This is a genomic window from Cryptosporangium sp. NPDC048952 (assembly GCF_043197895.1).
GTDB lineage: Bacteria > Actinomycetota > Actinomycetes > Mycobacteriales > Cryptosporangiaceae > Cryptosporangium.
On the sequence record NZ_JBICTY010000003.1, the window covers coordinates 303,282 to 360,160 of the forward strand.

General features: G+C 70.4%; 52 protein-coding genes and 1 pseudogene (1 of these 53 only partly in view). 36 read left to right on the plus strand and 17 right to left on the minus strand.

What is annotated here, in order from left to right; translation table 11 throughout:
- From ACGFY5_RS17465 to ACGFY5_RS17475, 3 genes and pseudogenes are all read left to right on the plus strand, one after another.
- Positions 1 to 214: pseudogene (locus ACGFY5_RS17465) on the plus strand (hypothetical protein); the annotation flags it as partial.
- A complete protein-coding gene (locus ACGFY5_RS17470; protein ID WP_392720955.1) occupies positions 211 to 534 on the plus strand; it encodes a DUF2469 domain-containing protein in 324 nt (107 codons plus the stop codon). The pseudogene ACGFY5_RS17465 and the gene ACGFY5_RS17470, both read left to right, overlap by 4 nt.
- A gap of 26 nt (positions 535 to 560) precedes the next feature.
- On the plus strand, positions 561 to 923 hold the full coding sequence (locus ACGFY5_RS17475; RefSeq protein ID WP_392720956.1) for a hypothetical protein: 363 nt from the start codon (positions 561 to 563) through the stop codon (positions 921 to 923).
- On the opposite strand, the gene ACGFY5_RS17480 is transcribed toward ACGFY5_RS17475, so the two are convergent.
- On the minus strand, positions 920 to 1,444 hold the full coding sequence (locus tag ACGFY5_RS17480; protein WP_392720958.1) for a hypothetical protein: 525 nt from the start codon (positions 1,442 to 1,444) through the stop codon (positions 920 to 922). The genes ACGFY5_RS17475 and ACGFY5_RS17480 overlap by 4 nt on opposite strands.
- 173 nt (positions 1,445 to 1,617) lie before the next feature.
- Here ACGFY5_RS17480 and ACGFY5_RS17485 point away from each other — a divergent pair, with 173 nt between their 5' ends.
- From ACGFY5_RS17485 to ACGFY5_RS17505, 5 genes are all read left to right on the plus strand, one after another.
- Complete coding sequence (locus ACGFY5_RS17485; RefSeq protein WP_392720959.1) at positions 1,618 to 1,974, plus strand: YraN family protein; 357 nt, start codon at positions 1,618 to 1,620, stop codon at positions 1,972 to 1,974.
- On the plus strand, positions 1,974 to 3,521 hold the full coding sequence (locus ACGFY5_RS17490) for a YifB family Mg chelatase-like AAA ATPase (RefSeq protein WP_392720961.1): 1,548 nt from the start codon (positions 1,974 to 1,976) through the stop codon (positions 3,519 to 3,521). The genes ACGFY5_RS17485 and ACGFY5_RS17490 overlap by 1 nt, the downstream gene beginning before the upstream one ends.
- Entirely contained in the window at positions 3,518 to 4,834 is a 1,317-nt protein-coding gene (gene dprA, locus ACGFY5_RS17495; protein ID WP_392720963.1) for a DNA-processing protein DprA, read from the plus strand. The genes ACGFY5_RS17490 and dprA overlap by 4 nt, the downstream gene beginning before the upstream one ends.
- Positions 4,835 to 4,895: 61 nt before the next feature.
- Complete coding sequence (locus ACGFY5_RS17500) at positions 4,896 to 6,194, plus strand: tyrosine-type recombinase/integrase (protein WP_392720965.1); 1,299 nt, start codon at positions 4,896 to 4,898, stop codon at positions 6,192 to 6,194.
- Between the two features lie 275 nt (positions 6,195 to 6,469).
- Positions 6,470 to 7,129, plus strand: coding sequence for a M15 family metallopeptidase (locus tag ACGFY5_RS17505; protein WP_392720966.1), 660 nt, complete (start codon positions 6,470 to 6,472; stop codon positions 7,127 to 7,129).
- Here the strand turns inward: ACGFY5_RS17505 and ACGFY5_RS17510 are convergent.
- The 3 genes from ACGFY5_RS17510 to ACGFY5_RS17520 form a co-directional block, all read right to left on the minus strand.
- Positions 7,111 to 8,037, minus strand: coding sequence for a peptidoglycan DD-metalloendopeptidase family protein (locus ACGFY5_RS17510; protein WP_392720967.1), 927 nt, complete (start codon positions 8,035 to 8,037; stop codon positions 7,111 to 7,113). The genes ACGFY5_RS17505 and ACGFY5_RS17510 overlap by 19 nt on opposite strands.
- Before the next feature lie 65 nt (positions 8,038 to 8,102).
- On the minus strand, positions 8,103 to 9,320 hold the full coding sequence (locus tag ACGFY5_RS17515) for a pyridoxal phosphate-dependent aminotransferase (protein ID WP_392722500.1): 1,218 nt from the start codon (positions 9,318 to 9,320) through the stop codon (positions 8,103 to 8,105).
- Positions 9,321 to 10,354: 1,034 nt separating this feature from the next.
- Positions 10,355 to 11,470 (minus strand): hypothetical protein, encoded by a 1,116-nt coding sequence (locus ACGFY5_RS17520; protein WP_392720968.1) that lies wholly within the window; start codon positions 11,468 to 11,470, stop codon positions 10,355 to 10,357.
- Between the two features lie 64 nt (positions 11,471 to 11,534).
- Here ACGFY5_RS17520 and ACGFY5_RS17525 point away from each other — a divergent pair, with 64 nt between their 5' ends.
- From ACGFY5_RS17525 to ACGFY5_RS17560, 8 genes are all read left to right on the plus strand, one after another.
- Positions 11,535 to 11,969 carry a hypothetical protein gene (locus ACGFY5_RS17525; protein ID WP_392720970.1) on the plus strand — a complete coding sequence of 145 codons (435 nt, stop codon included), beginning with the start codon at positions 11,535 to 11,537 and terminating at the stop codon, positions 11,967 to 11,969.
- A 505-nt stretch (positions 11,970 to 12,474) separates the two neighbouring features.
- Positions 12,475 to 13,377 (plus strand): 30S ribosomal protein S2, encoded by a 903-nt coding sequence (gene rpsB, locus ACGFY5_RS17530; RefSeq protein ID WP_392720972.1) that lies wholly within the window; start codon positions 12,475 to 12,477, stop codon positions 13,375 to 13,377.
- A gap of 64 nt (positions 13,378 to 13,441) precedes the next feature.
- A complete protein-coding gene (gene tsf / locus ACGFY5_RS17535) occupies positions 13,442 to 14,263 on the plus strand; it encodes a translation elongation factor Ts (protein WP_392720973.1) in 822 nt (273 codons plus the stop codon).
- A gap of 108 nt (positions 14,264 to 14,371) precedes the next feature.
- Positions 14,372 to 15,154, plus strand: a complete 783-nt coding sequence (pyrH, locus tag ACGFY5_RS17540) for a UMP kinase (protein ID WP_392720975.1) — start codon at positions 14,372 to 14,374, stop codon at positions 15,152 to 15,154.
- Positions 15,155 to 15,199: 45 nt separating this feature from the next.
- Positions 15,200 to 15,757: a ribosome recycling factor gene (gene frr / locus ACGFY5_RS17545; protein ID WP_392720977.1), complete on the plus strand. Its 558-nt coding sequence runs from the start codon at positions 15,200 to 15,202 to the stop codon at positions 15,755 to 15,757.
- Between the two features lie 62 nt (positions 15,758 to 15,819).
- Positions 15,820 to 16,695: a phosphatidate cytidylyltransferase gene (locus ACGFY5_RS17550; RefSeq protein ID WP_392720979.1), complete on the plus strand. Its 876-nt coding sequence runs from the start codon at positions 15,820 to 15,822 to the stop codon at positions 16,693 to 16,695.
- 156 nt (positions 16,696 to 16,851) lie between these two features.
- Positions 16,852 to 17,940, plus strand: a complete 1,089-nt coding sequence (gene rlmN, locus ACGFY5_RS17555) for a 23S rRNA (adenine(2503)-C(2))-methyltransferase RlmN (RefSeq protein ID WP_392720980.1) — start codon at positions 16,852 to 16,854, stop codon at positions 17,938 to 17,940.
- Complete coding sequence (locus tag ACGFY5_RS17560; protein WP_392720981.1) at positions 17,937 to 19,721, plus strand: DivIVA domain-containing protein; 1,785 nt, start codon at positions 17,937 to 17,939, stop codon at positions 19,719 to 19,721. Before rlmN ends, ACGFY5_RS17560 begins: the two co-directional genes overlap by 4 nt.
- An 88-nt stretch (positions 19,722 to 19,809) precedes the next feature.
- On the opposite strand, the gene ACGFY5_RS17565 is transcribed toward ACGFY5_RS17560, so the two are convergent.
- The 3 genes from ACGFY5_RS17565 to ACGFY5_RS17575 are packed head-to-tail and all read right to left on the minus strand — an operon-like array spanning position 19,810 to position 21,919.
- Positions 19,810 to 20,031 carry a DUF2631 domain-containing protein gene (locus ACGFY5_RS17565; RefSeq protein ID WP_392720982.1) on the minus strand — a complete coding sequence of 74 codons (222 nt, stop codon included), beginning with the start codon at positions 20,029 to 20,031 and terminating at the stop codon, positions 19,810 to 19,812.
- 53 nt (positions 20,032 to 20,084) lie between these two features.
- Positions 20,085 to 21,482, minus strand: coding sequence for an aspartate aminotransferase family protein (locus tag ACGFY5_RS17570; protein ID WP_392720983.1), 1,398 nt, complete (start codon positions 21,480 to 21,482; stop codon positions 20,085 to 20,087).
- Positions 21,479 to 21,919 (minus strand): Lrp/AsnC family transcriptional regulator, encoded by a 441-nt coding sequence (locus tag ACGFY5_RS17575; protein ID WP_392722501.1) that lies wholly within the window; start codon positions 21,917 to 21,919, stop codon positions 21,479 to 21,481. Before ACGFY5_RS17575 ends, ACGFY5_RS17570 begins: the two co-directional genes overlap by 4 nt.
- 174 nt (positions 21,920 to 22,093) lie before the next feature.
- Between ACGFY5_RS17575 and ACGFY5_RS17580 the strand changes: the two genes are divergently transcribed.
- On the plus strand, positions 22,094 to 23,518 hold the full coding sequence (locus ACGFY5_RS17580) for a gamma-aminobutyraldehyde dehydrogenase (RefSeq protein WP_392720984.1): 1,425 nt from the start codon (positions 22,094 to 22,096) through the stop codon (positions 23,516 to 23,518).
- 136 nt (positions 23,519 to 23,654) lie between these two features.
- Here ACGFY5_RS17580 and ACGFY5_RS17585 read toward each other — a convergent pair whose 3' ends face one another.
- Positions 23,655 to 25,034: an NAD(P)/FAD-dependent oxidoreductase gene (locus ACGFY5_RS17585; RefSeq protein WP_392720986.1), complete on the minus strand. Its 1,380-nt coding sequence runs from the start codon at positions 25,032 to 25,034 to the stop codon at positions 23,655 to 23,657.
- Positions 25,035 to 25,282: 248 nt separating this feature from the next.
- On the opposite strand from ACGFY5_RS17585, the gene ACGFY5_RS17590 reads away from it, so the two are divergent.
- From ACGFY5_RS17590 to ACGFY5_RS17615, 6 genes are all read left to right on the plus strand, one after another.
- Positions 25,283 to 26,797, plus strand: coding sequence for a gamma-aminobutyraldehyde dehydrogenase (locus ACGFY5_RS17590; RefSeq protein WP_392720987.1), 1,515 nt, complete (start codon positions 25,283 to 25,285; stop codon positions 26,795 to 26,797).
- Positions 26,798 to 26,908: 111 nt separating this feature from the next.
- Entirely contained in the window at positions 26,909 to 28,117 is a 1,209-nt protein-coding gene (locus tag ACGFY5_RS17595; protein WP_392720989.1) for a spermidine/putrescine ABC transporter substrate-binding protein, read from the plus strand.
- Entirely contained in the window at positions 28,114 to 29,274 is a 1,161-nt protein-coding gene (locus tag ACGFY5_RS17600; protein WP_392720991.1) for an ABC transporter ATP-binding protein, read from the plus strand. The genes ACGFY5_RS17595 and ACGFY5_RS17600 overlap by 4 nt, the downstream gene beginning before the upstream one ends.
- Positions 29,271 to 30,116, plus strand: coding sequence for an ABC transporter permease (locus ACGFY5_RS17605; protein WP_392720994.1), 846 nt, complete (start codon positions 29,271 to 29,273; stop codon positions 30,114 to 30,116). Before ACGFY5_RS17600 ends, ACGFY5_RS17605 begins: the two co-directional genes overlap by 4 nt.
- Positions 30,116 to 30,976 carry an ABC transporter permease gene (locus tag ACGFY5_RS17610; protein ID WP_392720995.1) on the plus strand — a complete coding sequence of 287 codons (861 nt, stop codon included), beginning with the start codon at positions 30,116 to 30,118 and terminating at the stop codon, positions 30,974 to 30,976. Before ACGFY5_RS17605 ends, ACGFY5_RS17610 begins: the two co-directional genes overlap by 1 nt.
- Before the next feature lie 122 nt (positions 30,977 to 31,098).
- The gene (locus ACGFY5_RS17615) at positions 31,099 to 31,314 is read left to right on the plus strand and encodes a hypothetical protein (protein WP_392720996.1); all 216 of its coding nucleotides are present in this window, start codon (positions 31,099 to 31,101) and stop codon (positions 31,312 to 31,314) included.
- On the opposite strand, the gene ACGFY5_RS17620 is transcribed toward ACGFY5_RS17615, so the two are convergent.
- Positions 31,311 to 31,781, minus strand: coding sequence for a DUF6328 family protein (locus tag ACGFY5_RS17620; RefSeq protein ID WP_392720998.1), 471 nt, complete (start codon positions 31,779 to 31,781; stop codon positions 31,311 to 31,313). The genes ACGFY5_RS17615 and ACGFY5_RS17620 overlap by 4 nt on opposite strands.
- 29 nt (positions 31,782 to 31,810) lie before the next feature.
- Positions 31,811 to 32,548 carry a GntR family transcriptional regulator gene (locus ACGFY5_RS17625; protein ID WP_392720999.1) on the minus strand — a complete coding sequence of 246 codons (738 nt, stop codon included), beginning with the start codon at positions 32,546 to 32,548 and terminating at the stop codon, positions 31,811 to 31,813.
- Positions 32,549 to 32,623: 75 nt separating this feature from the next.
- Here ACGFY5_RS17625 and ACGFY5_RS17630 point away from each other — a divergent pair, with 75 nt between their 5' ends.
- From ACGFY5_RS17630 to ACGFY5_RS17655, 6 genes are all read left to right on the plus strand, one after another.
- A complete protein-coding gene (locus tag ACGFY5_RS17630; protein WP_392721001.1) occupies positions 32,624 to 32,884 on the plus strand; it encodes a hypothetical protein in 261 nt (86 codons plus the stop codon).
- Positions 32,884 to 33,558: a hypothetical protein gene (locus ACGFY5_RS17635; RefSeq protein ID WP_392721002.1), complete on the plus strand. Its 675-nt coding sequence runs from the start codon at positions 32,884 to 32,886 to the stop codon at positions 33,556 to 33,558. The genes ACGFY5_RS17630 and ACGFY5_RS17635 overlap by 1 nt, the downstream gene beginning before the upstream one ends.
- Positions 33,559 to 33,689: 131 nt before the next feature.
- Entirely contained in the window at positions 33,690 to 34,433 is a 744-nt protein-coding gene (locus ACGFY5_RS17640; protein WP_392721004.1) for a nucleotidyl transferase AbiEii/AbiGii toxin family protein, read from the plus strand.
- Positions 34,434 to 34,561: 128 nt separating this feature from the next.
- Positions 34,562 to 36,988, plus strand: coding sequence for an endopeptidase La (gene lon, locus ACGFY5_RS17645; RefSeq protein WP_392721007.1), 2,427 nt, complete (start codon positions 34,562 to 34,564; stop codon positions 36,986 to 36,988).
- Between the two features lie 118 nt (positions 36,989 to 37,106).
- On the plus strand, positions 37,107 to 39,365 hold the full coding sequence (locus ACGFY5_RS17650) for a putative bifunctional diguanylate cyclase/phosphodiesterase (protein WP_392721009.1): 2,259 nt from the start codon (positions 37,107 to 37,109) through the stop codon (positions 39,363 to 39,365).
- A gap of 74 nt (positions 39,366 to 39,439) precedes the next feature.
- Positions 39,440 to 41,839 carry a putative bifunctional diguanylate cyclase/phosphodiesterase gene (locus ACGFY5_RS17655; protein ID WP_392721010.1) on the plus strand — a complete coding sequence of 800 codons (2,400 nt, stop codon included), beginning with the start codon at positions 39,440 to 39,442 and terminating at the stop codon, positions 41,837 to 41,839.
- On the opposite strand, the gene ACGFY5_RS17660 is transcribed toward ACGFY5_RS17655, so the two are convergent.
- Genes ACGFY5_RS17660 through ACGFY5_RS17675 form a run of 4 tightly spaced genes read right to left on the minus strand, consistent with a single transcriptional unit; the run spans position 41,836 to position 45,670 of the window.
- Positions 41,836 to 43,527, minus strand: coding sequence for a glycoside hydrolase family 9 protein (locus tag ACGFY5_RS17660; RefSeq protein WP_392721012.1), 1,692 nt, complete (start codon positions 43,525 to 43,527; stop codon positions 41,836 to 41,838). The two genes, ACGFY5_RS17655 and ACGFY5_RS17660, sit on opposite strands and share 4 nt — an antisense overlap.
- The gene (locus ACGFY5_RS17665) at positions 43,524 to 44,105 is read right to left on the minus strand and encodes a TrmH family RNA methyltransferase (RefSeq protein ID WP_392721014.1); all 582 of its coding nucleotides are present in this window, start codon (positions 44,103 to 44,105) and stop codon (positions 43,524 to 43,526) included. The genes ACGFY5_RS17660 and ACGFY5_RS17665 overlap by 4 nt, the downstream gene beginning before the upstream one ends.
- Entirely contained in the window at positions 44,102 to 44,695 is a 594-nt protein-coding gene (locus ACGFY5_RS17670; protein ID WP_392721016.1) for a class I SAM-dependent methyltransferase, read from the minus strand. The genes ACGFY5_RS17665 and ACGFY5_RS17670 overlap by 4 nt, the downstream gene beginning before the upstream one ends.
- Before the next feature lie 12 nt (positions 44,696 to 44,707).
- Positions 44,708 to 45,670, minus strand: a complete 963-nt coding sequence (locus ACGFY5_RS17675) for a cation diffusion facilitator family transporter (RefSeq protein WP_392721017.1) — start codon at positions 45,668 to 45,670, stop codon at positions 44,708 to 44,710.
- 116 nt (positions 45,671 to 45,786) lie between these two features.
- On the opposite strand from ACGFY5_RS17675, the gene ACGFY5_RS17680 reads away from it, so the two are divergent.
- From ACGFY5_RS17680 to ACGFY5_RS17690, 3 genes are read left to right on the plus strand one after another with little or no spacing between them, the layout of a single operon-like run.
- Positions 45,787 to 47,316: a Rieske 2Fe-2S domain-containing protein gene (locus ACGFY5_RS17680; RefSeq protein WP_392721018.1), complete on the plus strand. Its 1,530-nt coding sequence runs from the start codon at positions 45,787 to 45,789 to the stop codon at positions 47,314 to 47,316.
- Positions 47,317 to 47,371: 55 nt separating this feature from the next.
- Complete coding sequence (locus ACGFY5_RS17685; RefSeq protein WP_392721019.1) at positions 47,372 to 47,626, plus strand: hypothetical protein; 255 nt, start codon at positions 47,372 to 47,374, stop codon at positions 47,624 to 47,626.
- Between the two features lie 23 nt (positions 47,627 to 47,649).
- Positions 47,650 to 48,873, plus strand: coding sequence for a saccharopine dehydrogenase family protein (locus tag ACGFY5_RS17690; RefSeq protein ID WP_392721021.1), 1,224 nt, complete (start codon positions 47,650 to 47,652; stop codon positions 48,871 to 48,873).
- On the opposite strand, the gene ACGFY5_RS17695 is transcribed toward ACGFY5_RS17690, so the two are convergent.
- Both ACGFY5_RS17695 and ACGFY5_RS17700 read right to left on the minus strand, forming a co-directional pair.
- Positions 48,851 to 50,191 carry an EAL domain-containing protein gene (locus ACGFY5_RS17695; RefSeq protein WP_392721022.1) on the minus strand — a complete coding sequence of 447 codons (1,341 nt, stop codon included), beginning with the start codon at positions 50,189 to 50,191 and terminating at the stop codon, positions 48,851 to 48,853. The two genes, ACGFY5_RS17690 and ACGFY5_RS17695, sit on opposite strands and share 23 nt — an antisense overlap.
- The gene (locus ACGFY5_RS17700; RefSeq protein WP_392722503.1) at positions 50,188 to 50,988 is read right to left on the minus strand and encodes a TetR/AcrR family transcriptional regulator; all 801 of its coding nucleotides are present in this window, start codon (positions 50,986 to 50,988) and stop codon (positions 50,188 to 50,190) included. Before ACGFY5_RS17700 ends, ACGFY5_RS17695 begins: the two co-directional genes overlap by 4 nt.
- A gap of 331 nt (positions 50,989 to 51,319) precedes the next feature.
- On the opposite strand from ACGFY5_RS17700, the gene dxr reads away from it, so the two are divergent.
- Genes dxr through ACGFY5_RS17720 form a run of 4 tightly spaced genes read left to right on the plus strand, consistent with a single transcriptional unit; the run spans position 51,320 to position 55,874 of the window.
- Entirely contained in the window at positions 51,320 to 52,546 is a 1,227-nt protein-coding gene (gene dxr, locus ACGFY5_RS17705; protein WP_392722504.1) for a 1-deoxy-D-xylulose-5-phosphate reductoisomerase, read from the plus strand.
- A gap of 6 nt (positions 52,547 to 52,552) precedes the next feature.
- A complete protein-coding gene (locus ACGFY5_RS17710) occupies positions 52,553 to 53,803 on the plus strand; it encodes a M50 family metallopeptidase (protein ID WP_392721024.1) in 1,251 nt (416 codons plus the stop codon).
- Positions 53,804 to 53,813: 10 nt separating this feature from the next.
- Positions 53,814 to 54,980: a flavodoxin-dependent (E)-4-hydroxy-3-methylbut-2-enyl-diphosphate synthase gene (gene ispG / locus ACGFY5_RS17715; protein WP_392721025.1), complete on the plus strand. Its 1,167-nt coding sequence runs from the start codon at positions 53,814 to 53,816 to the stop codon at positions 54,978 to 54,980.
- A gap of 24 nt (positions 54,981 to 55,004) precedes the next feature.
- Positions 55,005 to 55,874, plus strand: a complete 870-nt coding sequence (locus ACGFY5_RS17720) for a GNAT family N-acetyltransferase (RefSeq protein WP_392721027.1) — start codon at positions 55,005 to 55,007, stop codon at positions 55,872 to 55,874.
- A gap of 51 nt (positions 55,875 to 55,925) precedes the next feature.
- Here the strand turns inward: ACGFY5_RS17720 and ACGFY5_RS17725 are convergent, their stop codons facing one another.
- Positions 55,926 to 56,879: the 3' portion of a transaminase gene (locus ACGFY5_RS17725; protein ID WP_392721028.1), read on the minus strand. The gene runs 396 nt beyond the window's last position; only the last 954 of its 1,350 coding nucleotides appear in the window; its start codon lies off the right edge, out of view; it ends in the stop codon at positions 55,926 to 55,928.

Below are 56,879 nucleotides of genomic sequence, written 5' to 3' on the forward strand. Positions count from 1 at the left end.
GGCTGAGGCGCACGCGCCCGGCACGACGGCTGCGGCTCGAAAGCCGAACACAGTGGCTGAGGCGCACGCGCCCGGCACGACGGCTGCGGCTCGAAAGCCGAACACAGTGGCTGAGGCGCACGCGCCCGGCACGACGGCTGCGGCTCGAACCGGGGCTGAGGCGCTGGTGCCGGTGGCCGTGAGCCACAATGGTCAGGTGGAGGACGAGGTATGAGCGCTGAGGATCTCGAAAAGTACGAGACCGAGATGGAGCTGCAGCTCTATCGCGAGTACCGGGACATCGTCAGGCAGTTCTCCTATGTCGTGGAGACCGAGCGTCGCTTCTACCTCGCGAACTCGGTCGACCTGCAGGTTCGCAACGCCGACGGCGAGGTGTACTTCGAGGTCGCGATGTCGGACGCGTGGGTCTGGGACATGTACCGGCCGGCGCGGTTCGTGAAGAACGTCCGCGTCGTAACGTTCAAGGACGTGAACGTCGAGGAGCTCGACAAGCCCGACATCTCGCTACCGGGGAACGGCGGATTCGGTTCGTGACGGGTGGTCCGGGGTAGGTCTGCCCCATGGACGAGACCTCGGACCACACGAGCACGGAGCGCCAGGCTCCGGGCGAAAGCGTTCCCGACCGCAATCCGGTGGCGGATCCGATGGACCCTGCCGCGCGCGTCCGGACGGGTGACCTTCCACCGACGATGCCCGCGGAAGCACGCACCGGGTACGCCGAGAAGCCGTCGCCGGAGGACTACCCGCCGTCGGGCGAAGGTGGTGTCCCGGACGACACCGCACCGGAGGTCGCACCGGCGCTGGGCACGTCCGAGTCGATGGCGCCGGTCGAGGGCGTCCACACGCCGGACGTGGGTGCGGGTGGACGGGAGTTCGACACGGCGGCCACGCCGCTGCCGGGCCGCACCGACCACTCGCGTTAGTCCGCGGGCATCTCCAGCGGAGTCGTCAGGTCGGCGTGCGCGTACGTCGCGAACGACTCGTAGAGCTCCTCGAAGCGGAGCAGCGCCGACACGAACTCCTGCTCGCGGTCGGCGTCGCGGGGCGCGCGGGACAGCCGCGCCGCGTAGTAGTTCACGGTCGGCGCGTGCATGAGCAGGTCGGAAAGCCGCCGGGAGGCCTCGGGGCCGCCGTGTGCCGACACGGCGGCCAGCAGGGGCGCCGAGCGCTCGATGTCGGGCGGCAGGAACTCGGCGTTCTCGCCGCGGCCGACCTTCCCGTACTCCAGCCGGGCCGAGTCGGCGTACTCCAGCGCGGCCGTGTACGCGTCCCGCCGTTCGTCTTCCCGGGCCAACAGCACGGCTTGCCGGTGCCCGGCGGTGATCACCTCCGAGATCTGACGATGGCCACGGCGTGCGATACCGATCGCTGTCGCCGCACCTAGCACTGCCACCAGGAGGCACACCCCGGCGACGGTGCCGAGTGAGACCCATTCGTCCGTCATAGTTCGTAAGAGTAATAAGTCGGATCTGTTTGATCTGTTTTCGTACCACCGCACGGGGTGGCGTGCCGTCGTCCACAGGTCCTCCGGTTATCCCCTGAGGGCTGGCTCGTGCTCCGGGGAACGGCGTTTCCCCACCACCGTGGACCTCTCACCTGGCGATCGGGAGGCGGCGGATGGGCGCGAAACAAGCGGTGGGGGCGTACGGCGAACGGGTCGCCCTGCGCTATCTCCAGCAGTCCGGTCTGGTCGTGCTCGACCGGAACTGGCGATGTGCCGAGGGCGAGCTCGACATCGTGGCGCGCGACGGTGATGCGCTGGTCATCTGCGAAGTGAAGACCCGGCGCGGGGAACAGTACGGCGTTCCGGCCGAGGCGGTGGTCGCGGCCAAGGCCGCCCGGTTACGTCGCCTGGCCACCCACTGGATCCGGGCGACCGGCGTCCACCCCGGCACCGTCCGGTTCGACGTCGTGAGCGTGCGGCCGCAGCGGTCCGGTGCCGCGCGGGTCGACCATCTGCGCGGGGCGTTCTGATGGCGGGGTTCGCGCGGGCGCTGGCCGTCGGCCTGCACGGTGTCCACGGGCGTGTCGTAGAGGTCGAGGCCCACCTCGCCCAGGGTCTGCCCGGCCTGGTCATCACCGGCTTGCCCGACGCGGCCGTCACCCAGGCGCGCGACCGGGTGCGCGCCGCCGTGCTCAACTCGGGGCAGCGCTGGCCCGACCAGCGGATCACGGTCGGGCTCGGGCCGGCCTGGCTGCCCAAGCACGGCACGAACTTCGACCTGGCGGTCGCCGCGGCGATCCTGGCGGCCGCCGGTGCCACCCCGCTGGTCGCGCTGGACGGGCTGGTGCTGATCGGCGAGCTGGGCCTCGACGGGCGGCTCCGTCCGGTCCGCGGGGTCTTCCCGTCGGTGGCCGCCGGCGCCCAGGACGGGCTCCGCCGGTACGTGGTGCCGGCGGCCAACTGGTCGGAGGCCGCACTGGTGCCGGGCGCCGACGTCGTCGGGCGCCGCACGTTGCGCGGAGTCATCGCGCTCCTGCGCGGCGAGGATCCACCGACCGACGACGCGGCGTCCGCCCCGCCACCGCTGCGGATCCTGGCCCGTACCGACGGCTCCGAGGGTGACCTGGCCGACGTCGCCGGGCAGGAGATCGGGCGGCGCGCGGTCGAGGTCGCGGCGGCCGGGGGCCACCACCTGGCGCTGTTCGGGCCACCCGGGGCGGGCAAGACGATGCTCGCGGAGCGGCTGCCGGGCATACTGCCGCCCCTGGACGACGAGTCCGCGGTCGAGGTGACCGCCGTTCACTCGGTGGCCGGGGTGCTCCCCGTCGGCACCGGGCTGGTGCGCCGGGCTCCGTACCAGGCGCCCCACCACACCGCGACGGTGGCGGCGCTGGTCGGCGGCGGCACCGGCCTCGCGCGGCCGGGCGCGATCTCGCTCGCCCACCACGGGGTGCTGTTCCTCGACGAGAGCCCGGAGTTCTCGCCCCGGGCACTGGATGCGTTGCGTCAGCCGGTGGAGCGGGGCGAGGTGCTGCTGGCCCGCACCGGGGGTGCCGTGCGGTACCCGGCGCGGGTGCAGCTCGTGCTCGCCGCGAACCCGTGCCCCTGCGCGTCGGCGGCCGGTGACCGGGCCTGCACCTGCACGCCGACCGCGCGGCGCCGCTACCTCGGCCGGATCTCCGGCCCGCTGCTCGACCGCATCGACCTCCGCGTGATGCTGCTGCCCGTGGCGTCGGCCGCGCTGTACGCGACGCACGACCAGCCGGAGTCGACCGCGGTCGTCGCGCACCGGGTCCGCGAGGCCCGCGGGGCTGCGGTCGAGCGCTGGACCGGCCTCGGGTGGTCCTCGAACGCCGCGGTGCCCGGTACGGCGCTCCGCTCGCGGGAGTGGCGGCTACCGCGGCTGGTGACCGCCGCCGCGGCACGTGCGATCGACGGCGGCGAACTCTCCGCCCGCGGCTACGACCGCGTGCTGCGCATCGCCTGGACACTCGCCGACCTGTCCGGCCGGTCGGCGCCCGACTACGGCGACGTCAACGAGGCCCTGGAACTACGCCGAGGCTCGGTGGCGGCATGAGCGGCGAGACGGAGTGGGTGGCCGCGGAGCGGCTTGCGTGGGTGGCGCTCGGGCGTCTCGTCGAGCCGGGACGCCGCACGCTGGTGGGAGCGACCGCCGGGGGAGCGCGTGCCCTGCTGGAGAAGGTGCTCGCGGGAGCCCGCGACCAGGTCAGCCGAGGCATCCGCAAGCGCCTGGCGGGCGCCGACCCGTGGGAACGCGCCGAGGCCGACTTGGCCGCGGCGGCACGAGCCGGAGCGCGTGCGGTGACGCCGGTCGACGCCGAGTGGCCCGCCGAGGCGTTCGCCGGGCTCGGTCCACTGGCCGAGGCCGAACGGGTCGACGTGGCACCGCCACCGTGCCTCTGGGTCCGGGGGCCGCTGGCGCTACCGCGCGCGCCCGAGCACACGGTCTCGATCGTCGGCGCACGAGCGGCGACGGCATACGGCAAGCACGTCGCCACCGAGATCGCCTACGGACTGGCCGGACGCGGCTGGTTGGTGATCTCCGGCGGCGCGTTCGGCATCGACGGCGCGGCCCACCGCGGAGCGCTCGCCGGCGGCGGACCCACGATCGCCGTGCTGGCCGGCGGGGTCGACGTGCCGTACCCGCTCGCCCACGCGGGGCTGCTCGACCGCATCGCCGAAGAGGGGCTGCTGATCAGCGAGGTGCCGCTGGGCGAGTCGCCGCAACGTCACCGCTTCCTCTCACGGAACCGGCTGATCGCCGCGCTCGGCGGCGGGCTCGTCGTCGTGGAGGCCGGCGCACGGTCCGGCACCAGCGTCACCGCCGAGCGCGCGCACCAGCTCGACCGGCCGTTGCTCGCGGTGCCCGGACCCGTGACGTCCGCGCTCTCGGTGGGCACTCACCGGCTGATCCGCGACTTCGGCGCGACCTTGGTCACCAGCGCCGAGGACGTGCTGGAGGCGGTCGGCCCGATCGGTGCCGCCGAGTGGGGCGTCGAGCCCGGGTGGGACCCGGCGGAGTGGGACGCGTCGCTGCCGGTTGGAGCTCCTCCGTCCGACGAGCCTGACCGGTCCTCGCTCCCGCCGTCGCTGCGGACCGTGCTCGAGGCCGTGGCCGCCGGGCGGGTCGTGACCGTCGAGGACGTCGCGCTCGCGGCACGACTACCCCCGACGGAGGTGCGCCGGGCGCTGCCGGATCTGCGGATGCGCGGGTTCGTGCGGGCGGTGGACGGCGGCTACCGCCTGACCGAAGCGGGCCTCGGCCCTCCGACGTTCGCCGACTCCCCACCGTCCGCCACCTCCGAGTACCTCCCGCCCTACCCCGACGACCCCTTCACCTACGGCCAAAACCCCTTCGGCCCCGACTGACGCCGCGCTCGTTTCGGCGGGGCGGCTTGCTCGGGGGAGCGGGAGCGGGCACGGTCGGGGTGTGGCTGGATCCCGACCGCGGGTGGCGGCGCTCCGCGCTGCCCTCCCGCCGGCTCTCGCGGAGACGGTCGACGCGTTCGAGGCCTACCTGGAGCACGAGCGGAGCCATCCGCCCACCACGCTGCGGGCGTACGTGGCCGATGCGGTACTCCTCCTCGACCACCTGACCCGCTCGGGGCAGGACCGCCTCGACGCCCTCGACCTGTCGTTACTCCGCAGCTGGCTGGCGCGCCAGCGCAGCACGGGTGCGGCGCCCCGCACACTGGCCCGACGTGCGGCCGCCGCCCGCGCCCTCACCGCCTGGGCGCAGCGCACCGGCCGCCGCGCCGACGATCCGGGTCGCGACCTGGCCAGCCCGAAACTCCCGGCCCACCTACCCCGCGTCCTGGACGTCACCCAAGCCACCGCCCTCCTGGACACCGCCCGCACCAACCGCCCATCCCCGTCCAAAGCCGCTCCAGCCGGCGCCGCGCCGCCCCGCGCCACCGCTCCCGGCGAAACCGCCGCGCCCCCCGCCACGCCCGACGGCGCGTCTCCCTCCGCCGCCAACTCCGACGCCACAATGTCCGGCACGACCCCGCCCGGCGGCACATCCGGCAACGCCCCCGCCGGCATAGGCCCCAGCGGCGTCGGTCCCAGCGGCTCGGCGCCCAGCGGCTCGGCGCCCGGTGGCTCGGCGCCCGGTGGCTCGGCGCCCGGGGGCGCTGTGTCCGGGGGCGCTGTGGCCGGTGGTGCCGCGTCGGCGGGCGCTGGAGCCGAGGGCTCGGTGGGGGAGAGCGATCCGCGGGCCGAAGCTGCGTTGCTGCGGGATGTGGCCGTGTTGGAGCTGCTGTATGCCACGGGTGTCCGCGTCAGCGAACTCTGTGGGCTCGACGTGGACGACGTCGACCGCGAACGTCGCCTGCTCCGCGTCGTCGGCAAGGGCAACCGCGAGCGGAGCGTTCCGTACGGCGTACCGGCCGAACGAGCGATCACGATGTGGCTCGAACGGGGCCGCCCGACGCTCGCCACGCCCCGGAGCGGCCCAGCGCTCCTCCTCGGGGTCCGCGGCGGACGCCTAGACCCCCGCACGGCCCGACAGATCGTGCACGACCGCCTTCGCGACGTCCCGGGCGCACCCGACCTCGGCCCGCACGGCCTCCGCCACACCGCGGCCACCCACCTGCTCGCCGGCGGCGCCGACCTCCGCACCGTGCAGGAACTCCTGGGCCACGCCACGCTGGCCACCACCCAGATCTACACCCACGTCACTGTCGACAGACTCCGCACCGCCTACCGCCAGGCCCACCCCCGCGCCTAGTCACCCCCGGCCTAGCCACCCGCGGCCTAGCCACCCGCGGCCGATGAGCGCCGCGCTCGATCAGTGCCGGGTCCGATGAGCGCCGGGTTCGATCACTGCCGCGTTCGACAAGCGCTGTGCCCAGCCACGCCTGGTGCGGCACGCGGATGCCCGCTGCGGCGGCGCGGATTGTTGGGAAAACGTTCGGTGTGGAGGGTCGGGGTCGACGGGTTCCTGGCAAAGCGCGTAGCTGGCCGCTTGGAGGGGGTGGTGGGGGCGGGATTAGCGTGGACGGGGTGGCCAGCGACTTCGTGCTTCTGAGCGACCCGGCGATCGCGGCAATCGCCACCTCCGACTGCGGCGAACCCGTGATCGAGGCCACCCACCTCCGCCTCGACCGCCGCGAAGACCAGTACAACCCGCTCCTGCACTATGTCCGCTCCGGCCTCCACCGCCGCCTGCTGCACGCCGAACAGAGCCTCCCGACCGGCACCCACCTGCTCCTCATCGAGGGCTACCGTCCACCCGCCGTGCAACTCCACCAATTCACTGCCTATGCCGACGTCCTCCGCGAACAAAACCCCGACTGGACGCCCGAGCGCCTCCGCCGCGAGGCCTCCCGGTTCATCTCGCCGCCAGAGGTGGCCCCGCACTGCACCGGCGGTGCGATCGACCTGACGCTCTGCTCGGCCGACGGCGTCGAACTGGACATGGGCACCGAGGTGAACGCGAGCCCGGTCGCCAGCGAGAACCGCTGCTACACCGCAGCACCCGACATCTCCGCGCAGGCCGCGGCGAACCGGCGTCTGCTCGTGGCGACGCTGACCGCCGCAGGGCTGGTGAACTACCCGACGGAGTGGTGGCACTGGTCGTACGGCGAGCGGTACTGGGCGTGGAGCACCGGTTCCGACGCCCGGTACGCGCCCCTGAGCACCGATCAGGTCGTCACCGGGTAGAGCCGGACGCTCCCCGGGCCGAGGAGCGTGAGCGGGTCGACGTACTGGCCGGCCACGATCAGACCCCAGTGCAGGCAGGTCTCGGCGCCGCAGCCGAGGTGCGTTCCGTCCAGGTGTCCGAGCGGGGTGCCGGGGACGACCCGGTCACCGGCGCGAACGGATGCCCGGACCGGCTCGTAGGTCGTGCGGCGACCGTCGTCGTGCGTGACGCTCACGACACCCCGGCCGCCCACTGGGCCCGCGAACCGTACGACTCCGGCCCCGGCCGCACGCACTACGGCGCCGGGCGTCCCGGCCAGGTCGACGCCACGGTGGCCGGCACCGTAGGGCCCGTCCGGCGCCTCGAACCGCCGCACCACCCGCGCCTGCCCGTCCACCGGCCATCGCCAGCCCACCACCCCGCCAGGCGCCTCCCGCCACCCCGCCGGCCGACCGTATGGGCCCGCGTAGCTCCGTCCCGTGTGAGCCGGTCCCGCGTGGATCGGTCCCGCGTGGATCGGTCCCGCGTGGATCGGTCCCGCGTGGATCGGTCCCGCGTGGATCGGTCCCGTGTGAGCCGGGCCCGCGTAGATCGGGCCGGCGTGGGTCGGGCCCGGGTGGGCCGGGTCCGGGTGGGCCGGGTCCGGGTGGGCCGGGTCTGGGTGGCCCGGATCGGCGTCGGGCGGCGCGGTTTCGACCAGCGCGGCGGTGGCCGAGTACGCGTTGGCCCACGCGACCGCGGCCGGATCCGCGCCGACCTGCGCGGCTGCGGCCTCGGCCGGGGGCGTGGTGGCCTGGGCGGTGGGGATTGGGGCGGCCAAGGCCATTACGGCTAGGGCTGTGGTGAGGGAGGCCAGGGTGGGGGTTTGGTGGGGTGTGGTGCGACGCCTGCGGGCGCCGGCTTGATTGACGTCGATCGGGAAAAGCATGGAGGCGAGGGTGGACGCCTTCGCCCGCCCTCGCCAGGTCCCTCGGTCAGCTGTGGAAAACCCGCTCAGCGCGCCCAGGAGCCGGGGTGTCCACCGGCGCCCGGCATCCGGCGCGGGGCGGGCTCGACGACAGGGCCGCCGTCGCGGAGTTTTTCGAGCCGGCGCACGGCCTCGTGGAGCACGTCGTCCTGCTTGCAGAACGCGAAACGCACCAGGGACGCGCCAGGGACCACGTCGTGGGCCTCCTGGTCGTAGAACACGCCGACCGGCACGGCCACGACCCCCGCGCGCTCCGGGAGCGCCCGGCAGAACGCGACACCGTCGACGCCGCCGAGGGGAGCCGCGTCCGCAGTGACGAAATACGTTCCCGCCGGGATGTGGACGTCGAACCCGGCGGCGTTCAGGCCCTGACAGAGCAGGTCACGCTTGGCGCGAAGGCTGGTGGCCAGGCCTGCGAAGTAGTCGCGGGGGAGGCCCAGCGCGGTGGCCACGGCCGGCTGGAACGGCGCTGCGTTGGTGAAGGTGAGGAACTGCTTCACCCGTGCGACTGCAGCGACCAGATCGGCCGACGCGCAGATCCAGCCGACCTTCCAGCCGGTCGCGCTGAACGTCTTGCCGGCCGACGAAATCGTGACCGTGCGGTCGCGCATGCCCGGCAGCGTGGCCAGCGGCACGTGCTCACCGTGGAAGACGATGTGCTCGTACACCTCGTCGGTGACCGCGATCAGGTCGTGCTCGACGCACAGCCGCGCGACCTCGGTGAGCTCCTCGCGGTCGAACACCGCGCCGGTCGGGTTGTGCGGCGAGTTGATCAGGATGACGCGGGTGCGCGGGGTGATCGAGGCGGCCAGCGCGGCGGTGTCGAGGCGGTAGTCCGGCGGGCGCAGGGTCACCGGGCGGCGGACGGCGCCGGCGAGTGCGATCACCGCGGCGTACGAGTCGTAGTACGGCTCGACGCAGAGCACCTCGTCGCCAGGCTCGCACAGGCCGAGGAGCGTAGCGGCGATGGCCTCGGTGGCGCCGGCGGTGACCAGCACCTCGGTGTCGGGGTTGTAGTCCAGGCCGTACCAGTCGCCCTGGTGACGGGCGATCGCGGTGCGCAGGTCGGGGGTGCCGGCGCCCGGCGCGTACTGGTTCTGACCGGACTGGATCGCCTTCACTGCCGCGCGGAGCATCTGGCCGGGGCCGTCGGTGTCGGGGAAGCCCTGGCCGAGGTTGATCGCGTTGGTGCGGACCGCCAGGGAGGTCATTTCGGTGAAGATCGTGGTGCCGAAGCCGCGCATGCGAGCGATACCGCGACGGGTCTCCTGCGAGCGGGAGGGCTCACTGTGCGATGTGAGCTCGGAACCAGCGTTGCCGGCAGGGGTCATGACCCCAGACCATAGGCGCTGTCTTTCCTGTTCAGCACATCGGGCGGGGTTTTTCGCCCACCATATCTTGACTTAAGGTCCTCCTAAAGCGAGGGTTCGGACGGTTGATTACCGCTAATCGGACGAACTGGGTAGTGGGTTCGTAGTCGGGTGTACAGGGGACGCCGGGTCGGTCATCGGGATGTGGGGGTTACCTCGGTAACGTCTGCTAAGGCGCGAGTCGCGGGACGCGTCGCAGCGGGAGGAGCTCCGATGGTCGAGAACCCTTCGTCGGCGGACGAGTCGGTGTCGGATCGGGGTTCCCGGTCGGGGGCTGATGCGGCTTCCGCGCCGGAGGCGGTTGCGGCTTCGGGGGTCGATGCGGCTGCAGCGTTTGACGCGGCTGCGGGGGCTGACGCGGCTTCAAGCTCGGTTGCGGCTTCAGGTTCGGTTGCGGCTTCAGGCTCGGACGCGGCTTCGGGGTCGGACGCGGCTTCGGGGTCGGTTGTGGCTTCGGGGTCGGTTGTGGCTTCGGGGTCGGAGGCGGCTTCGGGGTCGGAGGGGGCGAAGGCGGCTGGGCGTGCGCCTCGGGCGCGGACTTCGGCGGCTACGGCTCGGCCGGCGCGGCGCACGGTGAGTACGACGGCGGAGCCGCGCAAGGCGGCGCGGAAGTCGACGCCGGCGCGGTCCCGGGCGGCGGCGACTCAGCCGTTGAGTCCGGTCGATCCGCCCGAGGAGGCGTCGGGTTCGGCTCCTGCCTCGGGTGAGGCGACTCCGTCTGTCCAGAATTCGGCGACGTCGCGCGCGGCGGCCCGGGCTGGTGCCAGGGGGCGGGGAGCGCCGAAGCCGGAGGATGAGGTTGTCGATGCCAGGGATGGCGCCGGTTCGGGTGGGGAAGTGGAGCATCCTGCGGCGTTGGAGCTGATTCAGGCGTATCGGACGCTCGCGGTGCCCAAGGCGCTTGCCGCTCATGCCGCGGCGAAGACCCCGCCCGAGGCCCCCGAGGCGCCCGACGAGCCCGCGCCGGCTGCGTCGGCATCAGTCGTATCGGCGCCCAGCCCGGCGGTCCCCGCTTCGTCGGCTCCGACCGCTGCCGACCGGGCCGCTGCCGGCCCGTCATCCGCTGCGCCCACACCGACCAACGCGCCGGTCACCGCGCAGGCATCGGCCGCGTCGGCGCCCACCGCTGCGGCGTCCGGGGTGTCGGTGGGGGAGGCGACGACTGTTGGATTGACGCCTATCGAGGTGGACGAGGGCGCCGGCGGGTCGTGGGACGGGGTGGGCTCGTGGGCTGCTTCGGCCGAGGGGGACGAGGAATCGGCTCGTGAGGGGCGGTCGCACTGGCCCGAGACCGAGTCGGTGCTGGTTCGGTTGGGGCTGGTCGACGAGTACGGGCGCGTATTGGACGCCTCTCCGCCGGCGGAAGAGACCGCTGACGAGGATCGTGCCGGGACCTTCCCGATCGGCTCCGTTCCGCACCCGATCACGATCGCTGAGCCGGTTCCGACGTTCGACGCGTTGGTTGCGCGGACTCGTGCGCGGGTGAAGTCGAGTGACGAGCGGCGGGTGCCGCCGCCCGGTCCGCTCGAGCCCGGGCCCGAGGCGCCCTCGCGCGTTCCCGCTCGGCCGTTCGGTGAGCGGTTCGCGGCGATGCTTCCGTCGCGGGAGTCCGTGCGCCGCCTGTTGCCTTCGCGTGCCGCCGGTTCCAAGGCGCGGCGCGACCGGGTGGAAACCCCGGAATCCGTTTCGACGGATCCGGGCACCGCGATCTCGGCCGGCTCCCCAGCAGATCCCGAAATCGCGAGCGCCGGAGCCATGCCCGACACGTCAGACCTCGGCACCCAGGCGCCGAGCGCCACGGAGTCCAGCGCCCAGGCGCCGAGCGCCACGGCGCCGAGCGCCACGGCGCCCAGCGCCCACGCGCCCAGCGTCACGGAGCCCAGCGCAATGGAGTCCAGCGCCAGCGCGCCCAGCGCCAGCGCGCCCAGCGCCAGCGCGCCCAGCGCCAGCGCGCCCAGCGCCAGCGCGCCCAGCGCCAGCGCGCCCAGCGCCACGAGGCCCGGCAGCACAGGGGCCGGTGCCACCGGCCTCGGGAGCGCGGAGCCTGGTGCCACCGGGCTCGGCGGGATGGAGCGTGGGGGCGCGCCGGTGCCGCTCGAGGTTGCGGCGGCTCGGCCGGTTCCGGCGGGATCCGCGCCCGCACCCGTCGATCTGACGCCTGGGCCGAGCAGGTCCGCGGCGCCGACCCGCCCGCGAAAGCCACTGCGCCGACGCCCCACGCCGGCGCAGTGGCGGTCGGGCGCGCGCACCGCGCTCGTGCTCGTGGTGCTGCTCGCCGCAGCCGTGCCCGCCACAGTGCTGAGCTGGCGTTCCGCGCTGGCGGACGTGCCGGACTCCGGTGGCGCGGTCGGGGGTGGCCTCGCCACCGTCGGCCTGATCCTGCTGGCTGTCGGCACGCTCAAGGGCGCAAAGGCGCCCGCCCCGAGCACCCAGTCACTCCCCGCCCTGCTGGCCCGCCCCGGCGCCCTCCCGATCGTCCTCGGCGTGGCCGTACTCCTCTGCGCCGCCATCGCCGTCGGCTAGCCGCCGCGCCCCCGGCGGCGCTGCACACTCCGTCCCCCCACGGGGGACTGCACGTTCCGGTCCCCTATACGGGGCCAGAGCGTGCAGCGCTCCCCGCCACCCGGGCCAAGAGCGTGCAGCGCTCCCCGCCGCCCGGGCCAAAGTGTGCAGCGCTCCCCGCCGGCACGGGCCAAGAGCGGGCAGCGCACCCCCGCTGAGCCGCGCCGACGGGCGGGTTCGGCGTTCCGGGCCCCGGCCGCGTAGACTTCTCGGCGGCGACCCGCGCCTGCGGGTCGACTTCGCGTGCCCACCGCGCGTCCAGCCCTCCGCCCCGGCGGAGAAGCCTCCGCCCCGGCGGAGAACAGAACACGCGGCGGTCTCCTCGGTCCCCTATTGGGGGCCAACGACCGATGGGGCACCAGGGCGCCGGGCCTGCCACAGCGCAGTACCCCGGAGCGACAACCGAGGAAACCGCGGTGCGCCGAACAAGCGCGCCGCCCGAAAAACGGAAGGACGCGCCACACTCATGGCCGTCGTCGGAATGCGCCAGCTCCTCGAGAGCGGCGTGCACTTCGGGCACCAGACCCGACGCTGGAACCCGAAGATGAAGCGCTTCATCCTGACGGAGCGCAATGGCATCTACATCATCGACCTGCAGCAGACGCTCACGTACATCGACAACGCGTTCGAGTTCGTGAAGCAGACCGTCGCGCACGGCGGGACGATCCTGTTCATCGGCACCAAGAAGCAGGCCCAGGAGGCCATCGCCGAGCAGGCTCGCCGGGTCGGTATGCCGTACGTCAACCAGCGCTGGCTGGGTGGCATGCTCACGAACTTCCAGACCGTGTACAAGCGCCTGCAGCGCCTCAAGGAGCTCGAGATCATCGAGCAGACCGGTGGCGACAACGTGCTCACGAAGAAGGAAGCCCTCGTTCTCAAGCGCGAGAAGGACAAGCTCGAGCGCACGCTCGGCGGCCTCCGCGACATGTCGAAGGTGCCTTCCGCGGTGTGGATCGTCGACACCAAGAAGGAGCACATCGCGGTCGACGAGTCGCGGAAGCTCCGCATCCCGATCGTCGCGATCCTCGACACCAACTGCGACCCGGACGAGGTCGACTACAAGATCCCGGGCAACGACGACGCGATCCGCAGCGCCGCCCTGCTCACCCGGGTCATCGCTGACGCCGTCGCCGAGGGCCTGATCGCCCGTGCCGGTGGCAGCAAGGCCGACGCCAAGCCGGACGCCCCCGCGGAGAACGAGCCGCTGCCCGAGTGGGAGCGCGAGCTGCTCGAGTCGAAGACCGAGGAGCCCGCGGCCGCCGCCGAGCCGGCCGCCGCCGAGGTCCCGGCCGAGGTTCCCGCCACGGTTCCGGCCGAGGCCGCTGCGGCTCCCGCCGCCGAGCCCGCCCCCGCCAGCACCGAGTCCTGATCACCCCGGGTGCGGATGGGAAACCATCCGCACCCGGATCACCACCGACTTGAGAGAACGGACAATGGCGAACATTTCCGCCGCTGACGTGAAGAAGCTCCGCGACCAGACCGGCGCGGGCATGATGGACGCCAAGAAGGCCCTCACCGAGGCCGATGGCGACTTCGACAAGGCCGTCGAGGTGCTGCGCATCAAGGGTGCCGCGAAGGCCGCCAAGCGCGGCGGCGAGCGCACCGCTGCGAACGGCCTCATCGCCGCCGCCGAAGGCGCGATCATCGAGCTGAACTCCGAGACGGACTTCGTCGCGAAGAACGACGAGTTCCAGACGCTCGCCGCCGACATCGTGGCGCACGCCGCGGCGGCGAAGGTCGGCGACCTCGAGTCGCTGCTGAACGAGAAGCTCAAGGACGGCAAGACCGTCGGCGAGAACATCGAGGCCGCCTCGATCAAGATCGGCGAGAAGCTGGAGCTGCGCCGCGTCGCGCTGCTCGACGGCCAGGTCGCCACGTACATGCACCGCAAGGACCCGTCGCTGCCGCCGCAGGTCGGCGTGCTCGTCGAGTTCACCGGTGACAACGTCGAGGTCGCCCGCGGCGCTGCCATGCAGGTCGCCGCGATGCGTCCCCAGTTCGTCACGCGCGACGAGGTGCCGGGCGACGTCGTCGAGAACGAGCGTCGTATCGCCGAGGCCACCGCCCGCGAAGAGGGCAAGCCGGAGCAGGCGCTCCCGAAGATCGTCGAGGGCCGGGTGAACGGCTTCTTCAAGGAGAACGTGCTGCTCGAGCAGTCCTCGGTGCAGGACAGCAAGAAGACCGTGAAGGCCCAGCTCGACGGTGCCGGTGTCACGGTGAGCCGGTTCATCCGGTTCGAGGTCGGACAGGCCTGACGAGGCCGGCCCACCGGGCCGGCTCGCGTGTCCAGACGACGCTCGAAAGCCGCCGGTGGCATACCGCCACCGGCGGCTTTCGCATGAACACCCACTAGGAGGCCAGCGATGACTCTGCAGACCAGCCCCGCTCCGGACACGAAGACCACCGGCCGCGACCGCCCCTGGTCACGGGTCATGCTCAAGCTCTCCGGTGAGGTGTTCGGCGGTGGCCAGTTCGGCGTCGACCCCGACGTCGTCCAGGCGATCGCCGTCCAGATCGCCGACGTCGTCCGGCAGGGCCTGCAGGTCGCGGTCGTCGTCGGTGGCGGTAACTACTTCCGCGGCGCGGAACTGCAGCAGCGCGGTATGGACCGGGCGCGGTCGGACTACATGGGCATGCTGGGCACGGTGATGAACTGCCTCGCGCTCCAGGACTTCCTCGAGAAGCAGGGCATCGACACCCGCGTCCAGACCGCGATCAACATGGCCCAGGTCGCCGAGCCCTACATCCCGCGCCGCGCGATGCGCCACCTGGAGAAGGGCCGCGTCGTCATCTTCGGCGCCGGCGCCGGCATGCCGTACTTCACCACCGACACCGTCGCCGCGCAGCGCGCGCTGGAGATCGGTGCCGACGTCCTGCTGAAGGCCACTCAGGTCGACGGTGTGTACGACGACGACCCGAAGAAGAACCCGGCGGCGGTCCGGTTCGACCGGATCAGCTACACCGAGGTGCTCACCCGCGGCCTGGGTGTGGCCGACGCGGCCGCGATCAGCCTCTGCATGGAGAACGACCTCCCGCTGGTCGTCTTCGACCTGCTCGTCGCCGGCAACATCACGCGGGCGGTGCGCGGTGACCGGATTGGAACGTTGGTGACCACGGAGCCGGTCACCACGACTTCGACGGACTGAAATAATCTGCACGCCGGCAAGAGACCGAGCCCAGGAGGCGACACCGTGATCGACGAAACTCTCTTCGAAGCCGAAGAGAAGATGGAGAAAGCCGTCGAGGTCGCCAAGGAGGACTTCGGCTCGGTGCGTACCGGCCGGGCGGCCCCGGCCATGTTCGGCAAGATCTTCGTCGACTACTACGGCGCGATGACGCCGCTGCCCCAGCTCGCCTCCATCACGATCCCGGAGGCGCGGATGGCGGTCATCAAGCCGTACGACGGCTCCCAGCTGGGCACGCTCGAGCGGGCGATCCGCGATTCCGACCTCGGTGTCAACCCGAGCAACGACGGCTCGATCATCCGCGTGATCTTCCCGCAGCTCACTGAGGAGCGCCGCCGCGACCTGGTGAAGGTTGCCCGCTCCAAGGGTGAGGACGCCAAGATCTCGATCCGCAACATCCGGCGGCGGGCCAAGGAAGCGCTGGACAAGATCGGCAAGGACGGCGAGGCCGGCGAGGACGACGTGCGTCGCGCCGAGAAGGAACTGGACGACACCACCAGCAAGTACGTCAACCAGGTCGACGAGCTGATGAAGCACAAGGAAGCCGAGCTCCTCGAGGTCTGAGGGAGCCGCCCTCCCGGCGCGTGCCGGGAGGGCCCGACGAAGGCATGGATGAGGTCACCCCGGTGAGTGACGAGGTTCCGGTAGGGCCACCGCTGGGGGCCGCAGTTTCGACGGCCGCCCGCGCCGGTCGCGCCGGGCGCAACCTGCCGGCGGCGATCGGGGTGGGTGTCGGTCTCGCCGCGCTCGTCCTCGTGACGCTGTTCACGTCGAAGATCGCGTTCGCCGCCGTGATCGCGGCCGCGATGGGCGTCGGCATCTGGGAGTTGGTTCGGGCGATCCGCCCGGTAGAGGCCCGGCCGCCGATGATCCCGCTGGTCGTGGGCGGCGTCGGCACGATCGTCATCACATACACCAGCGGCTCGGAAGCGCTCCTGCTCGGCCTGCTGCTGACGGTCGTGGCGGTCGTGGTCTGGCGCATCCCCGACGGTCCGGTCGGTTTCCAGCGTGACGTCACCGCCGCGGTACTGGTGGCCACCTACGTCCCGTTCCTGGGCGGTTTCGCGGTCCTGCTCGAGACCGCCGACGACGGCGTGATGCGGATCATCGCGTTCATCGCGACGGTGGCCTGCAGCGACATCGGCGGCTACGCGGCGGGCGTCCTGGCCGGTCGGCACCCGATGGCCCCCACCGTGAGCCCGAAAAAGTCCTGGGAGGGCATGGCGGGCTCGCTGATCGCCTGCGCGATCGGTGGCGCGGCGTTCCTGGAGCTGGGGTTCGACAACGGAGCGTGGTGGGAGGGCGTGATCTACGGCCTCGCGATCGCGGTCGCGGCCACGCTCGGGGACCTCACGGAATCGATGATCAAACGTGACCTCGGCGTCAAGGACATGAGTTCGCTGCTGCCCGGACACGGCGGATTGATGGACCGGTTGGATTCCCTGCTGTTCGCCGCCCCCGTCGCGTACCTGCTGTTGACGGCGTTCGCGCCGCCGACGTGACGTCGAGAAATGATGCGAACAAATTACGTCAGGTGTTCGGCCGATCACCCAACGCAGTAAAACGGTGGAATATCACTGTGAGAGACGTCTTCGTGGCGGACGCCTCTGTCCGAGACCGGCCGCAGGCCCGCTGCGGCGTGTGACAATGAGCAAGCGATGACGACGACACTCCCTCTGGTGCTTGACGCGCCCCGCCGGACCGCCCCGCCCCGCCATCTGGCGGATCTCGACCCAGCGGAGCGCCGCGAAGCCGTGTCCGCGCTCGGTCGTCCCGCCTTCCGGGCCAAACAGCTCTCGACGCATTACTTCGGGCGGCTGACCACGGATCCGGACGCGATGACCGACCTGCCGACCGCTGACCGCGAACCGCTCGCCGAAGCGTTCCTTCCGCAGTTGCTCACGTCCGTCCGCTCGGTCACCACCGACGACGGCGAGACGCGGAAGTGGCTCTGGCGCACGTTCGACGGGTCCCTGGTCGAAAGCGTGTTGATGCGCTATCCCGACCGGGCGACGGTCTGCATCTCCAGCCAGGCCGGCTGCGGAATGGCGTGCCCGTTCTGCGCCACGGGTCAGGGCGGCCTCAAGCGGAACCTCTCGACCGGTGAAATCGTCGAGCAGGTGATGGTCGCGGCACGGGAGATGGCGAAGACGGGGGACCGGTTGTCCAACGTCGTCTTCATGGGCATGGGTGAGCCGCTCGCGAATTACAAGCGGGTGCTCGCGGCCTTCCGTCGAATCACCGATGCTGCTCCGGACGGACTGGGTCTCTCCCAACGTTCGGTCACCATTTCCACCGTTGGTCTGGTCCCTGCCATCAACCGGTTGACAGCCGAAGGCATTAACGCCACTCTCGCGGTGTCCCTGCACGCACCTGACGACGAACTACGAGACACGCTGGTGCCGGTGAACTCCCGATGGAAGGTCGCTGAGGTGCTGGGGGCCGCGTGGGAGTACGCCGAGCGAAGCGGGCGACGCGTTTCGATCGAGTACGCCATGATCAAGGACGTGAACGACCAGCCGTGGCGAGCAGACCTGCTGGGTCGCTTGCTGGCAAAGCGGCTTGCGCACGTGAACCTGATACCGCTCAATCCCACTCCGGGCAGTGATTGGGACGCCAGCCCGAAGTCGGTAGAGCGGGAGTTCGTGAACCGGTTGCGGGCCGCTGGCGTCCCGACGACGGTCCGGGACACACGCGGTCGAGAGATCGACGGCGCATGCGGCCAGCTCGCGGCAGCGGAGGTATGAGGACAATGGCTCAGGGCGACAGGTTTCGCCGGAAGGCACTGAAGCGGGGCTACAAGGTCGACGAGGTCGACGAGTTCCTCGACCGGGCCGAGGCGACGCTGGCGCGGCGACCCATTGGTGATCCGCTGACGGCAGCAGACATCCGCGACGTGGTGTTCCGCACGCGCTTCGGCGGCTACGACGAGTGGCAGGTGGACCTCCACCTCGACCGCCTCGAGAAGGAGCTCGACGAGCTGGCCTCCGGCCTGCCGCCGCGTGGCTCCAACGGGTTCCGCGCGCTGGAGGCCGGTCCCTCGGCCTACCAGGACCGCGAGGAAGTGCTGTCCTACGGCGCGGTCGGGTCCCCCGGCATGCCGCCGGAACCCGCCACCACGTACGGCGGTGGCTTCCGCAACGAGCCGTCCGGCGCGTACGGCCGCCCAGCCTTCCGTGAGGAACCCGGGGGATACAGCCGGGACGAGCCGTCCTACGGCGGTCCCGACTACCGCGAGGAGCCGGCCGTCTACGGCGGCGGTGGGTACCGCGAGGAGCCCTCGTACGGCGGTGGCTACCGCGGCCAGGGCTTCGACCGCGGCGCCGGTGAGGCGCCGACGATCCACCAGCCCGGCCCCATGCGTGAGCCCGCGGAGTACCGCGGTGCCCCGGTCAGCGGCGGCGGCTGGAACGAGCCGAACGAGCCCTACCGCGACGAGCGGTACCGCGACAACGCCCCGTACCCGGAGCAGGCGCCCTACGGCGGCGCCCCCGGCAACGGCCCCGGTGGCGACCGTTTCCGCGAGGAGCCGTCGTACGGCGGCGGCTATCGCGGTGGTGACCGCTACGACAACGCGCCGCCCTACGTCGAGCAGCCGTCGTACGCCGAAGGCGCCCAGTACGCGGACCAGGCCGCCTACGCCGACCGCGGCGGCATGAACGACCGCGGCGGGATGAACGACCGGAACGACCGCGGCCGGTACCAGGAAGGCCCGTCCTACGCGGAGCAGGCCCCGTACAGCGACCAGTCGCAGTATCTGGATCAGACCGCGTACGCCGAGATCCCGCCCTACGGTTCGGCCGGTGGGTACCGCGGTGACGGCCCCTCGTACGCCGAGGGCTCGCCGTACCGCGAGGGCCCGTCCTACGCCGAGGGCCAGCCGTACTCCGGCGCGCCCTACGGCGGCGGTGGTGGCCCGCGGCCGCGCAACGGTGGCTACCCCGAGCCGTACCAGGAGGGTCCGTCCTACGGCGACGTCCCCGCGCGCGAGTTCGCCGGGCAGTACAACCGCGGTGGCAACACCGGCGAGTACCGCACGGGCGGCCGCTACCCCGAGCCCGAGGGCACCGGTCCGCACCCGGTCGTGTCCGGCGTGCCGGTCTCCGGGTCGGTCCCGCCGCCCCGGGGTGGACGCCAGTTCGGTCAGGAGTCCGGTTTCCGTGAGCTCCCGGCCGGTCGCGGCGGAGCCGAGCCGGAGTACGCCGGCCGGTACGGCAAGGAGATGACGATGGAGATGGGCGCCGTTCCTGGCCTCGTCTCCCCGTTCACCAACGAGGACAAGGCCGTCGTCGCGGAGCTGCGGTCGAGCTTCCGGCCGCGTCGCTTCGGCTCGGGGTACGACCCGGGTCAGGTCGAGCGGCTATTCGACGCCATCCAGGCGATGATGGAGGGCCGCAGCGGCGGCCAGGTCTCCGACAGCGACCTGATGCCCGGCCAGTTCGGCCTGGTGCAGGGTGGCTACTTCGAGGACGACGTGGACGAGGCCCTGCGCCAGGTCCGCGGCCTCTACGGCCGCCGCGTCGGCTGAGCTGAGCCGACCTAGGCAGCACAGCGGCTGACGATCCGTACGAAGAAGCCCCCGGGGAAATCCCCGGGGGCTTCTTCGTGCAACGAACTCAGCGCTTGACGCCGTAACGCCGCTGAACCGCGTCCCAAGCGAGCAGAGCCAGGATGATGACCGCACCGACGATCAGGAACAGGTCTTCGACGTGCCCCTCGTGGTTGCCGACGACCATCACCAGCAGCGAGAGAGCAGACACGACGGCAAGCCCACGCCAGAGCTTCGGGTGACCCTCCCTGAACTGGTCAGGTGCGGTAACCGGCTCGTCTTCAGCCACGATTCCTCCTCGTCCGGCCTCGTTGAGCCGCATTCTTCCACACGCTGTAGAACTTAGATCCGGGACCACGCCTCGGTGAGAACCGACCGCAGGATCTGCTCCATCTCGTCGAAGTGCGACTGGTCGGCGATCAGCGGCGGCGACAGCTGGATCACCGGGTCGCCACGGTCGTCGGCGCGGCAGTACAGCCCGGCGTCGAACAGCGCCTTGGAGAGGAAGCCGCGCAGCAGCCGCTCGCTCTCGTCCGCGTCGAACGTCTCCTTGGTGTTCTTGTCCTTGACCATCTCGATGCCGTAGAAGTAGCCGTTCCCGCGGACGTCACCGACGATCGGCAGGTCGTACAGCTTCTCCAGGGTGGAGCGGAACGCGTCCTCGTTCGCCAGCACGTGGTTGTTGAGGCCCTCGCGCTCGAACAGGTCGAGGTTGGCCAGCCCGACGCGCGCCGACACGGGGTGCCCGCCGAACGTGTACCCGTGCGGGAAGTAGTTGGCGCCGTCGAGGAACGGCTCCATCAGGCGGTCGGAGAAGATCGCGGCACCGATCGGCGAGTAGCCGGACGTCATGCCCTTCGCGCAGGTGATGATGTCGGGCACGTAGTCGAACTTGTCGCACGCGAACATCGTCCCGAGCCGGCCGAACGCGCAGATGACTTCGTCGGAGACGAGCAGCACGTCGTGGCGGTCGCAGATCTCGCGCAGCCGCTGGAAGTAGCCAGGCGGCGGCGGGAAGCACCCGCCCGAGTTCTGCACGGGCTCCACGAACACCGCGGCGACGGTGTCGGGGCCCTCCATCACGATGGCCTGCTCGATCTGGTCGGCGGCCCAGCGTCCGAACGCCTCGAGATCGTCGCCGTGCTCCGGCGCCCGGTAGAAGTTCGTGTTCGGAGCCTTGAAGGCACCCGGCACCAGCGGCTCGAAGTACTTTTTCGCGTCCGGGATGCCGGTGATCGACAGCGCGCCCTGCGGAGTGCCGTGGTAGGCGATCGAACGGCTGATCACCTTGTGCTTTAACGGCTTGCCGGTGAGCTTGAAGTACTGCTTCGCGGCCTTCCACGCGGTCTCGACGGCCTCGCCGCCACCGGTCGTGAAGAAGACCCGGTTCAGGTCGCCGGGCGCGTAGTGGGCCAGCCGCTCGGCCAGCTCGATGGCGGCCGGGTGCGCGTGGCCCCAGAGCGGGAAGAACGCCAGCTCCTGCGCCTGCTTGTAGGCGGCCTCGGCGAGCTCGACGCGGCCGTGGCCGGCCTGCACGACGAACAGGCCCGCGAGCCCGTCGAGGTACTTCTTGCCGGCGGTGTCGTAGATGTACATGCCGTCGCCGCGAGCGATCGTGGGAACCGGCTCGGAGGCGTACGTCGACATCCGCGTGAAGTGCATCCACAGGTGGTCGTACGCGGTTCGGGAGAGTTTGTCGTCCCCGCCTGCCCCGGCGGTATCGATCGGGGTGGTGGTCATCTGGTCCCCCAGGAATAGGTCTGCTTCACCAGGCGCAGGTACATGAAGATCTCGGTGCTCCGCACACCCGGTACCTGCCGGATCAGCTCATTGACGACGCGCAGCAGGTGGTCGTCGTCTTCGGCGACCACCTCGAGCAGGACGTCGTACGACCCGGCGGTCAGCACGACGTAGTCGATCTCGTCCAACTTGCCGAGTCGCTCGGCCACCTCACGCAGGTCACCCTCGGCGCGGACACCGACCATCGCCTGACGCCGGAACCCCAGCATCAACGGGTCGGTCACCGCGACGATCTGCATGACCCCGGCCTCGAGGAGGCGCTGGATCCGCTGGCGAACCGCTGCCTCGGAAAGTCCGACGTCCTTCGCGATCGCCGCGTAGGAGCGCCGGCCGTCCTTCTGGAGCTGCTCGATGATCCGTTTGGCGATGTCGTCCAGGACGACGGGCGGACCGGCTGAGCGGCTGGAGGAGGTGGGCTGCACCTGCTCATGGTTGCCGAGAGCACCTGTTGAAGCAAGTGAATCCGTTGAATATTCGCCTTCTTCTTGCGGATTCCGTTACGAATGCAATGAGATAGGAGGCGCACGCTCAGTCGAACTTACGGAGAGACGATGACGCTGCAGAACTTCGTCGGTGGCAAGCAAACGGCCGCCGCCGACGGACGGACGACGGACGTGGTGGACCCGAGCACGGGCGAGGTGTACACGAGCGCCCCGCTCTCCGGTGCTGCGGACGTGGACACGGCGGTGAAGACCGCACGCGCCGCCTTCGAGTCGTGGCGCGACTCGACGCCGAGCGAGCGGCAGAAGGCGCTGCTGAAGATCGCTGACGCGATCGAGGCACGCGCCGACGACCTGGTGAAAGCGGAGTCGGAGAACACCGGCAAGCCGATCCAGCTGACCCACGAGGAAGAGATTCCTCCGATGGTCGACCAGATCCGGTTCTTCGCCGGGGCGGCGCGGGTGCTGGAGGGCAAGTCGGCCGGGGAGTACATGGCCGGGCACACCTCGTTCATCCGGCGCGAGCCGGTGGGTGTCTGCGGGCAGGTCGCGCCGTGGAACTACCCGATGATGATGGCGGTCTGGAAGTTCGCGCCGGCTCTCGCGGCGGGGAACACGGTTGTTCTGAAGCCGTCGGACACCACTCCGGCAAGCACCCTGTTGCTGGCGGAGATCGCGGCGGAGTTCCTGCCCGAGGGTGTGTTCAACGTGATCACCGGTGACCGCGACACCGGGCGGGCGCTGGTGGACCACCCGGACGTCGACATGGTCTCGATCACCGGAAGTGTCCGCGCCGGAATGGAGGTCGCGGGGAGTGCCGCGAAGGACCTCAAGCGTGTGCACCTCGAGCTCGGCGGCAAGGCTCCGGTCATCGTGTTCGACGACGCTGATCTCGAGGCGGCGGCCGAGGCGATCGCGATCGCCGGGTACTTCAACGCCGGTCAGGACTGCACCGCGGCGACGCGGGTCCTCGTGGCGCCGCACCTGCACAACGACTTCGTCGCGGCGCTGGCGGAGCAGGCGCGGGGCACTGTCACCGGGGCGCCGAGCAACACCGACGTGCTGTACGGGCCGGTGAACTCCGCCGCGCAGCTGGAGAAGGTCACCGGGTTCATCGACCGGCTGCCCGACCACGCGTCGCTGGACGCCGGTGGCTCCCGCGTCGGCGACCGGGGCTTCTTCTACGCGCCGACGGTCGTGTCCGGGCTCAGCCAGGACGACGAGATCGTGCAGAACGAGGTGTTCGGGCCGGTCATCACCGTGCAGAAGTTCTCGGACGAGGCCGAGGCGCTGCGTTGGGCCAACGGGGTGAAGTACGGGCTGGCGTCGTCCGTGTGGACGAAGGACCACGGGCGGGCCATGCGGATGGCCAAGAAGCTCGACTTCGGGTGCGTGTGGATCAACACCCACATCCCGCTCGTCGCCGAGATGCCGCACGGAGGCTTCAAGCACTCCGGCTACGGCAAGGACCTCTCCATGTACGGCCTGGAGGACTACACGAGGGTCAAGCACGTAATGACCAACATCGAGAGCTAGTGGGCGGCCAGCTGAGAACAACGCTGCCAGGCGAGCGCCGACCCTTGAGTATCACCTATACGCGGCGGGTCCGCGCTCGACTGGCACCGTTGCCCTCAGCTGGCTCCAGGTTAGAACTATCGGCGGCTGCGCCGCCTCAACCGCCTAAGAGGCCCTGCATCAGGGACGCTCGGCGCGCCGGGGCGCCCGTGCGGGCTTCCACGCGATCGGCGCTGGTCATGGCCCAGAGGCCGCCGCTCATGCCTAGCCAGCGGAACGGCTCGGGCTCCCAGAGTGGCGACCTGTGGCCCACCCAGGGCAGGCGGGTGAGCGAGGTGTCCCGCGAAAGCACCAGGTCGGCGAGGGTGCGGCCGGCGAGGTTCGTCGTCGCGACACCGTCGCCGACGTACCCGCCGGCCCAGCCGACCCCCGTCGACCGATCGAGCCCGACCGACGCGTGCCAGTCCCGCGGCACCCCCAGCGGCCCGCCCCAGGTGTGGGTCACAGCGGCGCCCGACGCCCCGGGGAACATCTCGAGCAGCGTCCGGTGCAGCGCCGAGAACACCTCCTGGTCGTGCTCGGCTTCGGGTCGGAGGCGAGACCCGTACGGGTACGGCGCACCCCGCCCACCCAGCGCGATCCGGTCGTCGGCGGTGCGTTGCGCGTAGATGATCAGGTGCCGGCCGTCGGTGAGCGTCTCCCGCGCCCCCCACCCGACGCGCTCGAAGAACCAGGCCGGCAGCGGCTCGGTGGCGATCATCAGCGAGTACAGCGGCGCCACCGCGCGCCGATAGCCCGGCAACGACGGCGTGTACCCCTCCGTCGCGCGGATGACGACGTCGGCGGTCACGGTGCCGCCGGCCGTCACCGCCCGCCCGGGCTCCAGCCGGGTCACCCGCGTCCCCTCGAACAGCTGGACGCCCCGCGCCACGACCAGCGAGGCCAGCCCACGCGCCAGCTTCGCCGGATGGATCGCCGCGCAGTGCGGCGTGTACAACGCGCCGCGCACGTCGGTCGCGACCTCGACCCGGGCCCGCGCCTCGTCGGGCGACAGCCAGCGGTAGTCGGAATCGGAGAACCCCCACTGCCGCTCGTCCTCGAGCTCCTCGCGCAAGCGGGCTTCCTGGGCCGCACCGGCCGCGAGCGTCAGCGTGCCGCCCTTCGCCCAGTCGATGTCCAGCTCCTCGGCGACCGCGACACGGCCCACCTCGTCGACCGTGTCGAACAGTGCCCGCCGCAGCGCGATGGCGGCGTCCCGACCGTGCTCGCGTGCGACGCGGGCGGTGGACGCCGGGAACAGCGCGGAGCACCAGCCACCGTTGCGTCCGGAGGCGCCGAACCCGGCGAATTCGGCCTCGAGAATCGCGATGCGCAGCGAGGGATCCGCCGCCGCGAGGTAGTAGGCGGTCCACAACCCGGTGAAGCCGGCACCGACGATCGCCACGTCGACCGCGAGGTCGCTGTCCAGTGCGGGCCGACGATCAGCGGGCCCGGGCGTCCGCCCATCGAGCCAAAGGCTGAGAACTGAATCGGCCATTCGGGCACTCCTCGAAACGACGAAACGGGGTCGAACGGACCCTTCACGAACAGCGGTTACCGGGATGTTTCCCAGTCTCCACAACGGATTCATCATCCGAGACCGTATTGTTTCACGGATTCCTTGCCCGATTGAGGCCCTGGGTGTCATTCTCAGCCCACTCGACCGTTTCCAACGCCCCGGATCGGCGCGGGCACGGAAACCGCCATGACGTAATCTCGCGGCGCGAGAGAAGGACGGACTAACGGGTGCACCAGTACATCGCCGGGCAACGGGCACGCGGTTCCAGCGGGACCCCCTACGACGTCGTCGATCCCTCCACGGGGGAGACCGTCGAGTCGGTGGAGCTCGCCAACTCCGACGACGTGGACCGGGCGGTCGCCTCCGCCGGGTCGGCGTTCGACGAGTGGTCGCGGGCCACGCCGGGCGAGCGGTCCGCCGTGCTCACGAAGCTGGCGCAGTTGCTGGACGCCGAGGCCGACGCCGTCGCGACGCTGGAGAGCAGGCAGACCGGCAAGCCGATCCGACTCTCGACCGAGTTCGACGTGCCGGGAACCGTCGACAACGCCGCGTTCTTCGCCGGCGCTGCCCGGGAACTGGCCGGCAAGGCCGCCGCCGAGTACTCGGCCGACCACACGTCGATGGTGCGGCGCGAGCCGATCGGCGTCGTGGGCTCGATCGCCCCGTGGAACTACCCGCTGCAGATGGCGGCCTGGAAGATCCTGCCGGCCATCGCCGCCGGCAACACGATCGTCCTCAAGCCGGCCGAGAACACGCCGCTCACCTCGCTGCGCCTCGCGGAGCTCGTCACCGAGGCGGGTGCCCCGGCGGGGGTCGTCAACGTGATCACGGGGGTCGGGCGGGAGGCGGGCGAAGCTCTCGTCTCCCATACGGACGTGAGCATGATTTCGTTCACCGGCTCCTCGGCGGTCGGCCGCCGGGTCATGGAGCTGGCCGCCCTGGGCCCCAAGCGCATCCACCTGGAGCTCGGCGGCAAGGCCCCGTTCGTCGTCCTCGACGACGCCGACCTCGAGGCCGCCGCGCACGGAGCCGTCGCCGGCGCCCTGATCAACACCGGCCAGGACTGCACCGCGGCAACCCGCGCGTACGTGCACCGCTCCCGGTTCGCGGAGTTCGTCGACCGGGTCGCCGAGCTGATGAGCGCGGTCCGGCTGGGTGCGCCGCTGGACCCGGACACCGACCTCGGGCCGCTCATCCACCGCGCCCAGCAGGAGCGCGTGGCGGGCTTCGTCGACCGGGCGCGCGGTTACGGCGCGCGGGTCGTCGTCGGCGGTGAGATTCCGAAGACCGACGATCTGATCAGAGGTTCGTACTATGCGCCGACGCTGATCGTCGATGTGGACCAAGACTCGGAGATAGTCCAGAAGGAGATTTTCGGTCCGGTTCTGGTCGCCGTGCCGTTCGGGGGTGGCGCGGGACACCAGGGTGGAGACGACCCCGACCTGGACGAGGCGATCGCGCTTGCCAACGACACGCCCTATGGTCTGGCCGCTTCGGTCTGGACCAGGGATGTGCACCGTGCGCTGCACGCGACCCGCGGGATCCGCTCCGGCTGCGTCTGGGTCAACGACCACATCCCGATCATCAGCGAGATGCCACACGGCGGCGTCAAAGCCTCGGGCTTCGGCAAGGACATGTCGAGCTACTCGTTCGAGGAGTACACCGCCGTCAAGCACGTCATGTACGACTTGACGGCGCAGGCGGCCAAACCGTGGCATCGAACTGTTTTCCGGGATGGGTAATTTTCAGACCCGCTGGCCACAGCCGCACCGTAGCGGCAGCATTACCCCGACACACTCAACTGATCACGGTCCGCTACCGCGGCCAACGAAGTATCTGAAGGAGCAGCTCCGATGACGGATGTCGACCCGGACGTAATGCGGTCGCTGCGCCAGCTGCTGTCGCGTCGGTCGGTGCTCCGTAGCGCCGGTGCCGCCGGCTTACTGGCTGCCGGCGGACCGCTGCTCGCGGCGTGTGGCACGAAGGGTGCTCAGAAGACCGAGGCCGACCAGGCTGCCGCGGCCGACCTGTCCGACAAGGACAAGGTCGTCAATTTCTCCAACTGGCCGCTGTACATCGACGTCGCGGAGAACGACGAGAAGGTCCACCCGACCCTCGACGCGTTCACCAAGCAGACCGGCATCAAGGTCAACTACGTCGAGGACATCAACGACAACGACCAGTTCTTCGGGAAGGTCCGCGCCGACCTCGCCGCCGGCAACGACATCAAGCGCGACGTCATGGTGCTCACCGACTGGATGGCCGCCCGGCTCATCCGGCTCAAGTGGGTCCAGAAGATGGACGCGGCGAACGTCCCGAACAAGAAGAACATCCAGCCGTCGCTCACCGAGGTCGAGTTCGACTCCGCGCGTGAGTACTCGCTGCCGTGGGCGGGCGTCATGGCCGGCATCGCCTACAACAGCGACGTGACCGGCAAGGTCGACAACGTGACCGACCTGCTCACCCGGTCGGACCTCAAGGGCAAGGTCACCGCGCTCACCGAGATGCGCGACACCATGGGGCTGATCCTGCTGGAGAACGGTGCCGACCCCGCGTCGGTCACCGAGGCGCAGTTCGACGAGGCGCTGGCGACGCTCGACGCCGCCGTGAAGAGCGGCCAGATCCGCCGCTTCACCGGTAACGACTACACCCAGGACCTGGCGGCCGGGAACGTCGCGGCCTGCATCGCGTGGTCCGGTGACATCGTCCAGCTCCAGAACGACAACCCGAAGATCCAGTTCGTGACGCCGGAAGCGGGCGCGACCCGGGCGAACGACAACATGATGATCCCGAACAAGGCAGCTCACAAGAAGAACGCCGAGCTGCTGATGAACTACTACTACGACCCGAAGGTCGCCGCGGAGCTCACCGCCTACGTCAACTACATCTGCCCGGTCGTCGGCGCGAAGGAAATCGTCGCGCAGACCGATCCCGACCTGGCGAAGAACGAGCTGATCTTCCCGAGCGAAGCGACGCTGACGAAACTGCATACGTTCAAGGCGCTCGACGACGCCACCGAGCGGTCCTTCGCGGACAAGTTCGCGAAGGTCATCGGCGCGTGACCGCGCCGGGGACGGGGCGGGACCTCCGGCTGGTCGAGGTCTCGAAGCGCTTCGGGCCGATGACGGCCGTCGACAACCTGTCGCTGACGATCCCGGAGGGGTCGTTCTTCGCGCTGCTGGGCCCCTCGGGCTGCGGGAAGACGACGACGCTGCGGATGATCGGTGGGCTCGAGGAGCCCACCGAGGGCCGGATCCTGCTCGGCCAGGACGACATCACGACGAAGAAGCCGTACCAGCGGCCGGTCAACACGGTGTTCCAGAGCTACGCGCTCTTCCCGCACCTGACGATCTTCGAGAACGTCGCGTTCGGCCTGCGCCGGCGGCGTCAGTCGGAGGTCAAGAATAAGGTCAGCGAGGCGCTGGCAATGGTGGAGCTGGGCGACCTGGCCCAGCGCAAGCCCACCCAGCTCTCCGGTGGTCAGCAGCAGCGCGTCGCTCTGGCCCGCGCGCTGGTCAACCGCCCGCAGGTGCTGCTGCTCGACGAGCCGCTGGGTGCGCTGGACCTCAAGCTGCGTCGCCAGATGCAGCTCGAGCTCAAGCAGATCCAGACCGGCGTCCGGTCGACGTTCGTGCACGTGACGCACGACCAGGAAGAGGCCATGTCGATGGCCGACACGATCGCGGTCATGAACCAGGGCCGGGTCGAGCAGCTCGGCGGTCCGGTCGAGCTGTACGAGACGCCGGCCACGGTCTTCGTCGCGAACTTCCTCGGTCAGTCCAACCTGCTCGCCGGCACCGTCAACGGCCGCTCGGGTGGTGACCTGCTGCTGGACGTCTCCGGGTACCGGGTTGCGCTCCCGGTGAACCGGTCGGCGTCCACCGGCAACCGGATCTACGTCGGCGTCCGCCCGGAGAAGCTGCACCTGAGCCCGAACGGCGCCCCGGTGCCCGACCGGCACAACCGTATCGACGTCCAGGTCGTCGACTCCAGCTTCATCGGCGTCAGCACCCAGTACCAGGTGCGCACGCGCTGGGGGCAGACGCTCTCGGTGTTCGCGCAGAACCTCACCTCCGACCTCGGCCCGCGGCCGGGCCACGAGGTGCAGATCCACTGGGACCCGGCGTCGGCGTTCGGCCTCGACGGCAGCCAGGACATCCACGCGGGCGAGATCATCGACCCGGAGCTGGGTGGGGTGCCCGCGGGATCCGTCTCATGACGTCCCGGAAGTCGACGGCGTACCTGCTGGTGCTGCCGGGGCTGCTCTGGCTGGCCGTGTTCTTCGTCATTCCGACGATCACGCTGATCAGCCAGTCGCTCCAGGAGGGCTCGCTCGAGCTCGGCTACGCGCTGACCTGGAACTTCGGCATCTACGGCCAGGTTCTCAGCGACTACGCGCCACAGTTCCTGCGCTCGCTGGTCTACGCCGGGCTGGCGACGATCGCCGCGCTGATCATCGCGTACCCGCTGGCGTACACGATCGCGTTCAAGGCCGGCCGCTGGCGCAACGTGCTGCTGATCCTGGTCGTCGCGCCGTTCTTCACCAGCTTCCTGGTGCGGACGCTGGCCTGGAAGATCATCCTGGCCGACGAGGGCTGGGTCGCCGACGTGCTGCGCGCGTTCGGCCTGCTCAGCTTCACCGACGACCGTCTGCTCGCGACGCCGATCGCGGTGGTCTGCGGTCTGACCTACAACTTCCTGCCGTTCATGACGCTCCCGCTCTACACCAGCTTGGAGCGCCTCGACGGCCGGTTGCTCGAGGCGGCCGGTGACCTCTACGCGAACGCTTTCACGACGTTCCGCAAGGTGACGTTCCCGCTGTCGTTGCCGGGTGTCGTCGGCGGAACGCTGTTGACGTTCATCCCCGCGGCCGGCGACTACGTCAACGTGGAGTTCCTCGGAACACCGCAGACGTCGATGATCGGCAACGTCGTCCAGAGCAAGTTCCTGGTCTCGCTGGACTACCCGGGTGCCGCGGCGCTCTCGGTGATCCTCATGGTCGTGATCATCTCCATGGTGCTCGTCTACGTGCGCCGGGCCGGGACGGAGGAGCTGGTCTGATGGCGACCCTCACGCAGAACCGGGGTGGACACCGGGTGACGAAGCCGGCGCGCTCGCCGCTGTCGGCCGCGGTGGCCTGGGTCCGCGAGCACCTGGTGACGTTCGCCGGTCTCGCGGCGCTGGGCTACCTGCTGCTGCCCGTCCTGGTCGTTTTCATCTTCTCGTTCAACAAGCCGGCCGGGCGCTTCAACTTCGCCTGGCACGAGTTCTCGCTGGAAGCCTGGACGAACGTCTGCGGCATCGGCGGCATGTGCGACAGCCTCTGGCTGTCGATCCGGCTCGCGCTGTTCGCGACGCTCGGCGCCGTCGTACTCGGGACGCTGCTGGCGTTCGCCCTGGTGCGCCACCGCTTCCGCGGACGGCAGCCGACGAACCTGCTGGTCTTCCTGCCGATGGCCACACCCGAGGTGGTCATGGGCTCGTCGCTGCTCGCGCTGTTCGTGCAGGGTGGCGTCGACCGTGGCTTCACGACGCTGTTCATCTCGCACGTGCTGTTCTGCATGAGCTTCGTCGTCGTCACCGTGAAGGCGCGGCTGCAGGGCATGGATCCGCGGCTCGAACAGGCCGCGGCCGACCTGTACGCCACGCCCTACCAGGTGTTCCGACGGGTGACGCTGCCGCTCGTGCTGCCCGGCATCGTGGCGGCCGCGCTGCTGTCGTTCTCGCTCAGCTTCGACGACTTCATCGTCACGAACTTCAACTCGGGCAACCTCGTCACGTTCCCGATGTTCGTGTTCGGAGCCAACCAGCGTGGGGTGCCGCCGCAGATCAACGTGATCGGTTCGATCATGTTCTTCCTGGCGCTGTTCCTCGTGCTGGCCGCGCAGTACCGCACGCGGATCAAGCTCCGCCGTTCCTGAGTCCGATCCGGACACCGGTCGCCCTTCTCCGGAAGGGTGATCGGTGTTTCGCGTTTCCGGGCCCGTTGAGAGGGCACGAAATATGTGGCATGGTCGCGGAACGGCGGCGAAGGGGAGGGGTCGTGCAGTACCACCGGCCACTGGTGCAGGAGGACGTCGAAACTGCACACCGGCTGCTGACGATGCACCTGCCTTCGGCTCCCGACGCCCATGACCGTTCGTACTGCGCCAGTGCCACCCACTACACACCTGCGCTGTGGCCGTGCGCGCGGCACCGCTGGGCCGTCGCCGTCCTGGCCGCGGACGAACGCGGCGAGATCGACACGCCCGAGGACTAGTCCCCGCGCTTCGTGCGCAGGCGCACCCACGGGATCGCGAACCAGAGAACTACCAGGAACACCAGTGCGACGACGCCCCCGGCCATCGCGGTTTCCTTGCTGAACATCACGTCCAGGATGACGGTCAGCGCACCCCCCAGCGCGATCGACAGGAACACCATGCCGGTCAGCGCGAAGACGTTCGCGGTGCGGACGACCTCTTCCTTCATCGCGCGGCGGAACACCAACCGGTGGTAGCCGACCGGAGCGATCAGGAAGCCGCTCGAGAGTAACGAGCACACGAGCGCGACCACGTAGACGACGCGGCCGAACTTGTCCACTTCGGAGAAGCGCTGCTGGAACGCCAGCGTGAGTAAGAACGCGAACAGGATCTGCACGCCGGTCTGGGCGACGCGCAGCTCCTGCAGCAGTTCGCCCATGTTGCGGTCGAGCCGCTCAGCGGCAGATTCGTCGCGCGGCGGGTTCATGTCGTCGTCGTTGCCCGTTTACCGGAAATTCAACCGCCGAGGTCGACGCGGTACTCCAGCTCGCCCCGGTCACCAGGCACGACGATGTCCACGGCGGCTTCGACGGCCCGGTCGCCCGCGAACATCGTCCGGGTGACAGTGAGCATCGGAGTGCCGACCGCGACCGCGAGCGAGCGGGTCTCGTCGGGCTGCGGCATCCGGGCCCGCACCAGCTCGCGCACCGACGTCACGCGGACGTCGATGCTGGCGAGTGCGGCGACCGTGCCGCCGGCCCACGGCTCGTGCTGCGGATCGGCCACCGGCGTGTTCGCGACCAGCTCGAGCGGGATGTACGACATGCTCATCTGCTGCGGCAGGCTGCCGTCGAGGAACAGGATCCGCCGCTCCAGCACCGGCGTGCCCACGTCGACGCCGAGCAGCTCGGCGACCTGCGCGGTGGCCGGGACCTCCTGGTGGGTGGCCTCGGTGCGGTACTCGGGCGGCTCCGGAGCGCTCAGCGCGGCGCGGTACCGATCGGACGAGATCTTCCGGATCGGCAGCGAGTCGCGGACGAACGTGCCGCGACCGTGGTGGGTCACCACCAGGCCTTCTTCGCGGAGCATCACCATCGCCAGCCGCACCGTGTTGCGGGCGACTCCGTAGCGCTGCATCAACGCGGCTTCGGACGGGATCGCAGCCCCGGGTCCGTACTCGCCGCTGTTGATGTCCGCGCGCAATTGGTCGGCCAGCTGCCGGTAAACAGCCCGGTCACCGTGCGGATCGATCATGTCGCGGACGTTATAGGGGTACGTATCCACGACAGCTCGTGGACACGTAGGTACGTCAGCTCTAGTATTGCGGGCATGGCAATCGGAGGCTTCGACATCCCCTTGAACCCGAACGAAGAGCAGATCGAGACGGCGCGGCTGTTTCTCGAGCTCCACCGGCCCGACCACCGCAATCAGTGCCCGTACCTCACCTGTGCGGTCGGCCCGGCCGCACCACCCTGGCCGTGCAGCCGCTGGATCTGGGCCGCCGAGGTCGCCCGCCGGTGCGGCCTCCCGATAGCCGGCCCCGACGGCCTGGCCATCCCGCCCCTGAGCGGGAGCGGCGCGGCGGTCTGATGGACTCCACCTACAGTCAGACTTTAGTTCTGCGTGATAATATCCCTCAAACTAAAGCTAAGTTTGAGGTTTTTATGGCCACGGATCGCAAGGGTTTGAGGGAAGCGCTCTGGCAACTCGCTAGTCAGCAGCGTGGGTACTTCACCGCAGCTCAGGCGTTGAAGGTCGGATACTCCTATCAAGCCCAACACTTCCATGTACGACAAGGGAATTGGGGTCGGGTGGACCGCGGAGTGTTCCGGTTGGGCGAGTACAACTATCTTCCCAGCGAAGCTGACGACTACCTGGTCCAGTGGTACCTCTGGGGTAAGGAACAGGCGGTTGTCTCGCACCTCAGCGCACTTTCGGTGCATGAGATTGGTATCGCGAATCCTGCAGATATCCATCTGACTGTTCCTCCTGGATTTCGCCAGAGGAGTTCGGCAGTGGTGCTGCATTTCGCGGAACTAGCCACTACCGACGTCGAGCAGCGACTGGGTTACCGGATCACCACTCCGCTTCGTGCTATCGCTGAATGCTCCTCCGCTGGCGCGGACCAAGACGTGGTGGATTCCGCCGTTGCCGACCTGTTGTCCCGCGGGGAAGTAACGCGAAAGCAGTTGCTGGAGGCTGGTGGACGGCTCGGACCGCGAGCAGAGCTCGGTATCGAGCGGGCGCTGGCGGCGCAGCCGTGAGTAGTCGCTACCAAAGTCCGGTTGCGCTGCGCCGAGCGTTGGAGGATCGGCTCCGACAGCAGGCTTCCGTCCACGGCTATGACTTGACTCGTCAGCGTCGGATCATCGTTTTCGATCGCCTAGCGGCTCGCTTGGCCACTGACGAGGGCGCCGAGTGGGTCCTGAAGGGCGGTGCAGCGTTGGAGTTCCGACTGCGTGAGCGCGCGCGAACAACGAAAGATCTTGACGTGGCCGCGCGATTGGGGTGCCTGAAGGGTGATGACGTTCGCAGTCGACTCATTGAGGCGATTTCTCCCGACTTGGATGGCGACGGTTTCGTCTTCAGGGCTGCTCAGCCAACTGATTTGTCCGACGATTTGGCCGGCCGCGGTGCGTGGCGATTCACTATCCGGGCGTTACTCGCCGGGCGGCTGTTCGCAACGATCAAACTTGATGTCGTGGCGCGAAGTGAGGAAATAGCCGTCACTGAGCAGTTAAGCCTGCCTAATACGCTGGACTTTGCGGGTACTCCGCCGAGGAGTATCGAGGCTGTGGACCGGCGGCAACACTTCGCTGAGAAGCTGCACGCGTTGACGCGTGACTATGGCAACCGGGCGAACACCAGAGTCAAAGATCTCGCCGATCTGGTGCTGTTGATCGAGTCGGGTCTCCTACCGGATAGTTCTTTGGTCGCTGTAGTGCGGCACGTCTTCGACGTTCGGGGAACTCATGCGCTGCCGAGGAGGATCGCGGACCCACCGCTTGCCTGGGCCTCGCAATATCCCGGCATTGCGGAGAAGTTGACCGACTCGCCCCCGACGGTGAGCGACGCGATGGCGGTGCTCCGAGACTTCTGGGATGCCGCGCACCTCGCATCACCGACAGCCCTGGCCTAGCTCTGGGCGCGCGCCAATTGAGGCTGGCGTATCCGCTCACAGCGAACATCGCCGACCCGGGGAATGCTCGCAACGCTGTAAGCATTGAGCCGGGTGCACTCAACTTCCGACTGCTGTGAGGTACGGCGATGGATCGATCCCCCGGCGGGCCGCGCGGGCCCGTCACCACCTTCACCCTGCCGGTGCTGCCGCTGGCCGACGCAGTCGTGCTTCCCGGAATGGTGATCCCGGTCGAGCTCGACAGCGAAGAGCGAGCCGCGATCGACTCGGCGAAGGCCAAGGTCACGAACGACGACGATGCGCAGCTCCTGATCGTGCCCCGCATCGACGGCAAGTACCACGAGGTCGGCGTCCTGGCCACGATCGACCAGGTCGGCCGCCTCCCCAACGGCCGTCCGGCCGCGGTGCTGCGCGCCGTGTCCCGGGCCAGGGTCGGCCAGGGCGTGAACGGCCCCGGCGCTGCGCTCTGGGTCGAGGCCACCACGATGCCCGACCGCATCAGTGCCACCGACCAGGAGAAGGTCGACCAGCTGGCGGCCGAGTACCGCGAGGTCGTCCAGGAGATCCTCGGTCACCGCGCGGAGGCCGAGCAGGCATCGGGTTGGCAGGCCGTCGAGATGATCCGCCGGATCACCGAGCCGGGCGAGTTGGCCGACGTGGCCGGCTGGGCTCCGTACCTGGAGACCGACCAGAAGCTCCAGCTCCTGGACGCCCCCGAGGTCGTCAAGCGCCTCCAGCTCGTCCTCGACTGGGGCAAGACGCAGCTCGCCGAGCTCCAGGTCGCCGCGACGATCCGCGACGACGTCCGCGAGTCGATGGAGAAGACCCAGCGCGAGTTCCTGCTGCGCCAGCAGCTGACCGCGATCCGCAAGGAGCTGGGTGAGCTCTCGGGCGACGACGACAACCCCGAGGCCGACCCGCGGGCCCGCGTCGAGGCCGCCGATCTGCCGGAGAAGGTGCGCACAGCCGCGCTCCGGGAGGTCGACAAGCTGGAGCGCACCGGCGATCAGTCGCCGGAGGCGTCCTGGATCCGCACCTGGCTCGACACGGTTCTCGAGCTTCCGTGGAACGTCCGCACGGACGACAGCACCGACGTCGGAGAAGCGCGGACCGTGCTCGACGCGGACCACGCCGGCCTCGACGACGTCAAGGACCGGATCGTGGAGTACCTGGCGGTGCGCAACCGCCGGGCCGCGCGCGGTCTGGAAATCGTCGGCGGGCGGGGGAGCGGCGCGGTGCTCGCGCTGGTCGGTCCTCCCGGCGTCGGCAAGACGTCGCTCGGCGAGTCGGTCGCCAGGGCGCTCGGACGGAAGTTCGTCCGGGTCGCGCTCGGCGGCGTCCGCGACGAGGCGGAGATCCGCGGTCACCGGCGCACCTACGTCGGCGCGCAGGCGGGCCGCATCGTGCGGGCGATCAAGGAGGCCGGCGCGATGAACCCGGTCGTCCTGCTCGACGAGGTCGACAAGATCGGTGCCGACTACCGCGGTGACCCCGCGGCGGCGCTGCTCGAGGTGCTCGACCCGGCGCAGAACCACACGTTCCGCGACCACTACCTCGAGGTCGAGCTCGACCTGTCCGACGTGCTGTTCCTGGCCACCGCGAACGTCGCCGAAGCGATCCCGGAGGCGCTCATCGACCGCATGGAGGTCGTCCGCCTGGACGGCTACACCGAGGTCGAGAAGGTCGCGATCGCTCGTGACCACCTCTGGAAGCGGCAGCTGGAGCGTGCCGGGCTGGAGACGACCGACGTCACGATCGACGAGGACGCGCTCAAGCTCATCGCGGGTGACTACACCCACGAGGCCGGCGTCCGTCAGCTGGAGCGCTCGCTCGCGCGGGTGCTGCGCAAGGTCGCGACGAAGCTCGCCGGGGAGAACCCGCCGGCGACGCCCGTCGACGTCACTGCCGAGACGCTGAAGGACTACCTGGGTCGTCCCCGGTTCACGCCGGAGTCGGCCGAGCGCACCGCGGTTCCGGGTGTGGCGACCGGTCTGGCCGTCACCGGTGCGGGCGGTGACGTCCTCTTCATCGAGGCGAACGCCTCGCCGGGCGCCGAGGCCAAATCGGAGCCCGAGCTCGTCCTCACCGGGCAGCTGGGCGACGTCATGAAGGAGTCGGCGCACATCGCGCTCTCCTACCTGCGGAGCCAGGGCGACCGGTTCGGGGCCGACCCCGAGGAGCTGCGCGGCCGCCGGCTGCACGTCCACGTGCCGGCCGGTGCGGTGCCGAAGGACGGCCCGTCCGCGGGCGTCACGATGGTCACCGCGCTCGCGTCGCTGCTCACCGGGCGGATGGTCCGCGCCGAGGTCGGCATGACCGGCGAGGTCTCGCTGACCGGGCGGGTGCTGCCGATCGGTGGCGTCAAGCAGAAGCTGCTGGCCGCCCACCGTGCCGGGCTCACCGAGGTGCTGCTGCCGGCGCGCAACGCCGCTGACCTGGACGACGTCCCGGCCAGCGTGCGGGAGGCGCTCACCGTCCACCTGATGGAGGACGTGGCCGACGTGGTCGCACTCGCGCTCGAGCCGGCCGCGGCCGAGGCCGCTCAGGCGGCCTGAGCCCAACACGAAGGGCCCCTCTCGGGGCCCTTCGTGCTATCTAACTCAGCGTGAGCCCTGTATAGCTAAAGGCGTGCCGAAAGCGCGACCAACGGGGCTCCCGGGGCCCTTGCGCGGCTTGGGGCGTCCACTGGCGGGCGCCCTGCCGCTCTTCGTGCTGCCGCTCGTGCCGGTCCAGCTGGCGGTTTCGCTCTACGCCGGGGTCGTGCTCTGGCTGATCCTCACCACGGTCCAGGACCAGGTCGCCGAGATCGGGTACGCGGCGCCAGGCGCCCCGATGACGCTGATCGGGATCACGATCATGGTGCTGGGCGACGGTGCGCTGGCCGTGCGGCTCTCGGCCGGTGGGCAACCCGACCCGTTCCTGGCGTTCCTGCTCCACCTCGGCGGCCTCGCGACGCTGGTCGTCGGCCTGGTGCGCCTGCACCGCGCGCTGAACCTCGCGCCGGCCCGGGGCGGCCTGATCGACCTCACGGTGGTCGGGTTCGGCATCGGCACGAGCGTCGCGACGCTCGTCGGCACACGTGTGGTCGTACTCCCGTCGGGGCCGTCTGCGCTGGTCACCGTCGTTCTGCTCGCGGTGATCTCGCTGGCCGGGTGGGTGGCCGTGCTCCGCCTCGTGCTGGTCGCGGACGGCCGGACCGAGACCGGTCTGCTCGTCGCGTCGGTCGGGCTGCTGTTGATCTCGAGCCTGGTCTGGTGGGGCCCGCTCTTCGATCGGGAGGACCCAGGCTGGGCGCTGACCATCTCGCTGGCCGCGGGCGTCGCGGCGGCCACGGCGTCGCGGTGGTGGGTGCTGCACGGTGCCGGCGTTCCCTCGCCCCCGGCCGGCGGTTCGAACTCCCGTCTCCCGCTGTTCCTGGTCGCGGTCGTCGCGCCGCCGATCGCGCTGACGATCTCCGCGCTGACCAACTCGCCGCTGGATCCGTGGCGCAACGTCGTGGTGCCGGTGGCCGGCATGGCGGTGCTCTCGATCGCGCTGCTGCTCCGCGTCCACCAGCAGGCCACCGACTCCCGCGTGCGTGCGCTGCGTGACGCCCTGACCGGGCTGGCGAACCGGGCCGCGCTCACCGACGCGCTGGCGGCCCTGCCGTCCGGGAGTCGTCCCGCGCTGCTCCTGCTCGACCTGGACGGTTTCAAAGCCGTCAACGACGGCTTCGGCCATCCGGCCGGTGACGCCCTGCTCCGGCTCGCCGCCGATCGCCTGGCCGCCACCGTCGCTGCCGACGCCACGGCGGCGGCCACCGAGGCGGTCGTCGCCCGGCTGGGTGGCGACGAGTTCGCGATCCTGCTGTGCCGGGCCGACCGGGCGGGGGCGGTGGAGCTCGGCCGCCGGATCGTCGAGGTCGTGGCGAGGCCGTACCCGGTCGACGAACGGGAGCTGTGCGTCACCGCGAGCGTGGGTGTGCGGGTGATCAGCGAGGACCTGCCCGACGGGCTGGCCGGCGTTCTGCTGCGCGACGCCGACCTCGCGCTCTATTCGGCGAAGCAGAACGGCAAGAACCAGGTGTCGGTGTTCTCACCCGTGCTGCGCGCGGCGCACGCGGAGCGCGCCGCGCTGGCCGCGGGGCTGCACGAGGCCGTCACCCGGAACGAGTTCGTGCTGCACTACCAGCCGTCGATCGACGTCGTCACCGGCCGCGCGACGGTCGTCGAAGCGCTGATCCGCTGGGCGCCCCCGGGCCGCGACCCGGTCCCGTCCCGCGACTTCCTCCCGGTGGCCGAGGCGGCCGGTCTGAGCGTGCCGATCGGCACCTGGGCGCTGCGCACCGCGTGCGTCGAGGCGCGGCCGTGGTTCGAGCGGTACGGCGTCGGGATCGCGGTGAACGTCTCCGAGCGTCTCCTGCTCGACCCCGGCCTGCTGGAACTGGTCCGTTCGGTGCTCGACGACAGCGGCCTGCCGCCGCACGCGCTGGTGCTGGAGCTGACCGAGTCGGCGGTCACCGGGGACACCGCCGCACTCGCGTCCCGGATCGTCGAGCTGCGGGGCAGCGGCGTCCGGATCGCCGTCGACGACTTCGGTACCGGCCAGTCGTCGCTCGCGTTGCTCCGGCAGATCCCGGTCGACGTGCTCAAACTCGATCCGGCGCTGGGCCGCGCGGCGGCGTTGGACACCTCGACCGACGCGCTCGTCGACGCGGCGCTGACCCGGGCGGTGCTGGAGATCTGCCGGACGCTCGGGCTGCGCGCGGTGGCCGAGCGGGTCGAGAGCGCAGACCGCGTCGAGTGGCTGCGTGACCTGGGCTGCCGCCTCATGCAGGGCAACTACTTCACGCCGCCGCTGCCCGCGGCCGACCTCGATTCGTTCCTCGCGGCGCACTCCGGACGTCTTCCTGTGCTCGACACGCCGGAGCTGCTCGGTCAAAGGTCGGAGTAAACCGTCAGGTCTGGTCGTGCGCGTCCGTACAGACAACCGTGCAGACCCACACTGCGCCGGCCGACGGTCTGGTCGTGCGCACCCGTTCGGGCGTGGCCACGCCCATGGACGGCCTGTCGCACGCCGCGGAGCTGGTCATCGCCCGCCGGCGGACGCACTGGCTCGCCGGTTCCGCCGTCGCGCTCGTCGTGCCCTGGCTGTTGCTCGCGCTCCCGGGCCCGCAGTCGCCGCGCACCTACGTCGTGGCCGCGCTGTGCGCGGTGCTGTCGCTCTGGGTCGCGCTCGCCGTCCACCGGCCGTCACCGGCTTGGCCGTGGCTTCTCCTCGGTGCCGGCCTCGCGACCCGGCTGACCGGTCTGGTGGTCTACCAGGCCGCGCCGCACGTGGTGCTCCTGCCCGGCGCGCCGCTGACCGTCACGCAGGCGATCCGGATCCTCTCGTTCCCCCTGCTGGTGGCCGGTCTGATCGGGATCGTCGGCCGCGGCGGCGGCTACCGCAGCCACCGGATCGTCGACGGCCTGGCGATCGCCTACAGCCTGGGATCGGTGCTCTACCTGCTGTTCGTCGTGCCCTACCTGCACGGGGAGGCCAAGGACGAACGGTGGATCGCGTTCGCGTTCGTGATGGGCGACCTGTCGCTGCTCGGGATGGCCGTGATGGTGTTCACGGTCTCGATCCGGAACACCACCCAGCTGCTTCTCGGCCTGGCGTCGCTGATGTTCCTCGTCGGGGACCTGCTCCGGAGCGTGACCGGTGGTCAGCCGACCGGCGTCGTGGCGACCGGGGCCCCGGGTGCCATCGTGCTCATCGGGTATTTCCTGATGGCGGTCGCGGCCTGGCATCCGTCGGTGGTCGAGCGGCGTCCTCCGGTCGACGGTCAGCAGCCGACCGGGCGGCTGAAGATGGCGCTGCTCGGCCTCACGGTGTTCGTCTATCCCGCGTACGCCGTGCTGGCGTCGGTGAACCAGTGGGTGCTGGACCCGCTGATCGACGTCGGCCCGCCGGTGACGATCACGACGCTGTTCTGCTTCTACCTGGCCGTCCGGAGCGCCGGGCAGGCCCGGGACTCCTACCGGCGCGAGCAGGAGCAGGCGGCGCAGGCGGCCGCGCTCGGTGCGGCGCTGGCCGAGCAGCAGGCCCTGCAGGGGCAGCTGACCTACCGGGCGCTGCACGATCCGCTCACCGGGCTGGCGAACCGGGCGAAACTCACCGAGGCCCTCGACCGGGTGCTCGCCGACGCCGCCCTCCCGCCCTCCGACGACAAGTCGTACGCGCTGCTGCTGATCGACCTCGACGGGTTCAAGGACGTCAACGACACCCACGGACACCCGGTCGGCGACGAACTGCTCGTCCAGGCCGCGGCCCGGTTCAGCGCCACGCTCCCGGACGGTGCGTTGCTCGCCCGGCTCGGTGGCGACGAGTTCGCCGTCCTGATCGGTGAGACCGACGAGGAGGCCGCCCTGGCGGTCGGCCGGCGCCTCACCGAGGCGCTGCGCACCGCGTTCCACATCGCCGCGCACGACCTCTACCTGACGACCAGCGTCGGGCTCTACGTCGGAACCGGAACGGCGACGCCGAGCGACGTGCTGCGCAACGCGGACCTGGCGCTCTACGCGGCCAAGGGGGCCGGCAAGGACCAGGTCGTGCCCTACCGCCAGGAGCTGCGCACCGCGCATCTGGACAAGGTCGAACTGCTGGCCGGGCTGCGCCGCGCGGTGGCCAACGGCGAGTTCGTGCTGGAGTACCAGCCGGTCGTCGACCTGGTCACCGAGCGGATCAGCTCGGTGGAGGCGCTGCTGCGGTGGGACATGCCGGACCAGGGCCGGATGTCGCCGGCCGACTTCGTGCCGATCGCCGAGGAAAGCGGCCTGATCGTGCCGATCGGTGCCTGGGTGCTGAGCCAGGCCTGCGTCGACGCGGCGGACTGGTACGCACGGTTCGGCATCTCGGTCGCGGTCAACGTGGCCACCGCCCAGCTGCGCGACCCGGAGTTCGTCTCGACCGTCATCGGTGCGCTGCGCTTCAGCGGCCTCCCGCCGGAGGCACTCGTCCTCGAGATCACCGAATCGACGATGATCGCGGCGACGGCGGCTGAGACCGACGCGGTCGTGGCGCGGCTCGAGCAGCTGCGGGGGCGCGGTATCCGGATCGCCATCGACGACTTCGGCACCGGCTACTCGTCGCTGTCCTACCTGCGTCGCCTGCCGGTCGACATCCTGAAGATCGACCGGGCGTTCAGCATGGACGGGCCCGACGGGGCCGACAGCGAGGACACCGCGCTGACCAAGGCGATCCTGCAGCTCTCGCACTCGCTCGGGTTGTCGACGGTGGCCGAGGGCGTGGAGACCAGCGAACGCGCCGACACGCTCCGCGAGCTGCGCTGCGACCGCGCGCAGGGGTTCCTGTATTCCAAGCCGGTCGGCGCCGGGGCGCTGGACAGCCTCCTGGCCGCGGAGACCGCGAGCAGTGCCTAGGCCGCCGCGTCTAACGAGCGCGGAGGCGCCAGGCGCGCGGCCACGTGACCGGAGACCACGGTGAGCGCGGCGTTCCAGCCGATCGTCACCTCGTTCGTGGCCCAGGAGCCGGGGTCGTCGATCCAGCACTTCTGCGGTGGCGCGGAGCTCCGGGCGGTGACCGCCACCGGGTCGTCGAGGCCGCTGTTCGGTCCGCCGACGACGACACCCGGCGGGGCCGGCGGAAACTCCGGATCGATCGCGTGGGCGAAGAACCGGTGGTGGGGCCTCGACGCCGCGCGGGCGCCGTACCCCGTGACCTGGCTGAAGCCGGTCGCGTTGCGTCCGAGCAGGTAATCCAGGCACGCGAGTTCACCGGCGAAGAAGCGGGCGTCGCCGGTGTGGTCGGCGGCAGCGCCGAGCGTCGTCGCGTGGGCCAGCACGCGCGAGTTGGAACCCCAGCAGTAGCGCCCGTCCGACGGCACGTACGGGGTGCCGTGGCCCTCGATGTTCGTCAGCAGCCGCTCGGACGCGGTGGCCAGCGCCGTCCGTGCCTCGTTCGCCGCCGCCGCAGCCGTCCAGCCCGTGCCCAGCGCGAGCGTCAGCTGCGCCAGCGGGAGCGTCGAACGCCAGTCGAACCCCTCGTGGAGCGCGGCCAGCGGGTCGAGCCCGGAGTGCGGCATCGCGTACCGGTACTCCTCGGCGCCGGTCAGCGCCGCGAGTTCGGCCGCGGCCCAGTACCGCTCGTCGCGGACGTCGTCATCGTCGTAGGGGCCGCCGCCGGTGCCGTCCGCTTCGGCGACCGTGGCGTACACGACCGGGTTGTGGGTGGCCGCGTTCCACGCGCGGTCCGACGCCGTGCGGCACCGCGCCGCGAACACCGGGTCGTGCACCTCCCAGACCCGCGCGGCCTGCGCGGCGACCGCCGCGAGCCCGTACGTGGCCGCGGTGGTGGGTGCGCGGACCATCCGTGGCTGCGGGTCCTGGTCGGGGCGCAGCGGCATCCCGGTCCAGCGGACGTCGTGCACGGCGGCGAACACCATGCCGGCGTCGGGGTCGCCGGTGGGCAGCTGGGCGGCGAGCAGGAACTCCAGGCCGTGGCGTGCTTCGGCGAGGGTCCTTCCCGTAGTTCCGACACCTCCAGCGCCGGAGCGCTCGACCGCGTACTGCAGCAGCCAGACCGTGACCGCCGTGGTGACCGCGTACTTGCCGTGGTCACCGGCGTCGTACCAGCCGCCGCGCAGGTCGTGGCCGCGGCAGCCGAACAGCAGGCGGCGGCGCGGGCAGTCCGAGCGGTGGCAGGCCACCGCGCCGTCGCCGCGGTTCGGGGAGACGTCGACGTGGCCGGCGGGGCGTCCGAACCGCGGATCGGCGATGGGGGTGCCACTGCGCTGCAGGTACAGGAAGTGGCCGGCGTCGCGGGCCAGGTCGCGGTACCGGGGTGTGCCGAACGGGACGCTCTCGACCCCGTCGACGACGAGCGTCCAGCGGTCGTCGCCGGTCGGCGCCGTGGTGGTGATCGTGTGGACGTCTTCACCGGCGGCCCGATCGTGTCCGTGCACGACCGTCTCACCGGCGGTGGCCGTCTCCCCGGCGGAGTTCCGGAGCTGCCAGGGCAGCGGCGTGGGGGAGTCGGTCACCACGGTGGCGCGGAGAGGCCACCCGGCCGGATAGCCGACCTGGTTGACCCGCACCGCGCGTGTGGTCATGTCTCTGCGAGCTCCGCCGCCTCGGCGTCGGCGTCGGAATCGGACCAGTCGCCCTCGGCCCAGGACTGACGTCGGACCTCGTAGCAGGCGATCGCGGCCGCTGTCGCCACGTTGAGCGAGCCCACCCGGCCGATCAGCGGCACGTACCCGATCGCGTCGCACTCCGCGAGGCCGGTCGTCGAGATCCCGCGTTCCTCGTGCCCCAGCACGAGGCAGACGTCGACCGACAGGTCGAGGTCGGCGAGCGGCGACGCGGGTTCGGCGAGCTCGACCCCGACGACCCGGTACCCGTCCTTCTTCGCGGCGCCGATCGCATCGGTGATCGTCGGATGCTCCGACCACTGCAGGTACCGGTCGGTGCCGAGCGCGGTCTTGGCCGCCTTCGGCGCCCGCGGTGATACCGACGATCCCGACAGGTACAGGTGATCGACGCCGAACGCCGCCGCCGACCGGGTGATCGACCCGACGTTGTACGGATTGCCGACGTCGTCCAGCAGCAGGGCGAGTCGACCGTCGCTGCGCCGGCGCCAGGTGCGGTGGAGGCGTTTGAGCTCGGTCCCCCGAAGCTGATGGATCACTCGTTCCCTCTCGCTGCCAGAATCCGGTACCCCTTGCGCGAGGCTAGCCGCTCGGTGGGGAAGCCCTCGGCCTCCAGCCACGTGTGCAGCGAGTCGGCGCCCAGGTGGCGCTGCACGACCAGGTACGCGACCCCGTCCGGCGTCAGCCGGGGGAGCCAGCGGCGCATCATCCCGTGCAGCACGTCCTTGCCGACCTTGATCGGCGGGTTCGACCAGATCGCGGCGAACTTCGTGTCGTCCGGAACCTCGTCGGGCGCCGCGATGCGGACGTTCGGGCGTCCCTCTGCATTGGTACGGGCGAGTTCACGGGCCCGCTCGTTGACGTCCACACCCCAGATCGTCGCGTTCGGCGCACGATGCGCCAGCGTCACGGTGATCGGGCCGTAGCCGCACCCGAGGTCGAGCAGGTCACCGGTGGCGGGCGGCGGCGGTACGGTCTCCAGCAGGACGAGCGTGCCTGCGTCGATCGCACCGGGCGAGAACACCCCGCTGTCGGTGGCGAGCCCGGCCTGGACGTCGCGCAGCGCCAGCCGCACGGTTCTCGGCGCCCGCGCCGCCGCGGGCCGCGCGCTGAAGTAGTGGTCACTCACAGTGCGTTCAGCTTAGTGGGCGGCCCGGTGCGGGGTCGGGTCGAGGAAGACCTCGCGGATCGAGGGGATCTGTTCGCGGAGGCGGCGTTCGGCTTCCTCGGCGGTGTGCTCGACCTGGTCGGCGTCCCCGTCGGCGAAGTCGACCTTCGCGGCCACCAGCAGCTCGTGCGGTCCGAGGTGCTGGGTGAAGAGCGTCACGACCTTCTCGACGCCGGGCGTCTCGGTCAGCGCCTGCTCGATCGCCTGCTGCACGCGCGGCGTCGCGGAGCGTCCGACCAGGTACGACGCGTTGTCCCGGCCGAGCGTCACGGCGACCACCGCCAGCAGCACGCCGATCAGGATCGACGCGCCGCCGTCCCAGTAGGCGCTGCCGGTGAACTCGGTGCCCGCCAGGCCCGCGGCGGCGAGGACCAGGCCGACGAGCGCGGCCGAGTCCTCGAACGCCACCGCCTTCAGCGCGGTGTCCGGCGTCCGGCGCAGGTACCGCGACGGGCGGATCTTCCAGCGGCGCGCGCCGCCCCGGATCTGCCGGACCGCCTGGCCGAGCGAGATCGACTCGATGACGAACGCCACCGCGAGGACGATGTAGGAGACCAGGAAGTCGCCGGGCTCCTCACCCTCCAGGATCGTGTGGACGCCCTGGAAGATCGAGAACACCGAACCGGCGGTGAACGTCGCCAGCGCCGCGATGAACGCCCAGAAGTAATGGGCCTGGCCGTAGCCGAACTGGTGCGACTCGTCGGCCGGGCGGCCGCTGCGCTTCACGGCCGTGAGCAGCAGCACCTCGGTGATCGTGTCGGCGAGCGAGTGCGCGGCCTCCGACAGCATCGCCGAGGATCCGGCGAGGATGCCGCCGACCGCTTTGGCGATCGAGATCGCCAGGTTCGCGGCACCGGCGACGACGACGGTCAGCGTGCTCTCGCCACCCTGCTCGTCACGGGGTTCGGGAAGGCCTTCGGCACGCAGCTCGCTCACGGCCCGGGTATTGCCCACCGATGCGCAGTGCAACCATCGCGGCCCGCTACCGTAGGAGACCGAGGAACAGTCGTCGGCGGCGCCGCGCGCCGCGGGAAGGTCGGAACGCTGTGCGAGTGACGGGCCTGGGCCACGCGAGTGCCCTGATCGAGACCGCTCACGGCAGCGTGCTCTGCGATCCCTGGGTGAACCCTGCCTACTTCGGATCGTGGTTCCCGTTCCCCGACAACTCCGAGCTCGACTGGGACGAGATCGGCAAGGTCGACTACCTTTACGTCTCCCACCTGCACCGGGACCACTACGACACGGAGAACCTGAAGCGGATCTCCAAGTCCGCGACGGTGCTGCTGCCGGAGTTCCCCACCGACGAGTTGCACGACGCGCTGCGCGACGCCGGCTTCACCAAGATCTTCCGCACGAAGAACGGCGAGGTGCATGACCTCGACGGGCTGAAAGTGATGATCCAGGCGCTGATCTCGCCCACGGACGGGCCGATCGGTGACTCGTCGCTCTGGCTCGACGACGGCACCACGAAGCTGCTCAACCAGAACGACGCCCGCCCCACCGAGCTGTCGGCATTCGCCGAGCTGGGCCACGTGGACATCCACCTGCTCCAGTACTCCGGCGCCATCTGGTACCCGATGGTCTACGAGCTCACCGACCACGCGAAGCGGGTCTTCGGCGAGCAGAAGCGGGCGCGCCAGTTCGACCGCACGATCCGCTACATCGACGACCTCGAGGCCACCTGGGTCGTGCCGATCGCGGGCCCGCCGTGCTTCCTCGACGAGGAGCTCTGGCAGTTCAACGACTTCGGCACCGATCCGGGCAACATCTTCCCCGACCAGCAGGTCTTCCTCGACCACATGGCCGAGAAAGGCCGCGACAACGGCATCCTGCTGCTGCCGGGCTCGGTCTGCGATTTCGACGCCGAGGGCGCGCCGATCGAGCACCCCTACGACCCGGCCACGGTGTTCGGCGCGAACAAGGAGCCGTACCTGCGCGCCTACCAGGAGCGCAAGAAGGCCGTGCTCGAGGCCGAGAAGGCCAGTTGGGCGCACCCGGAGATCGAGCTGCTGCCGTCGCTCAAGGAGTGGATCGAGCCGCTGATCAAGCAGGCCGACACCATCGCCACCGGCATCAACGGGCCGGTGCGGTTCACCGCGCTCTCGCCCGAGCGAGGCGACGTCGACCTGCTGTTCGACTTCGTCGGCCGCGAGGTCCGGGCCTACGACGGCGAGCGGGTGCGTTACCGGTTCACCGCGCCGCGCGAGCTGCTCGAGCACCTGGTCGCGATCCACGAGATCGACTGGGTGAACAGCCTCTTCCTGTCGTGCCGGTTCACCGCGCACCGCGTCGGGCCGTACAACGAGTTCGTCTACGCGTTCTTCAAGTGCCTCGGTGAGGAACGGCTGAACTACGCCGAGGGCTGGTTCGCCGAGCAGAACACCGACGACGAGAACATCGAACTGGAGGGCTGGGAGGTGCAGCGGCGCTGCCCGCACCTCAAGGCCGACCTGACGAAGTTCGCACACGTGGAGGACGGCGTCCTGACCTGCCAGATGCACGGCTGGAAGTGGCGTCTGGCGGACGGCAAGTGCCTCACGTCCGTCGGCCACCCCATCAGGTCGGCTCCGGCGGGTGCGTAGCGTTTCCGTCCGGCCCATCCGTAAGGGCTTTTTTCGACGTAAGCCGAGTGCGCCCGTGGGGGAGTCCCTGACGCTGGGTGCTCCCTTCTTCGCGGTGCTGGAGCGGGTCCCCGAGGGCTGGACGCGGACACTCGACTCGCTGTCGAACGAAGGGGAAGTGATCTTCTCGCCGCTCGAGATCCGGATGACGGTCACCGAGCTGAGCCGTATCTCGCCGTACGCCGAGTCTGCGGAGGAACAAGCAGAATTCAGTGCGTTCCGTACGCTCGTAGGTTCGATTCCCGAAGGTCATGAGCTAGTTTTTCACTGATTCCGTCGGTTACCGTGACTCGCATGCGCGTATTAGTCGTAGGTGCGGGTGGAGTGGGCAGCGCGGTGGCCGCCATCGCGGCCCGGCGTGAGTTCTTCGAGACGATGGTGGTCGCCGACTACGACGCTGCCCGCGCGGCCCGGGCGGTCCCGGGCAACGACCCCCGGTTCGCCGCCGCCGCCGTGGACGCGTCGGACACCGAGGCCATCAAGGCGCTGATCGCCGAGCACCGCGTCACCCATGTGCTGAACGCCGTCGACCCGCGGTTCGTCCTCCCGATCTTCGCGGCTGCGCAGAGCGCCGGCGTCGACTACCTCGACATGGCGATGTCGCTCTCCGCGCCGCACGCCTCCCACCCGTACGAGCAGGTCGGCACCGCGCTCGGCGCCGAGCAGTTCGCCGCCGAACCGGCTTGGCGCGACGCCGGGCGGCTCGCGCTCGTCGGTATGGGCGTCGAACCGGGCCTCTCGGACGTGTTCGCCCGCTACGCCGCCGACCACCTGTTCTCCGAGATCGACGAGATCGGCGTCCGCGACGGCGCGAACCTCGTCGTCACCGGCGACGACGGCGAACCGGTCTTCGCGCCGAGCTTCTCGATCTGGACGACGATCGAGGAGTGCCTGAACCCGCCGGTGATCTACGAGCGGGACCGGGGCTGGTTCACGACCGCGCCGTTCAGCGAGCCGGAGATCTTCGACTTCCCGGACGGCATCGGCCCGGTCGAGTGCGTCAACGTCGAGCACGAGGAAGTGCTGCTGATCCCGCGGTGGGTCGACGCGAAGCGGGTCACGTTCAAGTACGGCCTGGGCTCCGAGTTCATCGGGGTGTTGCGCACCCTGCACCAGCTCGGCCTCGACCGGACCGCGCCGGTCCGCGTCAAGGGCGTCGAGGTCTCGCCGCGGGACGTCGTCGCCGCGTGCCTGCCCGACCCGGCGACGCTCGGCGACCGGATGTCCGGCAAGACGTGCGCCGGTACCTGGGTGAAGGGCACCGGGACGGACGGTAACCCGCGCGAGGTGTACCTGTACCACGTCGTCGACAACGCGGAGACGATGGCGGAGTACGGCGCTCAGGCCGTGGTCTGGCAGACCGCGATCAACCCGGTGGTGGCCCTCGAGCTGCTCGCGAACGGCACGTGGGCGGGCAACGGCGTGCTCGGGCCGGAGGCCTTCGACGCCGTCCCGTTCCTCGACCTGCTGACGGAGTACGGCTCGCCGTGGGGTGTCAGGGACGAACCGCAGCGATGACGGCCCCCGCTGCGGCCGCCACCGTCCGGGCCGGACGGAGCTCGGCCCGGCTCCACGGCTGCTCGTGGCGTCGGCCGCAGACCAGCACCCCCACCGCCGCACCCGCCGACACCAGCGGGAACAGCACCATCGAGCGGGTGCCGGTCGCGGCCAGCCAGGTCCGCTCCGCGGTGTCGGGGTCCACATCGGTCGCCAGCACCTGGCACACCGCCCGTTCGTCCACGACCTGCTGGGCGACCGGGGCCCGGTGCAGCGGCCACGGCCACCCGGCCCCGCCGGGACGCTCCGACCGTCCGTCCAGCGACGCCCCCTCCGGCGTCACCAGACGGAGTTCGGCCTGAGCCGACGCCCGACGGGGGTGTTCCAGCACGGCCAGGCCGATCGCCTGGCACCCCAGCAGGGTGGCGGACCCCGCGAGCACGGCTGCGGCCGCGTCGAGCGTCCGCACCTCGGCGAGGCTCTCCAGCACCTCGGCGAGTCCGTGCAGCTGCCGCGGCCCGGTGGTGACCGCGCCGCCCGCGCGTCCGGCGTCCCAGGCCTGGCGGGCGACCGGATCGACAGCGGCGAACTCCGCGGTCGGCCGGCCGATCACCCAGCCCTGCCCGAGACCGACCGCCAGGTCGGTCACGGCGGCGAGGTCCTCGACGGTTTCCAGTCCCTCCGCGCACACCCGCGCCCCCGTCCGGGCCCCGAAGTGCACGATCGCTTCGACCATCGCGCTCTTGCGCGGTTCGTGGCTGACGCCGGTGACCAGCGTCCGGTCGAGCTTGAGGACGTCCGGCGCCAGCGCGACCAGACGCTTGAAGCCGGCGTAGCCCGCACCCACGTCGTCGACCGCGATCCGGGCACCGCGCTGTCGCAGCCGGTCGAGGGCGGCGAGCAGCGCGGTGCCGTCGTCGGCGAGTTCGTGCTCGGTGACCTCGAACTGCAGACCGGTCAGGTCCGCCGGGAGTACGGCCCGCAGTTCGGGTGAGTCGATGACGCTCGGGCTCACGTTCACCGAGAGAACGGTGCCCGGTGGACGCGAAGCCCCCAGTTCGAGGGCTTTGGCGACGGCATAGGCCTCCAGCTGGGCGCCGACGCCGGCTCGGTGGGCGGCGGCGAACCAGTCGTCGGGGGTCGCCGCCGGGAACTGCCGGAACCGCGCGAGCGCCTCGTAGCCGCTCAGCGTTCCCGACACCAGGTCGAGGATCGGTTGTGCGTAGACCTGGGGACCCCGGTCGCTACCCGACGAATCGGTCAGCAACCGGCGTACGTCCGCCGGACCCGGCCGCCGGCCACTCCGGCGCCGGATGGCCGGAGTGGCTACCTGAGTCACCGCAGTGCCGGCTCGACCTCGGTGATGTCCAGCCGGGCGGCGATCTCCGCCAGCTCTCCCTCGAAGAACGGTTCGGGGTCGGGCAGGGCGAAGCTCATGTGGTTGAACACCTCGAGGCTGACCAAGCCGTAGAGGCGCATCCAGCACCCGAACACCACAGCGAGCGCACCTAGCGGCAGCGTGCTGCCCAGCCGCTGGCGGTACGCGGCAAGCTGCTCGGTGAGCCGCGGCGGCAGCGACTCGGCTTCGGGCGTCGGGAATCGACGCTCGCGCCACACGTCCGCGAACGCGGACAGGAACAGCCGCCCGAACCGGGCGCCACCGTTGTCGAGGCGCTCGGCGGTGGGCTCACTGTCCGACCCGGCGGAGTCGCTGGCCGCGGCCCGGCTGGTCTGGGTAGGCGTGAGCCCGCTCGGACCGGCGTTGTACGCCGGCGTTCCGTACCCCGGCGTGGGTGCGCCGAAGATCAGCCCGAATTCCGCTGGATGCCCCACCGACCAGGCCCGGAAGGCCCGGCACACGGCCAGCAGCCGTGCACCGGCGTCGTCCGGGGACGCCAGGTCACGTGCGTGCTCGACGGCCGCACACAGCTCGGTGGACAGGTCAGTCACCAGCGACTGGACCAAGTGGTCAAAACTCGGGAAGTACCGGTACAGCGCCGGTGCCGTCATTCCCATCTCGCGGGCGATGGCCCGCAGCGAGACCGCTGATGGCCCGTCGCCGACCAGCTGCCTCCGCGCCACGTCCTTGATTTCCTGGACCGTCGCCGCCCGGACGCGCTCCCGACGGTTCACCATCACAGTCACGACTCCAAGACCCCCTCGCGAACTTCCGCTGCGGCGGTCACCGCGTTGTGTGCCGACTGACCGCCCGGTGCCCGTCGGCCGGCGTGACCGCCCTGCCACCCCGCACAACGAGCCCGACGGCTTTCGGTAACCGCCCGAGTGCGAACTGTTCATCGTTCATGTCATTGACCGAGTTCACACTGGCCATTCGGTTGATTTGTAGTGTCCCGTCCGAACTGTCGTCGTTGTGACCGACACGACTTGCTCGGATGTGGACACCGTGCTGGTCGCGCGCCTGTCGTACGGGTGCGGGAGAATGCTTCCCATGAGTTCGCGCGAGGTAATGGTCCTCGGCAGCACCGGCTCGATCGGCACCCAGGCGCTCGACGTGATCCGTCGGAACCGCGACCGCTTCCGGGTCGTCGGTCTCGCCGGCGGCGGCGCTCAGGTCGAGCTGCTGGCCGCCCAGGCACTGGAGTTCGAGGTCGACGCCGTCGCGGTCGCCAGAGCGAGCACCGCCCAGGACCTGCAGCTGGCGTTCTACACCGAAGCCCAGCGTCGCGGTTGGAGCGAGGGCAGGTTCACGCTGCCGAAGATCCTCGCCGGGCCCGACGCCGCGACCGACCTGGCGGCAAGGCCGCTGGGGGAGAACGGTCTGGTGCTCAACGGCATCACCGGCTCGATCGGCCTCGCGCCGACGCTCGCCGCACTGACGGCCGGGCACACGCTCGCGTTGGCCAACAAGGAATCGCTGGTCGCCGGTGGTCCGCTGGTGCGCGCGGTGGCCAAACCCGGGCAGATCGTGCCGGTCGACAGCGAACACTCCGCGCTGGCCCAGTGTCTGCGCGGTGGTGCGCCGTCCGAGGTGCGCAAGCTGATCCTGACGGCAAGCGGCGGTCCGTTCCGGGGGCGTAGGCGTTCCGAGCTGACGAACGTCACCCGCGAGCAGGCGCTGGCGCACCCCACCTGGTCCATGGGTCCGGTGGTCACGATCAACTCCGCCACGATGGTGAACAAGTCCCTCGAGGTGATCGAGGCTCACGAGCTGTTCGGCCTGCCCTACGAGAAGGTCGACGTCGTCGTCCACCCGCAGTCGCTGGTGCACTCGATGGTCGAGTTCGTCGACGGCTCGACGCTCGCCCAGGTCAGCCCGCCCGACATGCGGCTGCCGATCGCGCTCGGCCTCGCTTGGCCCGACCGGGTTCCGCAGGCCGCGTCGGCCGTCGACTGGACGAAAGCCGCGACCTGGACGTTCGAGCCATTGGACGATGACGCGTTCCCGGCCGTGAAACTCGCGCGCGAGGTGGGCACGACCGGCGGTTGCCTGCCGGCGATCTACAACGCCGCCAACGAAGAATGTGTCGCTGCGTTTCTCGCAGGTGTGCTCCCGTTCACTGGGATCGTTGACACTGTACGTTCTGTAGTTGAATCGGCTGAAAACGCCGACCGGCAACTGTTGGATGAGCCAGGTAGCGTCGAGGACGTTCTCTCCGCCGAGCGCTGGGCGCGGACGGAAGCGAACCGTCGGGCCTACGGAACCGACGCTGGATCTGCTGAAGGGTCGAGGTAAGCGCCGATGGCGTACACGGGTGGAATTATTCTGTTCGCCCTCGGCATTCTGATTTCGGTCGCGCTGCACGAAGCCGGCCACATGTGGAGTGCCCGGGCGTTCGGGATGAAGGTCACGAGGTTCTTCATCGGCTTCGGCCCGACGCTGTTCGCGTTTCGGCGCAAGGAGACCGAGTACGGCCTCAAGGCGATCCCGGCCGGCGCGTTCGTCTCGATCGTGGGGATGACCCCGCTGGACGAGGTCGACCCGGCCGACGAGGACAAGGTCTTCTGGAAGCGGCCGGTCTGGAAGCGGACGATCGTCCTGGCCGCCGGATCGATCACCCACTTCATCCTCGGGGTCGTGCTGCTCTGGATCACCGCCGTGTTCGTCGGCCTGCCGAATCCCGAGCGCGCCGCCTACGACGCCAACAAGGAACCGGCCGTCCTCGGCGCGGTGAACGAGTGCGTCCCGGCGACGCCCGACTCGTACTCGTGTGACGTCGCGAAGGGCGACCCCCGGTCGCCCGCCTCGGCCGCGGGGCTCGAGCCCGGCGACCGCATCACCGCGTTCAACAACGTCAGCACGCCGACGTACGGCGAACTCGTGGCGATGGTGCGCAAGTCGCCGGCCGGCGCGGTGCCGCTGACCTACGTCCGCGACGGTCAGACCGAGACCACGACGATCACGGTCATCCGCCGCAACCTCGACATCAGCACCACCGACGAACCCAACGTGCAGCAGGTCGGCTTCCTCGGCGTCTCGCCGAAGGGCTCCGACGCTCCGTTGACCGTCACCTACGGGCCGATCGACGGTGTCGGCCAGGCCGCCGACTACACCGGGCAGATCTTCGCCGGCACGTTCACGGCGATCGCCAACTTCCCGGAGAAGATCCCGAAGCTCTGGGACGCCCTGATGGGCCAGGAGCGTGACCCGGAGACGCCGGTCAGCGTCGTCGGTGCCAGCCGCATCGGTGGCGAGGTCGTCGAGCGGGGCATCTGGCCGATCTTCTTCCTGCTGCTGGCCAACCTGAACTTCTTCATCGGCGTGTTCAACCTGTTCCCGCTGCTGCCGTTGGACGGCGGGCACATCGCGATCGCCTGGTTCGAAAAGGTCCGGTCGTGGTGGGCGGCGAAGCGCGGCAAGCCCGACCCGGGCCGGGTCGACTACACCAAGCTGCTGCCGATCACGTATGCCGTGGTGCTGATCTTCGGTGGCATCACGCTGCTCACGGTCGCGACCGACATCATCAACCCGATCACGCTCACCACCCGATAGAGGTCTCGCTGTGACCGCCGTCTCCCTCGGCTTGCCCCGTCCCCCCGCGCCCAAGCTCACCGAACGACGCGTTTCCCGGCAGATCATGGTCGGCAACGTCCCGGTGGGCGGTGACGCCCCGGTCAGCGTCCAGTCGATGACCACGACGCCGACGTCCGACATCAACCGGACGCTGCAGCAGATCGCGGAGCTCACCGCGTCCGGCTGCCAGATCGTCCGGGTGGCCGTTCCCAGCCAGGACGATGCCGACGCGCTGCCCGCAATCGCGAAGAAGAGCCCGATCCCGGTCATCGCCGACATCCACTTCCAGCCGAAGTACGTCTTCGCGGCGATCGACGCGGGCTGCGCGGCGGTCCGGGTCAACCCGGGCAACATCAAGCAGTTCGACGACAAGGTCAAGGAGATCGCGAACGCGGCCTCCGCGGCCGGGGTGCCGATCCGGATCGGCGTCAACGCCGGTTCGCTCGACAAGCGTCTCCTTCAGAAGTACGGCCGTCCGACGCCCGAGGCGCTGGTCGAGAGCGCGCTGTGGGAGTGCTCGCTGTTCGAGGAGCACGGCTTCCGCGACATCAAGATTTCGGTCAAGCACAACGACCCGGTCGTGATGATCAACGCGTACCGTCAGCTGGCCCGCGCCTGCGACTACCCGCTGCACCTCGGCGTCACCGAGGCCGGCCCGGCGTTCCAGGGCACGATCAAGTCGTCGGTGGCGTTCGGCGCGCTGCTCGCCGAGGGCATCGGCGACACGATCCGCGTCTCGCTGTCGGCCCCGCCGGTCGAAGAGGTCAAGGTCGGCAACCAGATCCTGGAGTCGCTCGGCCTGCGCGAGCGTGGCCTAGAGATCGTCTCCTGCCCGTCGTGCGGCCGGGCCCAGGTCGACGTCTACACGCTGGCCGAGGAGGTCACCGCTGGCCTCGAGGGGCTGCCGGTGCCGCTGCGCGTCGCGGTGATGGGGTGCGTCGTGAACGGCCCCGGCGAGGCGCGCGAGGCCGACCTGGGCGTCGCGTCCGGCAACGGCAAGGGCCAGATCTTCGTGAAGGGCCAGGTCATCAAGACCGTGCCCGAGTCGCAGATCGTCGAGACGCTGATCGAGGAAGCCCTCCGGTTGGCCGAGGAGATGGGTGCCGAGCTGCCCGAGGAGCTCCGTGGGCTCGCTCCCACGGTCGAGGTTCACTGAGGGCTTTGGCCTGTCGGGTAGTCCGTGGCAGGCTGGGATCGTGAGTTCCTCGTGCTGACGACCAGGCCGGTCCGGGTCCTGCGGGACGCGGACCGTACCGACGTCGAAGAACTACTGGACGCGGATCCGGTCGCGAGTGTGTTCGTCGCGGCCCGGATCGGCACGCACGGGATTTCGCGCTGGCGGCTGGGCGCCCAACTCTGGGGCTACACGCTCGACGGCGTGGTGTGCGGTCTGTGCTACTCCGGCGCGAACCTGGTGCCGTTGACCACCGAGCCCGAGGCAGTGCGCGCGTTCGCGGACGTCGCCCGGGAACAGGGTCGGGTCTGTTCATCGATCGTCGGGCCCGACAAGGCCGTGTTGCCGCTCTGGGACGACCTGGTGCACGACTGGGGACAGCCGCGGGAAGTGCGTGCCTCCCAGCCGCTGCTGGCCACGTCCGCGCTGCCGCCGGTGGCGCCGGACCCGTGGGTCCGGCGCGCCGACATGCGTGATTTCGACGCCCTGCTGCCGGCGTGCATCGCGATGTACACGGAGGAGATCGGGGTCTCGCCGGTCGAGTGGGACGGCGGGGTCGCCTACCGGGCCCGCGTCGCCGAGCTGGTGCGGGCCGGTCGCTCGTACCTGCGGATCGAGAACGGCCAGGTCGTGTTCAAGGCCGAGCTCGGCGCGGTGAGCAACCGGGTCGCGCAGGTGCAGGGTGTGTGGGTGCACCCCGACCGGCGCGGGACGGGCGTGGCGACGGCGGCGATGGCGGCAGTGGTCGCCGACACGCTCCGCAACGTCGCGCCGATCGTCAGCCTTTACGTCAACGACTTCAACCACGCCGCCCGCACCGTCTACCAACGCTGCGGCTTCACCCAGGTCGGCACCTTCTCCACGGTTCTGTTCTAGGGGGCGGCCCTGAGCGGGCTCCAGGTTCGAACTTTGCCTTCGGCGTTTTTGTCAGGCGAGCTCGGCGACGGCGGTGGCTAGCACCTCGAGGTGGGCGTCGACATCTGCTTTTGTCGTGTCGGGGCAGACGAGGGCCATGTTGTGGAACGGGGTCAGCAGGATGCCGCGGTTGGCGGCGTAGACGTGCAGGTAGTCGTCGAGTTCGGCGTCGCCGGCGGCGTGTGACTCCCCGCCGTTGCGAGGCGCGGGGTCGGCGAAGCGGTACTCGGCGCGGGCGCCGAGCTGGGTGACCGACCACGGCATGGTCTTGATGGCGTTCCGGGTTCCCTCGGCGAGGTGCGTGCCGAGCTCGGTCATGTGGGCGAACGCCTCGTCGGTGAGCACGTGCTCGAGGGTGGCCTTCGTCGCGGCCACGGACAGTGCGTTCCCGGCCAGCGTGCCCCCGACGCCCCCCATGTCGATCAGGTCGAGGTCGGTGCGGGCCTCGATACGGGCACTGACCTCTTCCGACAGGCCGTAGGCCCCGACCGGTACGCCGCCACCGATGGCCTTGCCGACCGTCAGGATGTCGGGCTCCAGGCCCCATTCCCCGGTGCAGCCCCCGGGGCCCGCCGAGAACGTGTGGGTCTCGTCGTTGATCAGCAGCACGCCGTGCTTCCGGGTGATCTCGCGGACTCGTTCGAGGTAGCCGGGCTCGGGCAGCACGATGCCGATGTTCGTCAGCGCGGGCTCCATCAGCACCGCGGCGACGTCACCGTTGGCCAGTTCGGTCTCGAGGCCCTCGAGGTCGTTGTACTCCGCGACCCGGCTGGTGACCCGGGTGTCGACCGGCGCACCGACGTTGCCCTCGCGGATCTCGGGCCGGCCGTCCGCCCCCACGACGATCAGCGACTCGTCGACGCTGCCGTGATAGCAGTAGCTGTTGACCAGGATCTTCGGCCGCCCGGTGATGGCACGGGCGAGCCGGATCGCCCACCGGTTGGCGTCGGTGGCGGTCAGCGACAG

Bases quoted from the DNA above. Each gene is read 5' to 3' on its own strand.
- ACGFY5_RS17470 (WP_392720955.1), top strand. From the start codon at position 211: ATGAGCGCTGAGGATCTCGAAAAGTACGAGACCGAGATGGAGCTGCAG.
- ACGFY5_RS17475 (WP_392720956.1), top strand. From the start codon at position 561: ATGGACGAGACCTCGGACCACACGAGCACGGAGCGCCAGGCTCCGGGC.
- ACGFY5_RS17480 (WP_392720958.1), bottom strand. From the start codon at position 1,444: ATGACGGACGAATGGGTCTCACTCGGCACCGTCGCCGGGGTGTGCCTC.
- ACGFY5_RS17485 (WP_392720959.1), top strand. From the start codon at position 1,618: ATGGGCGCGAAACAAGCGGTGGGGGCGTACGGCGAACGGGTCGCCCTG.
- ACGFY5_RS17490 (WP_392720961.1), top strand. From the start codon at position 1,974: ATGGCGGGGTTCGCGCGGGCGCTGGCCGTCGGCCTGCACGGTGTCCAC.
- dprA (WP_392720963.1), top strand. From the start codon at position 3,518: ATGAGCGGCGAGACGGAGTGGGTGGCCGCGGAGCGGCTTGCGTGGGTG.
- ACGFY5_RS17510 (WP_392720967.1), bottom strand. From the start codon at position 8,037: ATGCTTTTCCCGATCGACGTCAATCAAGCCGGCGCCCGCAGGCGTCGC.
- ACGFY5_RS17515 (WP_392722500.1), bottom strand. From the start codon at position 9,320: ATGCGCGGCTTCGGCACCACGATCTTCACCGAAATGACCTCCCTGGCG.
- rpsB (WP_392720972.1), top strand. From the start codon at position 12,475: ATGGCCGTCGTCGGAATGCGCCAGCTCCTCGAGAGCGGCGTGCACTTC.
- tsf (WP_392720973.1), top strand. From the start codon at position 13,442: ATGGCGAACATTTCCGCCGCTGACGTGAAGAAGCTCCGCGACCAGACC.
- pyrH (WP_392720975.1), top strand. From the start codon at position 14,372: ATGACTCTGCAGACCAGCCCCGCTCCGGACACGAAGACCACCGGCCGC.
- rlmN (WP_392720980.1), top strand. From the start codon at position 16,852: ATGACGACGACACTCCCTCTGGTGCTTGACGCGCCCCGCCGGACCGCC.
- ACGFY5_RS17560 (WP_392720981.1), top strand. From the start codon at position 17,937: ATGAGGACAATGGCTCAGGGCGACAGGTTTCGCCGGAAGGCACTGAAG.
- ACGFY5_RS17570 (WP_392720983.1), bottom strand. From the start codon at position 21,482: ATGACCACCACCCCGATCGATACCGCCGGGGCAGGCGGGGACGACAAA.
- ACGFY5_RS17580 (WP_392720984.1), top strand. From the start codon at position 22,094: ATGACGCTGCAGAACTTCGTCGGTGGCAAGCAAACGGCCGCCGCCGAC.
- ACGFY5_RS17585 (WP_392720986.1), bottom strand. From the start codon at position 25,034: ATGGCCGATTCAGTTCTCAGCCTTTGGCTCGATGGGCGGACGCCCGGG.
- ACGFY5_RS17595 (WP_392720989.1), top strand. From the start codon at position 26,909: ATGACGGATGTCGACCCGGACGTAATGCGGTCGCTGCGCCAGCTGCTG.
- ACGFY5_RS17605 (WP_392720994.1), top strand. From the start codon at position 29,271: ATGACGTCCCGGAAGTCGACGGCGTACCTGCTGGTGCTGCCGGGGCTG.
- ACGFY5_RS17610 (WP_392720995.1), top strand. From the start codon at position 30,116: ATGGCGACCCTCACGCAGAACCGGGGTGGACACCGGGTGACGAAGCCG.
- ACGFY5_RS17620 (WP_392720998.1), bottom strand. From the start codon at position 31,781: ATGAACCCGCCGCGCGACGAATCTGCCGCTGAGCGGCTCGACCGCAAC.
- ACGFY5_RS17625 (WP_392720999.1), bottom strand. From the start codon at position 32,548: ATGATCGATCCGCACGGTGACCGGGCTGTTTACCGGCAGCTGGCCGAC.
- ACGFY5_RS17630 (WP_392721001.1), top strand. From the start codon at position 32,624: ATGGCAATCGGAGGCTTCGACATCCCCTTGAACCCGAACGAAGAGCAG.
- ACGFY5_RS17635 (WP_392721002.1), top strand. From the start codon at position 32,884: ATGGACTCCACCTACAGTCAGACTTTAGTTCTGCGTGATAATATCCCT.
- lon (WP_392721007.1), top strand. From the start codon at position 34,562: ATGGATCGATCCCCCGGCGGGCCGCGCGGGCCCGTCACCACCTTCACC.
- ACGFY5_RS17660 (WP_392721012.1), bottom strand. From the start codon at position 43,527: ATGACCACACGCGCGGTGCGGGTCAACCAGGTCGGCTATCCGGCCGGG.
- ACGFY5_RS17690 (WP_392721021.1), top strand. From the start codon at position 47,650: ATGCGCGTATTAGTCGTAGGTGCGGGTGGAGTGGGCAGCGCGGTGGCC.
- ACGFY5_RS17700 (WP_392722503.1), bottom strand. From the start codon at position 50,988: ATGGTGAACCGTCGGGAGCGCGTCCGGGCGGCGACGGTCCAGGAAATC.
- dxr (WP_392722504.1), top strand. From the start codon at position 51,320: ATGGTCCTCGGCAGCACCGGCTCGATCGGCACCCAGGCGCTCGACGTG.
- ACGFY5_RS17710 (WP_392721024.1), top strand. From the start codon at position 52,553: ATGGCGTACACGGGTGGAATTATTCTGTTCGCCCTCGGCATTCTGATT.